This is a genomic window from Anaerotruncus sp. (assembly GCF_057433415.1).
The window spans coordinates 1-56,949 of record NZ_DBMDHH010000011.1; the positions used below are offsets into that span (position 1 = coordinate 1).

The 56,949-nt window shown below is 65.2% G+C and carries 51 protein-coding genes (1 of these 51 only partly in view); 15 read left to right on the forward strand and 36 right to left on the reverse strand.

The features are described from left to right. The 18 genes from ACZO3G_RS04860 to ACZO3G_RS04945 form a co-directional block, all read right to left on the reverse strand. Positions 1-1,002, reverse strand: a 1,002-nt coding sequence (locus ACZO3G_RS04860; protein ID WP_486846868.1) for a chromosome segregation SMC family protein, incomplete at its 3' end; no start/stop codon positions are given. Between the two features lie 2 nt (positions 1,003-1,004). Continuing rightward, positions 1,005-2,000 carry a radical SAM protein gene (locus tag ACZO3G_RS04865; protein ID WP_276871410.1) on the reverse strand — a complete coding sequence of 332 codons (996 nt, stop codon included), beginning with the start codon at positions 1,998-2,000 and terminating at the stop codon, positions 1,005-1,007. Next, complete coding sequence (gene rnc / locus ACZO3G_RS04870; protein ID WP_101550901.1) at positions 1,997-2,695, reverse strand: ribonuclease III; 699 nt, start codon at positions 2,693-2,695, stop codon at positions 1,997-1,999. Before rnc ends, ACZO3G_RS04865 begins: the two co-directional genes overlap by 4 nt. Position 2,696: 1 nt before the next feature. Further along, positions 2,697-3,719, reverse strand: a complete 1,023-nt coding sequence (gene plsX / locus ACZO3G_RS04875) for a phosphate acyltransferase PlsX (RefSeq protein WP_276871408.1) — start codon at positions 3,717-3,719, stop codon at positions 2,697-2,699. 2 nt (positions 3,720-3,721) lie between these two features. Continuing rightward, a complete protein-coding gene (gene trmFO, locus ACZO3G_RS04880; protein ID WP_276871406.1) occupies positions 3,722-5,041 on the reverse strand; it encodes a methylenetetrahydrofolate--tRNA-(uracil(54)-C(5))-methyltransferase (FADH(2)-oxidizing) TrmFO in 1,320 nt (439 codons plus the stop codon). Next, entirely contained in the window at positions 5,038-7,161 is a 2,124-nt protein-coding gene (gene topA / locus ACZO3G_RS04885; RefSeq protein ID WP_121585721.1) for a type I DNA topoisomerase, read from the reverse strand. Before topA ends, trmFO begins: the two co-directional genes overlap by 4 nt. A 72-nt stretch (positions 7,162-7,233) precedes the next feature. Next, complete coding sequence (dprA, locus tag ACZO3G_RS04890; protein WP_276871398.1) at positions 7,234-8,484, reverse strand: DNA-processing protein DprA; 1,251 nt, start codon at positions 8,482-8,484, stop codon at positions 7,234-7,236. A 22-nt stretch (positions 8,485-8,506) separates the two neighbouring features. Next, positions 8,507-9,304, reverse strand: coding sequence for a TrmH family RNA methyltransferase (locus tag ACZO3G_RS04895; RefSeq protein WP_277138474.1), 798 nt, complete (start codon positions 9,302-9,304; stop codon positions 8,507-8,509). A 71-nt stretch (positions 9,305-9,375) separates the two neighbouring features. Continuing rightward, a complete protein-coding gene (gene rplT / locus ACZO3G_RS04900) occupies positions 9,376-9,729 on the reverse strand; it encodes a 50S ribosomal protein L20 (RefSeq protein ID WP_101550913.1) in 354 nt (117 codons plus the stop codon). A 26-nt stretch (positions 9,730-9,755) separates the two neighbouring features. Continuing rightward, entirely contained in the window at positions 9,756-9,959 is a 204-nt protein-coding gene (rpmI, locus tag ACZO3G_RS04905; RefSeq protein WP_101550915.1) for a 50S ribosomal protein L35, read from the reverse strand. Continuing rightward, on the reverse strand, positions 9,952-10,512 hold the full coding sequence (infC, locus tag ACZO3G_RS04910; RefSeq protein ID WP_101550917.1) for a translation initiation factor IF-3: 561 nt from the start codon (positions 10,510-10,512) through the stop codon (positions 9,952-9,954). The genes rpmI and infC overlap by 8 nt, the downstream gene beginning before the upstream one ends. A 188-nt stretch (positions 10,513-10,700) precedes the next feature. Continuing rightward, complete coding sequence (gene addA / locus ACZO3G_RS04915; protein ID WP_276871391.1) at positions 10,701-14,231, reverse strand: helicase-exonuclease AddAB subunit AddA; 3,531 nt, start codon at positions 14,229-14,231, stop codon at positions 10,701-10,703. Continuing rightward, positions 14,224-17,550, reverse strand: coding sequence for a PD-(D/E)XK nuclease family protein (locus ACZO3G_RS04920; RefSeq protein WP_277138472.1), 3,327 nt, complete (start codon positions 17,548-17,550; stop codon positions 14,224-14,226). The genes addA and ACZO3G_RS04920 overlap by 8 nt, the downstream gene beginning before the upstream one ends. A 167-nt stretch (positions 17,551-17,717) precedes the next feature. Then, complete coding sequence (locus ACZO3G_RS04925; RefSeq protein WP_101550923.1) at positions 17,718-18,245, reverse strand: 2-oxoacid:ferredoxin oxidoreductase subunit gamma family protein; 528 nt, start codon at positions 18,243-18,245, stop codon at positions 17,718-17,720. After that, positions 18,245-19,000, reverse strand: a complete 756-nt coding sequence (locus ACZO3G_RS04930) for a thiamine pyrophosphate-dependent enzyme (protein WP_101550925.1) — start codon at positions 18,998-19,000, stop codon at positions 18,245-18,247. Before ACZO3G_RS04930 ends, ACZO3G_RS04925 begins: the two co-directional genes overlap by 1 nt. Continuing rightward, positions 19,000-20,073 carry a 3-methyl-2-oxobutanoate dehydrogenase subunit VorB gene (locus ACZO3G_RS04935; protein ID WP_101550927.1) on the reverse strand — a complete coding sequence of 358 codons (1,074 nt, stop codon included), beginning with the start codon at positions 20,071-20,073 and terminating at the stop codon, positions 19,000-19,002. Before ACZO3G_RS04935 ends, ACZO3G_RS04930 begins: the two co-directional genes overlap by 1 nt. A 40-nt stretch (positions 20,074-20,113) precedes the next feature. Beyond that, on the reverse strand, positions 20,114-20,320 hold the full coding sequence (locus ACZO3G_RS04940) for a 4Fe-4S dicluster domain-containing protein (protein WP_101550929.1): 207 nt from the start codon (positions 20,318-20,320) through the stop codon (positions 20,114-20,116). Positions 20,321-20,358: 38 nt separating this feature from the next. Continuing rightward, positions 20,359-21,039: a nucleotide-binding protein gene (locus tag ACZO3G_RS04945; protein WP_101550931.1), complete on the reverse strand. Its 681-nt coding sequence runs from the start codon at positions 21,037-21,039 to the stop codon at positions 20,359-20,361. 144 nt (positions 21,040-21,183) lie between these two features. On the opposite strand from ACZO3G_RS04945, the gene ACZO3G_RS04950 reads away from it, so the two are divergent. Then, positions 21,184-21,510 (forward strand): hypothetical protein, encoded by a 327-nt coding sequence (locus ACZO3G_RS04950; protein ID WP_146021704.1) that lies wholly within the window; start codon positions 21,184-21,186, stop codon positions 21,508-21,510. Positions 21,511-21,693: 183 nt separating this feature from the next. Beyond that, the gene (gene putP / locus ACZO3G_RS04955) at positions 21,694-23,184 is read left to right on the forward strand and encodes a sodium/proline symporter PutP (protein ID WP_276873250.1); all 1,491 of its coding nucleotides are present in this window, start codon (positions 21,694-21,696) and stop codon (positions 23,182-23,184) included. A gap of 58 nt (positions 23,185-23,242) precedes the next feature. Here the strand turns inward: putP and ACZO3G_RS04960 are convergent, their stop codons facing one another. The 5 genes from ACZO3G_RS04960 to ACZO3G_RS04980 form a co-directional block, all read right to left on the reverse strand. Beyond that, positions 23,243-23,875, reverse strand: coding sequence for a lactate utilization protein (locus tag ACZO3G_RS04960; protein ID WP_101550937.1), 633 nt, complete (start codon positions 23,873-23,875; stop codon positions 23,243-23,245). A gap of 32 nt (positions 23,876-23,907) precedes the next feature. Beyond that, positions 23,908-24,600: an HAD hydrolase-like protein gene (locus ACZO3G_RS04965; RefSeq protein ID WP_172439219.1), complete on the reverse strand. Its 693-nt coding sequence runs from the start codon at positions 24,598-24,600 to the stop codon at positions 23,908-23,910. Positions 24,601-24,745: 145 nt separating this feature from the next. Beyond that, a complete protein-coding gene (locus tag ACZO3G_RS04970) occupies positions 24,746-25,543 on the reverse strand; it encodes a TPM domain-containing protein (RefSeq protein WP_101550942.1) in 798 nt (265 codons plus the stop codon). A 16-nt stretch (positions 25,544-25,559) separates the two neighbouring features. After that, the gene (locus ACZO3G_RS04975) at positions 25,560-26,144 is read right to left on the reverse strand and encodes a LemA family protein (RefSeq protein WP_276873247.1); all 585 of its coding nucleotides are present in this window, start codon (positions 26,142-26,144) and stop codon (positions 25,560-25,562) included. Between the two features lie 98 nt (positions 26,145-26,242). Further along, positions 26,243-26,689 (reverse strand): GNAT family N-acetyltransferase, encoded by a 447-nt coding sequence (locus ACZO3G_RS04980; protein WP_121585738.1) that lies wholly within the window; start codon positions 26,687-26,689, stop codon positions 26,243-26,245. A gap of 338 nt (positions 26,690-27,027) precedes the next feature. Between ACZO3G_RS04980 and ACZO3G_RS04985 the strand changes: the two genes are divergently transcribed. From ACZO3G_RS04985 to ACZO3G_RS05015, 7 genes are all read left to right on the forward strand, one after another. After that, the gene (locus tag ACZO3G_RS04985) at positions 27,028-27,297 is read left to right on the forward strand and encodes a TM1266 family iron-only hydrogenase system putative regulator (protein ID WP_276873245.1); all 270 of its coding nucleotides are present in this window, start codon (positions 27,028-27,030) and stop codon (positions 27,295-27,297) included. Next, positions 27,284-28,249: a [FeFe] hydrogenase H-cluster radical SAM maturase HydE gene (gene hydE / locus ACZO3G_RS04990; protein ID WP_276873242.1), complete on the forward strand. Its 966-nt coding sequence runs from the start codon at positions 27,284-27,286 to the stop codon at positions 28,247-28,249. Before ACZO3G_RS04985 ends, hydE begins: the two co-directional genes overlap by 14 nt. A gap of 17 nt (positions 28,250-28,266) precedes the next feature. Next, positions 28,267-29,679, forward strand: a complete 1,413-nt coding sequence (gene hydG, locus ACZO3G_RS04995) for a [FeFe] hydrogenase H-cluster radical SAM maturase HydG (RefSeq protein ID WP_121585990.1) — start codon at positions 28,267-28,269, stop codon at positions 29,677-29,679. Positions 29,680-29,752: 73 nt separating this feature from the next. Then, a complete protein-coding gene (gene hydF / locus ACZO3G_RS05000) occupies positions 29,753-30,946 on the forward strand; it encodes a [FeFe] hydrogenase H-cluster maturation GTPase HydF (protein ID WP_276872971.1) in 1,194 nt (397 codons plus the stop codon). A gap of 240 nt (positions 30,947-31,186) precedes the next feature. Next, the gene (locus ACZO3G_RS05005) at positions 31,187-31,996 is read left to right on the forward strand and encodes a transporter substrate-binding domain-containing protein (protein ID WP_486846877.1); all 810 of its coding nucleotides are present in this window, start codon (positions 31,187-31,189) and stop codon (positions 31,994-31,996) included. 48 nt (positions 31,997-32,044) lie between these two features. Beyond that, positions 32,045-32,806, forward strand: coding sequence for an amino acid ABC transporter permease (locus ACZO3G_RS05010; RefSeq protein WP_101550950.1), 762 nt, complete (start codon positions 32,045-32,047; stop codon positions 32,804-32,806). Then, the gene (locus tag ACZO3G_RS05015) at positions 32,806-33,540 is read left to right on the forward strand and encodes an amino acid ABC transporter ATP-binding protein (RefSeq protein WP_276872974.1); all 735 of its coding nucleotides are present in this window, start codon (positions 32,806-32,808) and stop codon (positions 33,538-33,540) included. Before ACZO3G_RS05010 ends, ACZO3G_RS05015 begins: the two co-directional genes overlap by 1 nt. A gap of 49 nt (positions 33,541-33,589) precedes the next feature. Here the strand turns inward: ACZO3G_RS05015 and ACZO3G_RS05020 are convergent, their stop codons facing one another. After that, on the reverse strand, positions 33,590-35,071 hold the full coding sequence (locus ACZO3G_RS05020) for a DUF1846 domain-containing protein (RefSeq protein ID WP_101550954.1): 1,482 nt from the start codon (positions 35,069-35,071) through the stop codon (positions 33,590-33,592). Positions 35,072-35,254: 183 nt separating this feature from the next. On the opposite strand from ACZO3G_RS05020, the gene ACZO3G_RS05025 reads away from it, so the two are divergent. The 5 genes from ACZO3G_RS05025 to ACZO3G_RS05045 all read left to right on the forward strand — a co-directional run bounded on the left by ACZO3G_RS05025 (position 35,255) and on the right by ACZO3G_RS05045 (position 40,815). After that, complete coding sequence (locus ACZO3G_RS05025) at positions 35,255-36,349, forward strand: 2-oxoacid:acceptor oxidoreductase family protein (protein ID WP_101550956.1); 1,095 nt, start codon at positions 35,255-35,257, stop codon at positions 36,347-36,349. Continuing rightward, entirely contained in the window at positions 36,349-38,568 is a 2,220-nt protein-coding gene (locus ACZO3G_RS05030) for a thiamine pyrophosphate-dependent enzyme (protein ID WP_276872977.1), read from the forward strand. Before ACZO3G_RS05025 ends, ACZO3G_RS05030 begins: the two co-directional genes overlap by 1 nt. 244 nt (positions 38,569-38,812) lie before the next feature. Continuing rightward, complete coding sequence (locus tag ACZO3G_RS05035; RefSeq protein ID WP_277138470.1) at positions 38,813-39,661, forward strand: pyridoxamine kinase; 849 nt, start codon at positions 38,813-38,815, stop codon at positions 39,659-39,661. A gap of 3 nt (positions 39,662-39,664) precedes the next feature. After that, the gene (locus tag ACZO3G_RS05040) at positions 39,665-40,213 is read left to right on the forward strand and encodes a TIGR04002 family protein (RefSeq protein ID WP_256151386.1); all 549 of its coding nucleotides are present in this window, start codon (positions 39,665-39,667) and stop codon (positions 40,211-40,213) included. After that, on the forward strand, positions 40,213-40,815 hold the full coding sequence (locus ACZO3G_RS05045; protein ID WP_276872979.1) for a TIGR04100 family radical SAM protein: 603 nt from the start codon (positions 40,213-40,215) through the stop codon (positions 40,813-40,815). Before ACZO3G_RS05040 ends, ACZO3G_RS05045 begins: the two co-directional genes overlap by 1 nt. Positions 40,816-40,860: 45 nt before the next feature. On the opposite strand, the gene ACZO3G_RS05050 is transcribed toward ACZO3G_RS05045, so the two are convergent. Beyond that, entirely contained in the window at positions 40,861-41,013 is a 153-nt protein-coding gene (locus ACZO3G_RS05050; protein ID WP_158595521.1) for a hypothetical protein, read from the reverse strand. A 105-nt stretch (positions 41,014-41,118) separates the two neighbouring features. Then, positions 41,119-41,664 (reverse strand): NADH peroxidase, encoded by a 546-nt coding sequence (locus tag ACZO3G_RS05055; protein WP_101550966.1) that lies wholly within the window; start codon positions 41,662-41,664, stop codon positions 41,119-41,121. A 242-nt stretch (positions 41,665-41,906) separates the two neighbouring features. Between ACZO3G_RS05055 and ACZO3G_RS05060 the strand changes: the two genes are divergently transcribed. Further along, positions 41,907-42,146: a hypothetical protein gene (locus ACZO3G_RS05060; RefSeq protein WP_146021705.1), complete on the forward strand. Its 240-nt coding sequence runs from the start codon at positions 41,907-41,909 to the stop codon at positions 42,144-42,146. 121 nt (positions 42,147-42,267) lie between these two features. Here ACZO3G_RS05060 and ACZO3G_RS05065 read toward each other — a convergent pair whose 3' ends face one another. The 10 genes from ACZO3G_RS05065 to ACZO3G_RS05110 form a co-directional block, all read right to left on the reverse strand. Beyond that, complete coding sequence (locus ACZO3G_RS05065) at positions 42,268-43,140, reverse strand: YitT family protein (protein ID WP_121585758.1); 873 nt, start codon at positions 43,138-43,140, stop codon at positions 42,268-42,270. 10 nt (positions 43,141-43,150) lie between these two features. Next, complete coding sequence (locus ACZO3G_RS05070) at positions 43,151-43,552, reverse strand: Mini-ribonuclease 3 (RefSeq protein ID WP_101550971.1); 402 nt, start codon at positions 43,550-43,552, stop codon at positions 43,151-43,153. A gap of 12 nt (positions 43,553-43,564) precedes the next feature. Beyond that, positions 43,565-44,836, reverse strand: a complete 1,272-nt coding sequence (gene obgE, locus ACZO3G_RS05075) for a GTPase ObgE (RefSeq protein WP_276872576.1) — start codon at positions 44,834-44,836, stop codon at positions 43,565-43,567. A 101-nt stretch (positions 44,837-44,937) separates the two neighbouring features. After that, positions 44,938-45,195, reverse strand: coding sequence for a 50S ribosomal protein L27 (gene rpmA / locus ACZO3G_RS05080; protein WP_101550974.1), 258 nt, complete (start codon positions 45,193-45,195; stop codon positions 44,938-44,940). A gap of 29 nt (positions 45,196-45,224) precedes the next feature. After that, a complete protein-coding gene (gene rplU, locus ACZO3G_RS05085) occupies positions 45,225-45,536 on the reverse strand; it encodes a 50S ribosomal protein L21 (RefSeq protein WP_101550976.1) in 312 nt (103 codons plus the stop codon). A gap of 139 nt (positions 45,537-45,675) precedes the next feature. Beyond that, on the reverse strand, positions 45,676-46,518 hold the full coding sequence (gene folD, locus ACZO3G_RS05090; RefSeq protein WP_101550978.1) for a bifunctional methylenetetrahydrofolate dehydrogenase/methenyltetrahydrofolate cyclohydrolase FolD: 843 nt from the start codon (positions 46,516-46,518) through the stop codon (positions 45,676-45,678). Beyond that, a complete protein-coding gene (lgt, locus tag ACZO3G_RS05095; protein WP_101550980.1) occupies positions 46,499-47,641 on the reverse strand; it encodes a prolipoprotein diacylglyceryl transferase in 1,143 nt (380 codons plus the stop codon). Before lgt ends, folD begins: the two co-directional genes overlap by 20 nt. Positions 47,642-47,659: 18 nt before the next feature. Then, on the reverse strand, positions 47,660-48,946 hold the full coding sequence (gene yfmH, locus ACZO3G_RS05100) for an EF-P 5-aminopentanol modification-associated protein YfmH (RefSeq protein WP_276872577.1): 1,287 nt from the start codon (positions 48,944-48,946) through the stop codon (positions 47,660-47,662). A gap of 1 nt (position 48,947) precedes the next feature. Continuing rightward, positions 48,948-50,228, reverse strand: coding sequence for an EF-P 5-aminopentanol modification-associated protein YfmF (gene yfmF, locus ACZO3G_RS05105; protein ID WP_101550984.1), 1,281 nt, complete (start codon positions 50,226-50,228; stop codon positions 48,948-48,950). Positions 50,229-50,316: 88 nt separating this feature from the next. Next, a protein-coding gene (locus tag ACZO3G_RS05110) for a GH36-type glycosyl hydrolase domain-containing protein (RefSeq protein WP_277138467.1) crosses the window boundary here: on the reverse strand, positions 50,317-56,949 show its 3' portion. 672 nt of this gene lie beyond the right edge of the window; 6,633 of the gene's 7,305 nt are visible here — the last part of the coding sequence; the start codon falls outside the window, past its right edge; the stop codon is at positions 50,317-50,319.

Below are 56,949 nucleotides of genomic sequence, written 5' to 3' on the forward strand. Positions count from 1 at the left end.
GCGGAATTTCTTGGAGTACCCGGCCTTCCGGTAGGCCACATAGGTGCCGCGGGTCTTGGCATAGTTGATGATATGGGTCCGCAGGACGGCGATCTCCGCCCCGCTCTGCGCCGTGAGCTCCTCGATCTCCCGGACGCGCCCGCGCCGCGAGTCGATCTCGACCGCGAGCGCCTGCATCTGCGCGAAGAACGCGTTGATCTGCCCCTCGATGCCGTCGAGCTCCGCCTGGACGCCGTCGTGCTCGTCGCGGCAGAGCAGGATCTTGTCCTCCTGCTCCCGCAGCACCGCCCTGGATTTGTCGAGCGTCAGCACCCAGAGGGAGATTTCCAGCGTCTTCTTCTCCCCCGCGTATTCGAGGAACTGCGCCGCCTTTTCCGACTGCGCCCGCAGCGGTTCCACACGGCTTTCGAGCTCGTCGAGGATGTCCCGCAGGCGAAGGAGGTTTTCCTCCGCGGCCTCCAGGCGGCGCTGGGCCTCGAGCTTGCGGTAGCGGTACTTGGAGATCCCCGCCGCCTCCTCAAAGATTTCGCGGCGCTGGGTGCTCTTGGCGCTGACGATCTCGGCGATCTTGCCCTGCCCGATGATCGAGTAGCCGTCCCGCCCGAGCCCCGTGTCCATGAAGAGCTCGTAGACGTCCTTGAGGCGCACCGCCGCGCCGTTCAGCCGATATTCGCTCTCCCCCGAGCGGTAGAGCTTGCGACCGACCGTGACCACGTCGCTGTCGCAGGCGAGCGCGCGGTCGGCGTTGTCGATCGTGAGCAGCACCTGCGCGTAGCCCTGCGGTTTGCGCGCCTGCGTGCCGCCGAAAATGACGTCCTCCATCTTGCCGCCGCGCAGCGTCTTCGTCGACTGCTCCCCCAGCACCCAGCGCACCGCGTCCGCGATGTTGCTCTTGCCCGAGCCGTTCGGCCCGACGACGGCCGTGATGCCGTCGTGGAAGCTGAGCTTTGTGCGGTCGGGGAAGGATTTGAACCCCTGTATCTCCAAGCTGCGAAGACGCAATGTCACACTTCCTTTATCTCGATCGCGAGGCCTGAGAGCCTCCCGTCCGGTTCTATCTTTACATGATACCCTAATTTCCCCAGTTTTTCAACGGTGCGCGCCCCGTGCCCCGTAATTTTTGAGAGGCTCCGGGGGCCGACCCGCAGGAGGTACTCCCCCTCCGGGCGTCCGGCGAGAAGCGCCTCGGCGCGTCGGCGCATCGCCTCCCCCTCGCAGAGCTCGCGGAACGCCGGGTGGTAGGGCCCGGCCAGCCGCTCCCGCTCGAGGGAGTCCTGCGCGTGCAGGCCCATGCGGATGACGCGGACGCCCTTCCCCTCGAAGAATTCGAGCAGCCGCGCCCCGAGCGAGACGGCCTCCCCGAGCGTCTGGGGACGGTAGGTCCCCGCGCGCCAGAGCGCCGCGAGCCCCGTCCCCTCCATCACGACCGTCGGATAGACCCGCACCGTGTCGGGAGCGCACGCGGCCAGGCGCTCCGCGGTCATGAAGTCGCGCGCCTCGTCCGAGCCGTAAAGCCCCGTCATCATCTGGAGCCCCAGCTCGAAGCCCGCATCCCGCACGAGCCCTGCGGCGCGCTCCACGTCGGCGGCGGTGTGGCCGCGCAGGTTCTGATCGAGCACCCCGTCGTCCATGCTCTGCGCGCCGAGCTCGACCGCGGTCACCCCGTACCGCCGCAGCAGGCCGAGCGTTTCCCCGTCCACCGCGTCGGGCCGGGTGGAAATGCGGATGCCCCGGAACGCGCCGCCCACAAAGGGGGCGGCAGCCTCGAGCAGCTCGAGCATGTAGTCCCGGCCGATGGCGGTGAAGCTGCCGCCGAAAAAGGCGATCTCCGCGTCGGTGTCCGCGCCCGCGAGCGCGCGGGCCGATTCGGCGCAGAGCGCCGCGACCGATTTCCCCGTCGGGGCCTCCCGCGCGCCCGAGATGCTTTTCTGGTTGCAGAAGCTGCACTGCCTCGGGCAGCCGGCGTGGGGGACGAAGATCGCGAGGTTCGCGTGCCTCACGGGCACTCGCCCATCAGCCGCAGCGCCTCGCGGGCGGCCGCCTGTTCGGCGCTCTTCTTGCTGCCGCCGCGCCCGCTGCCGATCACGTTGCTGTTGAGGTGCACCTCGACCACAAAGGACTTGTTGTGGTCGGGGCCGGACTCCTCGACGAGCACGTAGGAAAGCCGCTCCTCGGGGTTCTTCTGGATGATCTCCTGGAGCATCGTCTTGTAGTCGGTGAAGGCGAACTCGTCCCGGTGTTCGAGCGTGTCCACGACGAAGCCGAGCACGAATCTGCGCGCCGGTTCGATCCCCCCGTCGAGGTAGATCGCCGCGAGCAGCGCCTCAAACGCGTCGGCCAGAATCGATGGGCGGGTGCGCCCCCCCATCATCTCCTCGCCGCGTCCGAGTTTGAGGTAGTCCCCCAGCGAAAACTGCCGCGCGAACTCGCAGAGGGATTTTTCGCACACCATCGCCGCGCGCAGCTTGGTGAGGTCCCCCTCCGCGAGGTGGAAGGTGTGGAAGAGATAGTCGGAAACGATGATCGAGAGCACCGCGTCCCCCAAAAACTCCTGCCGCTCGTTGCTCGAGAGGTTCTTCTTCATCTCGTTGGCGTAGGAGGAGTGGGTCAGCGCGATGTCGAGGTATTTGCGGTTCTGGAAGGTGTAGCCGATCCGCTCCTCAAGCGGGGCCGTATCCTTTACATGTGCTTCCATCTCAGCCCTCCGTCCGGTTGTCCGCGGCGTTCGCCCGGAGCTGCGCGAGCGCGCCGCTGATCTCGCCGATCACGCCCCGCTCGGTGTACTCCTTCGCCTGCCGGATCGCGTTTTTGAACGCCTTTGCGTTCGAGCTGCCGTGCGCCTTGATGACCGGCTTGGAGATGCCCATCAGCGGCGCGCCGCCGTACTCGGTGTAGTCCATCTTCTTTTTGAAGGAGAGCACGCCCTTGCTCAGAAAGACCGCGCCGATCTTGGAGGCCGCGTTTTGGAAGAGGATGCCCTTGAGCTCCTTCGAAAACCAGGAGCCCAGCCCCTCGGTCAGCTTCAGCACGACGTTGCCGACGAACCCGTCCGCGACCGCCACGTCGCATTTGGTGAAGGGCAGGTCGCGCGGCTCGACGTTGCCGACGAAGTTGACCGGCGCGTGCTGCATCATCCGGTAGGCGTCGATCTGTAACTCGAGGCCCTTATTCTCCTCCGCGCCGATGTTGATGATGCCGACGCGCGGGCGCTCGATCCCCAGGACATGCTCCATGTAGGCGCTGCCCATGATGCCAAACTGCACGAGCATCTCGGGGCGGCACTCGGCGTTCGCACCCATGTCGAGCAGCATGTAGCAGCCGTCCTGCGAGGGGATGACGGTTGCGAGCGCGGCGCGCTTGATCCCCTTGATCCGCTTGACGAAGAGGGACGCGCCCACGACGATCGCGCCCGTGCTGCCCGCCGAGACGAAGGCGTCCCCCTCGCCCGAGGCAAGCATCTTCATGCCGACCGCCATCGTGCAGTCGTCGTACGACTTGACCACCTCGGTCGGGTCGACCTCCACCGGGATGACCTTCTCCACGTCAGTGATCGAGATGCGGTCGAGCGGGATCCGGTTCTTTTGGCACACCTCGCGGATGATTTTTTCGCTTCCGCAGGCGATGATGTCGACGCCGTACTCCTTCACGGCCATGGCGCAGCCCCTGAGGACCTCGAGCGGCGCGTTGTCTCCGCCGAAGGCGTCCACGATGATTCTCATGATTATAAGACCTCCTGTTCTTCCCGCAGGACCTCCCGCAGGTGGCCGAGCCCCCGCTCGGCGATCATCTGGTAACGCTGCTGCTTGTCCCGCACCCGTTCGCCGAGCGGGGGCAGCAGCCCCATATTACAGCCCATCGGCTGGAACCCGGCGACGCTTTCATCGCTGATGTAGGCGCACAGCGCCCCCGACATCGTGTCGCGCGGCAGCTCCAGAGCGGGCAGCCCGCGCAGCCTGCGCGCAAGCTGCTTCCCTGCTAGGATTCCCGACATGGCCGACTCAATATACCCCTCCACGCCGGTAATCTGCCCTGCAAAGCAGATTCTTTCCTCGCTTCGCAGCCGAAAGGCACCGTCCAGCAGGCGGGGCGAATCGAGGAAGGTGTTGCGGTGCATCACGCCGTACCGCGCGAATTCCGCGTGTTCGAGCCCCGGGATCATCGAAAAGACCCGCTTCTGCTCCCCAAATTTGAGGTTGGTCTGGAAGCCCACAAGGTTGTAGAGGCTCCCCTCCCGGTTCTCCCGCCGCAGCTGCACGACCGCCCACGGGCGGCGCCCGGTGCGCGGGTCGCGCAGGCCGACCGGCTTGAGCGGCCCGTAGCGGATGGTGTCCGGACCGCGCCGCGCCATGATCTCGATCGGCATGCAGCCCTCGTAGACCTTCTCCTCCGGGCGGTCGAAGCTGTGCAGCGGCGCGCCCTCGGCGCTTAACAGCGCGTCGTAGAACCGTTCGTACTCCTCCTTCGTAAAGGGGCAGTTGATGTAGTCGTCCTCCCCGCGGCCGTAGCGCGCCGCGAAAAAGACCCGCTCCCGGTCGAGCGAATCGAAGGTGACGATCGGCGCGGCCGCGTCGTAGAAGCTCAGCGACCCGCCGCAGCGCGCCTCGATGTCGGCCGCGAGCGCGTCGGAGGTGAGCGGCCCCGTCGCGACGATCACATTCCCCTCATCGGGGATCTTCGCCACCTCGCCGGGGACGACCTCGATCAGCGCGTGCGCGCGCACGCGCGCCGTCACGAGCGCGGAAAACGCGTCCCGGTCCACGGCAAGCGCGCCGCCCGCCGCCACGCTCGTTTCATGAGCGCAGGCGACGACCAGCGAACCCATCATGCGCATCTCTTCCTTGAGCATCCCCGCCGCCGAGCCGATGCGCTGGGCCTTGAGCGAGTTGGAGCAGACAAGCTCCGCGAAATTTTCACTGTGGTGCGCGGGGGAAAACCTTTGCGGCTTCATTTCGTGGAGCCGCACCGGGATTCCCGCGTTTGCCAGCGCCCACGCGGCCTCGCAGCCGGCGAGCCCCGCGCCGATGACCGCGACCGGCGTCATTCCTCGTCCGCGTCCCCGGCAGAGGACTTCCCTTTCACCGGCCGCGCGTAGTCGCAGCCCTCCTTGAGGCAGTGGATGAGCGCGCCGCGCCCCGTCTTCTGGAAGAGGGCCGCGCCGCATTTGGGACAGGGCTCCGAGAGCGGTTTGTCCCACGTCATGAACTTGCATTCGGGGAAGTGCTCGCAGCCGTAGTAGCCCTTGCCGTTCTTCGACTTTTTGGCGAGCACCTTGCCGCCGCACACGGGGCAGAGCCCACCCGTCTCCTTGACGATCTTCTTGGTGTTGCGGCACTCGGGGAAGCCCGGGCAGGCGAGGAATTTGCCGAACCGCCCGGTCTTAATGACCATCTTGCGCCCGCACAGCTCGCAGACCACGTCGGTCTCCTCGTCGGGGACCTTGACGCGGGTGCCCTCCATATTCTTTTCCGCCGTTTCAAGCGTCGTTATGAAATCCCCATAGAAGCCGTCGAGCACCTGGGTATAGCTCTCCTTGCCCTCCTCGACCTCGTCGAGGCTCTTCTCCATGTTGGCGGTGAAGTCGATGTCGACAATCTTGGAGAACTGCTCCTCCATCAGCTTGGTCGTCACCTCGCCCAGCGCGGTCGGCTTGAGGGCCTTGCCCTCCCGCTCGACGTAGCCGCGCGCCAGGATCGTCGTGATCGTCGGCGCGTAGGTGCTCGGGCGGCCGATGCCGTTTTCCTCGAGCGTCTTGATGAGGGAGGCCTCGGTGTAGCGCGCGGGCGGCTGGGTGAAGTGCTGGTTGGGGGTGAGCTGCTTGAGGGCGAGGGCGCTGCCCGTCTCAAGTGGCGGGAGCGCCGCGGAATTCTCCTCGTCGGAATCCTTGGCCTCCTCGTAAAGTACTGTAAAGCCGTCAAACTTTACCGTAAAGCCGGACGCCTTGAACAGGCAGTTCGCGGCGTTGATGTCGACCGCCACGGTGTCGAGCAGGGCGTTGGCCATCTGGCTGGCGATAAACCGCTCCCAGATGAGCTTGTAGAGCTTATACTGCTCGGCGCTGAGGTCCTTCTTGACCTTTTCGGGCGTGAGGGTCGGATCGGACGGGCGGATCGCCTCGTGCGCGTCCTGCGCGTTCTTCTTGGATTTGAAGACGCGGCGGGTCCCCGGCAGGTACTCCTTGCCGTAGGTCTCGGTGATGTAGGCCTTGGCGATGTCGGCGGCCTCGTCGGAGATGCGCAGGCTGTCGGTACGCATGTAGGTGATGAGGCCGGTCGCGCCGATCCCCTCGATCTCGATGCCCTCATAGAGCTCCTGCGCGATCTTCATTGTGCGGCGGGACTGGTAGCCGAGCCGCCGGGAGGCCTCCTGCTGGAGGGTCGAGGTGATGAAGGGCGGCGCGGGGGATTTTTTGCGGACCCCCTTCTTGACGTTGCCGACGGTGTAGTCCGCCCCGTCGAGGGATTCGATGATCTTTTTCGCGCTCTCCTCGTCCGGAATGCCGGCGAGCTCGAGCTTTTTGCCGTCGATCGAATAGAGCTTGGCCGGGAAGGGCTTTTTCGCATAGCCCTTGGCGGCGAGCAGCGCGTCGATGGACCAGTATTCCTGCTGCTTGAAGGCGCGGATCTCCTCCTCGCGGTCGAGGATGATCCGCACCGCGACCGACTGCACCCGTCCGGCCGACAGCCCCTTGCGCACCTTGCGCCAGAGGAAGGGGCTGATCTTGTAGCCGACGATGCGGTCGAGGATGCGGCGCGCCTGCTGCGCGTCCACGAGCTTTTCGTCGATTGTGCGCGGGTGCTCCATGCCGTAATGCACGCCGCTCTTGGTGATCTCGTTGAAGGTGACGCGGTTCTGCTCCTTCATGTCGACGCCGAGCATCTGCGCCAGGTGCCAGGAGATCGCCTCCCCCTCGCGGTCCGGGTCGGTCGCGAGATAGATGGCGTCGCTCTTCTTGGCGGCCTTTTTGAGGTCCTTGATGAGGTCCTCCTTGCCCTTGATGTCGACGTACTGCGGCGCGAAGCCGTTGTCCACGTCGACCCCCAGCTTGCTCTTGGGCAGATCGCGGACATGTCCCATCGACGCGACCACCTCAAACCCCTTCCCGAGGTATTTTTTTATCGTTTTCGCCTTTGCGGGCGACTCCACGATGACAAGATTGGACAACTTGTAACCATTCCTTTCCCGGGGAAGCTCCCCTCTATCAATAAACGCGCTCACGCGCAGTCAATTCCAGTTTCATTCCGGCGCCCCGGCCAGGTACCTGCCGCCCGGAAGCGCCCGCACCAGCCCGAAGAGCTCCAGCTCGGTCAGGGCCGCCAGCGCCTGCGCGGCGGTGAGCCCCGCGCGCCCGGCGAGCGGTTCCGCGCCCTCCGGCAGATCGCCGAGCGCGGCGTAGAGGCTCCTGGCCTCCTCCGAGACCCCCAGCTCCCCGAGCGCCGACTCTCCGGGCCGTTCGGCCGGCGGGACGGCCTCCTGCGCCACCATGAGCGGCAAAGCCTCCCCCATGGACGGGCGCGGCACCTTGCGCGGGCCGTTCAGGGGCTGCGGATTTACATCCTGTCCGGCAGCGCGGATCTTCCGCACCACCGTATGCGCGTCGATCCCGGCCGGGAACCGGCCGATATACTCCTCCAGGATGCTGTAGACGTTCAGAACGAGCTTGGCGCCGTCCTTGATGAGCCGGTTGCACCCGGTCATGCTCGGATCGAAAATCTCCCCCGGCACCGCGAAGACGTCCCGGTTCTGATCCAGTGCGTGGCGCGCGGTGTTGAGCGCGCCGCTCTGCTCGGGGGCCTGCACCACCACGACGCCCGCGGAGATGCCTGCGAGCAGCCGGTTGCGGATGTTGAAGTTGTAGCGCTGCGGGCGTTCCCCGAAGGGGAACTCGGTCATCAGCACGCCGCCCTCGTCGAGGATGCGCCGCTTGAGGCCGCGGCTTTCGCTCGGATAGTCGATGTCGAGCCCGCAGGCGAGCAGGCCGACCGAGCGCCCGTTGGCGGCGAGCGCCCCGTCGTGGGCGGCGTAGTCGACGCCCACCGCGAGCCCGCTGGCCACGGTGCAGCCCGCCGAGGCGAGGTCATAGGCGAGGCGTCTCGCGCACTGCTCGCCGTAATCGGTCGAGGTCCGCGTCCCCACCAGCGTGAGGACCAGCTCCTCCCGCAGGCCGCGCAGGTCGCCCAGTACATATAATACACATGGCATACCGTCGATATTTGTCAAAGCCTCGGGATAATCGGGAGAATCCGGGGTGATCACGGCGCACCTGCACCGGCGGGAGAGGCGCAGGTTCTCCTCCGCCTTCCGAAGGTCGGCCGAGCGGATGCGCTCGATCTCCTTGGGCGCGAAGATCCCCGTGGCGCGCAGCTCCTCCTCGCTCATGCGGTAGAGCTTCTCGGGCGCGCCGATCTCCCGGATCACCCGGTCCGCCTTGATGCTGCCCGCGCCGAGCGCCTCCTGCAGCCAGATCCAATAGAGGCCGTCCGCCATGCCGCGCACCCCCGAAATCAGTCTAACGGTACATTTCCCACAAAAAGACCCCCGCCGCCATCGCGGCGTTGAGCGATTCGCTGCCCGGCTCCATCGGGATGACGAGGCTTCCGGTGCAGCGGCCGATCACGCCGTCCGCCAGCCCGCCGCCCTCGTTTCCGATCACGACCGCGCAGCCGCCCTCGCCGAGCGAAACCTCCCGGAGGGTCTTCGCGTCCTGCCGCAGGGCGGCCGCCCACACGGGCACGCCCGCTTCTTTCAGCGCGTCGATCCAGCCCCCGAGGTCGTCCGTCACCGCGGCGGGCACCCGAAAGACGCCGCCCATCGACGCGCGCAGCACCTTGGGGCTGTACAGGTCGGGGCAGTCGTCCGAAAGGAGGACGCCGCCGACCCCGAACGCCGCCGCCGTGCGCAGGATGGTGCCGAGATTTCCCGGGTCCTGCAGCGAGGAAAGCAGGAGAAATTTGCCGTTACTGCTTATTTTAACAGGTTGCGTCCCGTTGTCAAGCATCCGGAAAACGCCGAAAACGCCCTGCGGGCTGACCGACTGGGCGAGCTTGTCCGCCACGGCCGGGGTAATGCGGCAGAAGGTTTCCGCCGCGAGCGCAATGGGCGAAAGGGTGTCGAAAGCGCTCTCGAACGCCTCCTCGGTGGCGAACAGCTCGACGGGAAAATACCCCGCCGCAAACGCTTCCCCGGTGAGCTTGGCCCCCTCGGTCACGAAGAGGCGCTCCTCATACCGCGCCCTGCGGGAGCCCGCGAGCCGGACATACCGCTTGACGGAAGGGCTCTGGCGCGAAGTGATCTCCTTTTCTGCCACGGCGGGTACCTCCTTCCCCTACATACAAAAGATACGCCCGCGCGGATGCGCGCGGGCGTATGCGGTTCCTATTAAAGGGCGGCCTTCGCCTGTTCGACGAGCGCAGTGAACGCCGCGGCGTCGTTGATCGCGATCTCCGAGAGCATCTTGCGGTTGAGCTCCACGCCGGCCTTTTTGAGGCCGTTCATGAAGGTGCTGTAGTTGACGCCGTTCATGCGGCAGGCCGCGGAGATGCGGGTGATCCACAGCTGGCGGAAGTTGCGCTTTTTCTGCTTGCGGCCGATGAAGGCGTAGTTGCCCGACTTCATCACCTGCTGTTTGGCCATTTTAAAGAGCTTGCTCTTGGCGCCAAAGTAGCCTTTGGCAAGCTTCAGTGTCTTTTTCCTTCTCTTACGGGTCATCATTGCGCCCTTAACACGAGCCATATCTATTTACCTCCGTCTTATTCCGATTATTTGTAAGGAACGAGCAGCTTGATCGTCGCCACGTTGGTCTTGTCGGCGTAAGCGCCGCGGCGCAGGCGACGTTTGCTCTTGGCGGTCTTCCCGTGCCCGTTGAGCAGGTGGCTCTTGTAGGCGTGCGCACGTTTCACCTTTCCGTTCTTGGTAAGCTTAAAGCGCTTTTTGGCACCGGTGTGGGTCTTCAGCTTAGGCATTTTTGTTTCCTCCCTTAATATTGGTTGCGGGCTTCGGCGAAATAAACATCACCATGCTGCGGCCCTCGAGCTTCGGCTGTTTCTCGACGTTGCCGACCTCGGCCACCGCTTCGGTGAAACGCTTCATGATGCTCGTCCCCAGCTCGGGATGTGCCATCTCGCGGCCGCGGAATCGCAGGGACGCCTTCACCTTATCCCCGTCCTCAAGGAACTTGATGGCGCGGTTCACCTTGGTGTTGAAATCGTTAGTGTCGATGTTCAGCGAGAGGCGGACCTCCTTGATTTCGATCACCTTCTGATTTTTCCTTGCTTCCTTCTCCCGCTTCGCCTGCTCGAACTTATACTTGCCGTAGTCCATGATCTTGCAGACGGGCGGCGTGGCCTGAGGAGCGATCTTCACGAGGTCAAGGTTCTTTTCGATCGCCATGTTCTGGGCCGTCGCAAGCGGCACAACGCCGAGCTGTTCCCCCTCCGTGCCGACCAGACGCACTTCCTTGTCTCTGATCTCCTCATTGATGAGCAATTCCTTGCTGCTAATACGAAACACCTCCAAAGCCTTTTTTGCATTGAATTGAAAACGAGCGTGGGCAGAAACCGCCCACGCTCGTAAAATCAACCACAGTCTCCCCCGCAGGGGAAATCGCTATTGACCAGCCGCCCACCGGCGGCGAGGTGAGAACAGAAACTGCTCTACTTTGTTTACCGAATTATGATACCACGCGCATGCGCGGATGTCAACCCCTAAATGATGATTTCCCTGGACAGCGCGAAGGAATAGAGCACGCACTCCCTGACCGGCATGCCCAGCGCGCCGCCGAGCACCTTCCGGTAGAGCTCGAGCTGCACCCGGTAGCGTTCGACCAGCTCTGCGGGCGTCCTAACATGGTCGGTCTTGTAGTCGACGATCACCGCGCCGCCGTCTTCCGCGAAGACGCAGTCGGCCACGCCCTGGACCGCCGTTTTTCCGCCCGCGTCGAAGAGGTCGGTGTACGCCCCGAGCGTCTCCCTCCCCACCTCGGCCAGAAAGCGCAGCTCCCGCCACACCCTGTCCGCGCGGAAGATGCGCCCCGCCAGCGGCGAGCGGAAGAACGCCGCGAGCTTTCCCGCGTCGATGGCCTCCGCCTCCTGCCGGGAGAGGAAGCCCTCCCGCGCCATCCGTTCGAGCTCGGCGGCGACATCCTTTGCCGCCGCGCGGTAGTCGGAAAACTGCATGAACTTGTGGAGCGCGCTGCCACGCTGCGCGGCGGTGAGCCCCCGCTCCTGCAAAAAGGCGGGCCGTCCCGCGAAGCGGTAGCTTTTGGCGAGCTCCCCCTTGGAGATCTGCGAAACCGCCATCTTGGTGGGGATCCGCGTCTCGGGCGCGAAGGGATAGCGCCAGGCGAGCCGCCGCTCCAGCGCCCCGGTGAGCGCCGGGTCGGGCGGGGGCGGCGTCTCCCCCGCCGTCTCCCCCGCCGCGGGCGGGTCGCCCCCAACGGGCAGGACGGCGGCCGAAAACGCGGCCTGCGCCGGAACGGCGCCGGCCTCGACGCCGTACTGCGCCAGCAGTCCTGCCGCGCCGGGGTGGTGGACCGCCGCCATCAGGACCCAGTCGAGATAGCTCGCCGCGCCGCGCACCTGGTAGGGCGGCAGCTTGCCGTTCCCCTCCGGCGCGCAGGCCAGCCCCGCGAGCTTCTCCCCCGGCCTGGTGAGCGTCCCGGTCAGGATGAGCCGCTGCTTGGCGCGGGTGAGCGCCACATAGAGCACCCGCAGCTCCTCCGAGAGCATCGAGCGTTCGATCGCCAGCCGCAGCGCCTGCATCGGCACGGTGGAAAACTGCGTCTGCAATTTGGGGTCGCGGCGCACGCAGGCAAAGCCCAGCTCGGTGTGCAGCAGGGTCGTGCCGTTCAAATCCTGACGGTTGAACTGCTTGGCGCAGTCGCAGAGGAAGACGACGGGGAATTCCAGCCCCTTCGAGCGGTGGATGCTCATGATCCGCACCACTTCCGCCTGCTCCGACAGACTCGCCGCGGGCGCGAAGTCGCCTCCCCGCTCGATCAGCCGGTCGACGAACCCGACGAACCCCGAAAGCCCCCGGTAGCCGCTCGCGTGGTAGTCGCAGGCGTACTGCACGAGCAGCAGCAGGTTCGCGCGGCGGGAAGCGCCCATCCGCATCACCTGCGCCTTGGCAAGGCAGCCGCACTCGTCGTAGACGCGGCGGATGACCGCGTCGGCGGTCGCGCCCGCCGCGAACCGCCGCAGCCGCGCGAGCGTCCCGCAGAATTCCAGGCAGTGCGCGTCCCCCTCCCCGGCGCGCCTCTGCACCGCCGTGTAGAGGGGCGCGCGCCGGTCGGCAAGGCGGATATGCGCCATCTCGTCGGCGGTAAAGTCGAAGAGGGCGGACATCATCGCCGCCGCGAGGTCGACGTCGAGCAGGGGGTTGTCGATCACCCGCAGCAGCGCGACGACCGGCGCGACCTCCTTCGAGGTGAGAAAGCCGCTCTTCGGCTCCGCCCAGACGGGCACGCCCCTCTTTTGCAGCGCCTCCAGATAGGTCTGCGCCCGTCCGGAGGGGGAGCGCAGCAGGATGCAGACGTCCGACGGGCGGATCTTCCGCAGGGCGTCCCCCTCCGCGACGAGCTCCCCGCGCCCGAGCATCCCGGCGATCTCATCGGCGACGTAGTCCGCTTCGACCTGCGCGCGGGTCCGCTCCCCCGCGTAGCCCGTGAGGTCCAGAAGGCGCAGCCCGCATCCGGCGGGCGTCCCCTCGGGGAAGCTCCCGCCGGGGATGAGCGCCTCCTCCTCGTTGTAGTCGATCTCCCCGATCTCTTCGCTCATGAGCAGCGAAAACAAAAAGTTGATGCTCCCCGTCACCTCCGGCGCGCTGCGAAAGTTCTTCCCGAGCGTGATCTTCGCCGGGAACTGTTTGCCGTCGTAGGGGGCGTAGCGTTTTTTCTTCTCCATGAAGAGCTCGGGGCAGGCCTGGCGGAAGCGGTAGATGCTCTGCTTGACGTCCCCGACGAGGAAGAGGTTCCGCTCCTTCTGCGAGACGGCGCGGAAGATGATCTCCTGCGCCGCGTTGGTGTCCTGGAACTCGTCGACGAGCACCTCGTCGTAGCGCTCCGACACCGCCCGGGCGAGCGGGGTCTTGACGTACCCCTCCCCCGCGGGCCGCACGAGCAGCGCGATCGCGTACTGCTCCATATCGGAAAAATCCATCAGGTTTTTCTGCCGCTTCTGTTCGGTGAACGCCCGGTCGAACGCCTCCACCAGCTCGAAGAGGGTCTCCACCATCGGGCGCAGGTCGGCGACGTCCTCGGAGAACTCGGCCGCCGTGGCGCAGAACTGCCGGTCCCGCAGCGTCTCGACGATTCCCCGGACGCTCTTGCGCAGCGCCTGCGCCGCCCCCTTGCGGGGGTCGTCCCCCCGGACGGGGCGCAGCTTCTCAAAGACGAAGCTCCCCAGCCGCTTGCAAGTCCCGTCCCAGTCGCGCGCCGCGACCGATTCCCGCACCCGTTCGAGCTGCCGCAGGTCGGCACGCAGCGCGCCGCCGTAGGCGTTCGAGAGCGTCTCGTCCTCCTCCACGAGGGACAGCGCGCGCCCGCAGAGCGCGCAGGCGTGCCCGAGCGCGTCGGCGGCGTAGCCGAGGATGCACTTGCCCCAGATCGAATCGGCGACCGGCACCCCCTCATTATAATAGGAGAGCTTCGCCTCCATCCAGCCGTGGTAGAAGGGATGGGAGCGCACGAAGTCGTAGAGGGAGAAGAGGGTGGTAAAGACGCGGCTGTCATCCCGCCCGGTGCTGAGCAGCTCGACGAGGCGGGCAAACCGTCCGCCGTCCTCCCGCGCAAAGAATTCCTCCACCACGCCGCGCGCGCAGTCCCGCCGCAGGACCTCAAGCTCCTTCTCGTCCCCCGTGCGGATGTTGGAGGCGATGCCGAGCAGCTGGAAATTCTGCCGGATAAGCTCGCTGCAAAAGGCGTGGATCGTGCTGATCTGCGCCCGCCCGAGCAGCAGCTGCTGGCGGCGCAGGCGGGCGTTTTCGGGGTGTTCGGCGGCCAGCGCCGTCACCCGCGCCATGATCCGCTGCTTCATTTCGAGCGCCGCCGCGTTGGAAAAGGTCACGACGAGCAGCCGGTCGGCGTCGACCGGCTGCTCGGAGTCGAGGATGCGCCCTACCGCCCGTTCGACGAGCACCGCCGTCTTGCCCGAGCCCGCCGCCGCCGAGACGAGCACCGTCCCGCCGCGCGCCTCGATCGCGTCCCGCTGCCGGGGGGTCCACTGACGCTCAGCCATCCGCCTCATCCCCTTCCATCGCCTTGAGCGCGGCCGCGCGGTCCAGCTCCGCGAGCTTTCTCACCGCGTCGGAATCCTCATGCCCGCAGACCGCGTGGTAGTCGCACCAGTCGCACGGCCGGTAGTCGCTCAGCCCGTCGACCGGCGCCGCGTCGATCTTCCCGCCCGCGAGGCTGTCCGCCAGCTCAATGAGCAGCCGCTCGACCTGCCGCCGGATGGTCCCCATCTGTTCGAGGGTAGCGAGCTGGCTGTGCGCGTCGAAGGAGCCGTCCTTTTTCGTCCTGACGGGGATATAGAGCCCCGCGAGGCCCGGCTCCATCGCCGAGAGGACCTCCCGGTCCTCCAGCAGGATGCCGTTCATCCGCAGGCGTTTCTGCTGTTCCGCGCGCACCTCGCCCTCCGTGGCGCCCCGCTCCGCCGAAACGACGCTGTCGCGCGCGGGCATGTAGAGCACGCCCGCCGGGACCGCACCGCCCCCGGGCGCGTTCTCGCAGATCGAAAAGAGGTAGATGAGCATCTGCATGTTGAGCCCGTAACAGACGTCCGAGAGGTTGAAGCTCTTGTGTCCCGATTTGTAGTCGACGACCCGCACATAGCGGACCCCCTCCCGCTCGAGGACGTCCATCCGGTCAACGATCCCCTCGACGATCACCCGCGTGCCGTCCGGGGCGCACAGGTCGAGGGGCTTCATCTCCGCTTCGAGATTGATCGGCAGCTCGAAGGCCGCCGGCTCAAACTCGCTCTGGGCGAATTCCATCGCCAGCCGCCGCAGCAGCCGCACAAGGGTGCCCACCAGCCGCCGGAAGAGGTACCGGAAGCGCGCGGGCATCTCGTCGAGGTTTGCGATCTTGGCGGAGAGGTCCGTCTCGATGATCTCGGTGACCTCCCGCTCCAGCCGCGCGTCGTCGAGCGCGGAAAGCCCCCGCCCGCCGTATTTTTTCACCATCTTTTCGAGCACGAGGTGGATGAGGGAGCCCGACTCGATCGGGTTGAACTCCACTCTGCGGCGGGGGCTGATCCGCAGGCCCGCCTTGCAGAAATAGGAAAACGGGCACTGGTAATACTGCTCGGCGCGCGACGGGGAGATGCGCACCTGCGCGCCGAAGAGGGCGCGCGCCGCCGCGCGGTCGTTCAGGGAAAATCCCCTCGTCCCGGCGCACCGCGCGAGCGCCTCCATCCGCGCGGGCTCCCGCGCGGAAAACCACGCGCGCAGGGACGCCTCGGCGGGCGTCCGTTCCCGCCAGCCGCGCGCCAGCTCGTCAAAGGCGGTGCGCTCGTTGGCCACCCGCCCGAGCGGCCCCTCAAGAGAGGACTCCACCGGGCATCCGGTCAGCGCGCGCACCCGGTCAAGCGCGGACGAAGGGGCGAGCGCCGCCCCCGCCGTATCCCGCAGCGGCCAGCTGACGCACAGCCGCTCGGACGCCTGCGTGAGCGCGAAATAGACATAATACCGCTCGAAGAGCGCCGTCTGTCCCGGCGTGCGCAGCAGGTCGACCCCGCGCGCCTTGAGCAGGTCGCGCTCGGCGGCGGAAAAGATGCCCGCCGACGTCTCCCAGCGCGGGAAGACCCCCTCGTTGAAGCCGATCACAAAGGCGGCGCGCGGACTGTCCGGCCGGATGCGGTCGGCCGCGCCGACGATCACCTGGTCGATCGTCTGGGGGATGAGCCCGATGTCGGCGGCGGAAATCCCCATGCGCAGCAGATCGATCAGCCGCCCAAGCGGCAGGCGCACGTCGGCGAGCGCCCCGCCGAACACGTCGAGCAGCCCGAGCAACGCCTCCCACACCTGCGCGGACATCTCGAGGAAGCGTTTCTGCTCCCCCTCCTCCATCCCGGCGGCGGCCTCCTGAAGGTGCTCCGCCGCCTTCACCCGCTCGAGCCACCCGAACGCCGCCGCGGCAAAGCCGCGCCCGTCGCAGTCGGCAAGCTCGCGCCGCAGCGTCACGAGCGGGCCGGCCAGCTTTCGGCGGGTCTCGTTGATCCGTCCCAGCCGTTCCGCCTGCTCCTCGGTGAAGCCCTCCGACATCCCGTCGGGGTTGTTGGTGAAGTCCGCCCGCCACGCCGCGCCCGAGACCCCCCAGACGAAGCAGTAGTTCTCCAGTTCCCCCGCTTCGGCCGGGCCGATACCGGTGACGCAATTTTTGGCGAGCGCGAGCAGGTGTTCGGAATCGAACCCGCTGCGCGCCGCGTCGAGCGCGGCCAGCAGCCCCGCCGCGAACGGGTGCACCTGGATATCTGCCCGCAGATCGGCGAAGAAGGGGATCTCATAGCGCGTGAAGACCGTCTCGAGCGGCACGAGGTAGCGGTCGAGGTCCCGCCCGATCACCGCGATGTCGCGGTAGCGGCAGCCCTCCTCCCGCACGAGCGCGCAGATGCGCGAGGCGACGAACTCCAGCTCGTCGTAGAGGTCCTCGCACGCAGCGAGCTTCACCCCCTCATGCGTTTCGCACCCCTCTGGCGCGGCGTCGGAAAAGGCTACGGCGATGTGCGCGAGCGCCGGCCGCGCGAACCGCCGGGGCTCCCGCAGGACGACCGGCGCCGCGACGGGGACCCCCGCCGCCTTCGCGTCGCGCACCAGCCGGTTGGCGGTCTGCGCGGCCGCGGCGAACGCGCCCGTCTCGTCGGCGCAGGAAAGGCCGTCGCAGGGCAGCGCCGCCCACACCGCCGGGCTCCCCTCCAGGATCCGTCCGAGCAGCTTCCACTCCGCGCCCATGAACGCCATGAACCCGTCGATAAAGACGCTGTACTCCGCGAAGAACCCCCGCCCCTCGAGCTTCCGGCAGGCGCGGCGCAGGCTGTCGTCCGGGTCGCAGTAGCCGCGCTCGATCAGCGCCTGGTAGGCGTCGAAGATGAGCGCCACGTCGGAGAGCTTGTCCCGCAGGTCCTCCGACGCGTCCGCCGCCGCGGCGCGCAGTGTTTCGGGGTCCGCGCCCGCGGTCTTGAGCTCGCCGACCGCCTCGCACATCGTGGCGGCGAACGCCGCGCCCGAGACGTTTTTGCGGTAGGCGCGCAGCTCCCCGCCGATCTCGCCGAGCGCGACGCTCATGAGCAGCACCTTGGCCGTCTCGTCGAGGTGCACCCCCGCCAGCCCTCCGTACTCCCGGAAAATCCGGTCGCAGAGGCGTGTAAAGCTCAGCACCTCCACAGACAGCGCGTCCTTCGCGCCGAGCCTCCGGTAGAGGGCCTTCTCGCTCTCGAACGAATACTGCTCGGGCACCAGCAGGACCGCCTTTCCGCCGCCGCGCACGCACTCCGCGATCTTCTCGTGCAGCAGCGCCGTCTTGCCGGTGCCGGCCGCGCCCAGGATCAGATGCAGCATCCGTTCCACCTCCATTCATGCTTCCTATTCTACCACAATCCCCGCCCGGCGGACAAGCGGGCGGGGATTTTTCCCGCCCGCGCCTTTTCCCCGGAAATGCCGCGCCCGGCGGGCATGGAAACGGCCCGGAAGGAAATTCCTTCCGGGCCGCGAGTCCGGGCCGCCTCTCAGAGGCTCATGCCCAGCTTGATGGCGCGCATGTTCGGCTCGAGCAGGTGCTGCTTTTTGGGCGGCACGCACTTGGCCACGGCCGCCTCGACCGTCTCCAGCGACGCGAATTTCGCCTCCTGCAGGACCTTGCCGAGCAGAATGTTGTTGGAGAGCCCCTTGAGGCCCTCGGAATCCGCCTTTTCGGTGGCGGGGACGTAGAAGCAGCTGATGTCGGTGCGGTCGCTCTTCTTGGCGATGAGCGAGCTGTCCACCACGGCGATGCCGCCCGGGGCGACCTTGTCGATGAACTTGTCGTAGGAGGGCAGGTTCATCGCGACGAGCACGTCGGGGTTGAGCACCAGCGGGGAACCGATCGGCTCGTCGGAGATGCACACCGAGCAGTTGGCGGTGCCGCCGCGCATCTCGGGCCCATAGGAGGGCAGCCAGGAGACGTATTGATCCTCGATGAGCCCGGAATAGGCCATGATCTTTCCGGCGAACAGGACGCCCTGGCCGCCGAAGCCTGCGAGCAGGATACTCAGCATTACGGACGCACCCCCTTCTCCGTCTTATCGGTGTAGACGCCCAGCGGGTAGTAGGGCATCATGTTGTCACGCAGCCACTGGAGCGCCTCCGAGGGGGTAAGGCCCCAGTTGGTCGGGCAGGCGGAGAGCACCTCGACGATCGAGAAGCCCTTCTTTTCCACCTGGCATTTGAACGCCTTCTTGATCGCGGCGCCCGCCTTGCGGATGTTGGGGACGCTGTCCACCGAGACGCGCTCGGCGTAGGCCACGCCGTCGAGGGTGGAGAGCATCTCGCACACATGGATCGGGAAGCCGGAGTAGGACACGTCGCGGCCGTAGGGGGTCGTTTGGGTGACCTGCCCGGGCAGGGTGGTCGGGGCCATCTGGCCGCCGGTCATGCCGTAGATCGCGTTGTTGACGAAGATAATCGTGATGTTTTCGCCGCGGGTCGCGGAGTGGACCGTCTCGGCGGTGCCGATGGCGGCGAGGTCGCCGTCGCCCTGGTAGGTGAAGACGACGCTGTCGGGCAGCGAACGCTTGACGCCCGTCGCGATCGCGGGGGCGCGGCCGTGCGCGGCCTCAATCATGTCGCAGCCGAAATAGTTGTACGCCATGACCGAGCAGCCGACCGGCGCGATGCCGATCGTGCGGCCTTCGATATCGAGCTCGTCGAGCGCCTGCGCGACCAGCTTATGGATGATGCCGTGGGTGCAGCCGGGGCAATAGTGGGTGCTGACATCCAGCAGCGCGTGGGGTCTTTGATAGACGACGGCCATTACCGGTCACCTCCTGCCATTTTTTCGATTTCGGAGAGCACCTCGGCGGGGGTCGGGATGACGCCGCCGGTGCGTCCGAAGAAGGACACGGGCGCCCTGCCGTTCACGGCGATGCGCACGTCGTCCACCATCTGGCCCATGCTCATCTCGACGCTCAAAAACGCCTTCGCGCCGCGCTCGGCCGCCTTTTCGATCGGCGCGTACGGATACGGCCAGAGGGTCAGCGGGCGGATGAGACCGACCTTGATCCCCTTTTCCCGCGCGGAGTTGACCGAACTGCGGACGATGCGGGAGGTCGCGCCGTAGGCGACGACGACGTATTCCGCGTCCTCCATGAGGTACTCCTCGCAGCGGGTGTGCTTCGCCTTGACCTCCTCATAGCGCTGGAAGCGCTCGAGGATTTTGGCTTCCAGCTCCTCCGGCTGGAGGTAGAGGGAGTTGACGATGTGGTGGGCGCGCTTGTGCTGGTGGCCGCTGGTCGACCAGCCGCTCTTGTCGTAGGTCTTGACCTGCTTTTCGGGGAAGGAGATCGGCTCCATCATCTGGCCGAGCATCCCGTCCGCAAGGATCATCGCGGGCATGCGGTAGCAGTCGGCGAGGTCGAACGCGTCAAACACCATGTCGACCATCTCCTGGATGGAGGAGGGGGCGAAGACGAGCACATGCAGGTCGCCGTGGCCGGGGGCGCGGGTGGCCTGCCAGTAGTCGGCCTGGGAGGGCTGGATGCCGCCGAGCCCCGGGCTTCCGCGCTGGACGTTGACGATCAGGCAGGGCAGGTCGGAGCCCGCCAGGTAGGAGATCCCCTCCGATTTGAGGGAGATGCCCGGGGAGGAGGAGGAGGTCATGGCGCGCACGCCCGCGGAGGCCGCGCCGTAGACCATGTTGATCGCGGCGATCTCCGACTCCGCCTGCATATATGTACCGCCGATCTTGGGCATCTTTTTGGCCATATACGCCGCGACTTCCGTCTGCGGGGTGATGGGGTAGCCGAAGAAATGGTGGCAGCCCGCCTGGATCGCCGCTTCCGCGAGCGCCTCATTCCCCTTCATTAACATTTTTTGCGTGGATGACATAACTTCACTGCCTTTCGTGGATCAATTCTGTTTGAGGCCGCTATTTCTCAACGGTAATTGCACAGTCGGGGCACATCGTCGCGCACATCGCGCAGCCGATGCAGCTCTCCATATCCGTCACGGTAGCGGGATGGTACCCTTTTCCGTTCAGTACCGATTTATCCAGAAAAACGATCTTCTTCGGGCAGACTTCCACACACAGGCCGCAGCCTTTACAGATGTCACGGTTCACCGTCATCTTTGCCATTGAAAACACCTCCTTAACTCTATACCGCCGCGGGGCCTCTAGACTTCCCACGGTTTTTTTACATAAATATCCACCGGATAGATCTCCCGGCCGGGCAGCTTCTCCCCCACCCCGGCGGCGAGCTTTTTCCACGCCGTCGTGCAGAGCACGGGGATGCCGTACCGACGCGCCGTCTCCTCGGCGTATCCCGCCGACGAAACGATGTCGTCCGCCGTCGTGATGTCCGCGAGGTTGGAGTTGTTGACCACCGCCGTCACCTCCAGCCGGGCCTTCCGCTCGATCTCCCCGAGGATCTCGGCGGCCTCCTCGCTCGTCCGGGTGAGATAGCGGTAGGCGTTCACGACGTAGAGCACGTCGCATCCGCCCGCCTCTCTGATCATGGCGCTGTAGCGGCCGAGCGCGGCCGCGCCCGCGTCGTCGCCGCCCACGTCGATCACCAGCGTCTTATCCGATTCGATGACGGCGTCCAGGCGCCCGTCAAGGGCGGGCACGTCGAGGTTGGACCGCGCGTAGACGGGCGCGATCAGCCCGATCCCCTTCTCCTCCAGCAGCGCGCCGAAATCGGCGCTGCGGAAATAGGGGTTTACAATGTCGAGGTCGACGAGGATCACGTCCCGGCCGGCGGCCTTCAGGTCCACCGCGAGGTTGACCGAAAAATTGGTCTTTCCGCTGCCGTAGTGACCGACGACCACGACGATCCGTTTGAGATTGGTCAGCATAGGCGCTCCCTTCTGCGAAAGCGTTAAGTTTGATTATAGCATTCTGCATGATTATTCACAAGGCAACGAAAGAATTTCCAGCTTTTCCACAAATGCGCTTTAAAATACTGCATCAATAAAGTATGAAATGTACAAAACCAGTTCATGCAAAAGCAACTGGAAAAAGTATATAAAAAAACCTTCCCGCAATCCGGGAAGGTCGTGAAAATCGTCCCTAAATTGCTACTTTTTCTTCTTTGCGGACAGTACGACATAGATAATAATAAGGATTACGGATACCACAAGAAGCCCGCCCATAATCGGCAGGAGCATCCCGGAACCGTCGCCCGTATTCGGAATGAGCGCGAAAGAAGGGGTAGCGAGGCAGACCGCACAGCAAAGCGCGGCCAGCATCGAAGCGATTCTCTTGGAAATCCGGTTGAACATATGCCAAAAGCCTCCGAAAAGGTAGTAAAGACTGCATTGCCCTGATAGATTCTAATTATACGCATATTTTCCCCGCTGTCAACAGAAATTCTGCAACTTTTGAAATCCGCCCTTGCATTGGATTGGGGAATTTTGTATAATAATGGGTAAGTTTTGCAGCTCATCACTGCGGCAATGAGCAAAAGCGCCCCATCCGACATCCAAGCACGAAAATGAGGAGGAACCGCCATGCAGCTTGACATCGGCATCCTGATCGCATTCATCATCTATTTCGCCCTGATGGTGTGGATCGGCTTCTATTTCTACCGCAAGTCCAACAACATCTCCGACTATTTCCTCGGAGGCCGGAGCCTCGGGAGCTGGGTCACCGCGCTGAGCGCGCAGGCCTCCGACATGTCCGGCTGGCTGCTGCTCGGGCTTCCCGCCGCGGCCTTCTGGTCGGGGCTCTCCGCCGCGTGGATCGCCATCGGCCTCGCGCTCGGCACCTATTTCAACTGGAAGCTCGTCGCCGTGCGCCTGCGCAAGTTCACCTACGTCGCCGACGACTCGATCACCATCCCGCAGTATCTGCAAAACCGCTTTTGCAGCAAGTCCACCGCGATCCGAAGCGTCTGCGCAGTGATCATCTTCGTCTTTTTCCTCGTCTACACCGCTTCCGCCTTCAGCACCGGCGCGAAGCTTTTCCAGTACGTCTTCCACTTCGACTACGTCGTGGCGCTGACCGTCGGCGCGGTCATCATCATCTCCTACACCTTCCTCGGCGGCTTTTTGGCCGCCTGCTGGACCGACTTCATCCAGGGGATGCTGATGTTCGCCGCGCTCATCATCGTGCCGGTCGCCGCCGCCTTCACCACCTCGGGCATCTCCCCCGAGCTGATCGCGGGCTTCGGAGGCCCCAACTACCTCAACCTCTTCGCCGACGCGTCCGGCAGGGTCGCGCTCGTCACGATCGTCTCCGGCCTCGTCTGGGGCCTCGGGTACTTCGGCATGCCGCACATCCTCGTGCGCTTCATGGCGATCAAGGACAGCTCGATGATCAAAAAGAGCCGCATCATCGCGATGGTCTGGGTGCTCATCTCCCTTTGCGCGGCCGTCTTCGTCGGCATCGTGGGCATCGCCTTCCTCGGCGGGCGGGGCGTCTACGCCGACGTGGGCGCGGCGGAGGTCATCTTCATGGACCTCGTCACCCGCCTCTTCCCCGGCTTCATCGCGGGCATCCTGCTCTCCGCCATCCTCGCCGCCGCGATGAGCACCGCCGATTCCCAGCTGCTCGTCGCCGCCTCCGCGGTCTCCAACGACTTCTACAAGGCGCTCTTCCGCAAGAACGCCTCCGACAGGGAACTCATGTGGGTCTCCCGCACCGCCGTCATGGTGATCGCCGTCGTCGCCTACCTGCTCGCGCTCGATCCGAACAGCTCGGTCATGGGGCTCGTCTCCTATGCGTGGGCGGGCTTTGGCTCCTCCTTCGGGCCGGTCATCCTGCTCTCCCTCTTCTGGAAGCGGCTGACCATGAAGGGCGCGGTCGCCGGCATGGTGGTCGGCGGGCTGACCGTCGTGCTGTGGGAAAACGTCCCCGTGCTGGCGGGCACCGGGCTTTACTCCCTCGCCCCCGGCTTCGCCCTCGCGCTCGCCGTGATCGTGGCCGTCTCCCTCCTCGACAGGGAGCCCTCCAAAGAGGTCCAGGACCTCTTCGAGCGCGCGAAGGCCGCGCGGATCTGACTTCACAAAAGCCCCGGGAACGCGGCGCGTTCCCGGGGCTTTTTCTCTGTTTTTCCGCTCAGTAGCCGAGCTGCTCGCCGACGATGATCACCTTGACGCGGCCCTTCACCTTCTGCTGGGACATCACGACATAGTCGCAGCAGATGCGGTCGTCGCTGTGGCAGTCGCGGCAGATGCCGAGCACCTTGCAGGGGGTGCGCCGGTCGAGGCGGGTCGCGTTGGCGGGCGCGGCGGTGTCCCGCATGCGCACCCGCGCCGCCTCGAGGTCGGGCACGATCTTGTTGTAGCCCACGACGACGATCACGCTTTTGGGGCCGTAGATCATCGCGGCCACGCGGTTGCCGATGCCGTCGACGTTATAGAGCTCCCCCGCCTCGGTGACGGCGTTGCTGCTGCAAAAATAGGTGTCGCAGGAGAACGCCTCCCGCTGGATCTTTTCGGGGTCCGCGCCCTTCGCCTCCCGGTCGAGGCAGCGGTAGGCCCCCGAGCGCAGCAGCTCCTTGATCCCGCTCTCCGCGAGGGTCATCGAGCCGCCCCATGAGACCGACTGTCCCTCGGGGCAGAGCTCCTTCACGAGCGCGACCGCCTCCGCGCAGGTCTTGACATAGTAGGCGTCCATCTTGTTGTTTTGCAGATTGCCGATCGTCCGGTTGATCTTCTTTTCGAGTACCGCGCTGACATTTGCGTCCATGCTACCCCTCCGTCCAGCTTGTTGGTCCACTTTTATTTTACCGCGCCCGCCGCCGCATTGCAATCGCCGGGGCCAAAGAAAAAGGGCTCGAGGTCGGCCGGGGACTCCGCCACGTAGCAGCAGCCCAGCTCCTCCGCCTGTTCCGGAAGGAGCCCGAAGCCGTAGGCCGCCCCGACAAAATCGATCCCCGCCGTGATCGCGCCGTCCGCGTCGTAGACCGAGTCCCCGATGAGCACGACGCGGGACTTGTCCGTCCAACCGAGCCGGTCGAGCGCGGTTTCGATGATGTCCTTCTTGGTGATCGCGCCCTTCTCGTCGTTACGGTTGCCGATGCAGGTGTCGATCAGGTGGTCGATCCCGAGGTATTCCAGCAGGTGCCGGGCGGTCTTTTCGGGCTTGAGGGTCGCGACGCCCGTTTTGATTCCCCGCTCCCGCAGACGGCCGAGCAGTTCGGGCAGCCCGTCGTACACCTTCGAGAGGTAGCAGCCCCCCGCCTCGTAGTCCTCCCGGAAGAGCCACACCGCCTTTTCCGCGTCCTCGTCCGACATGCCGGTGTAGGTCTTGAGGGAGTAGACGATCGGCGGGCCGATAAACTTGCGCAGGACCTCTTCGCCGGGCACCGGGCGGCCCATCCGCTCGAACATCCGGCCAAGCGACCGGAAGAGGCCGGGCGAGCTGTCCACGAGCGTCCCGTCAAAGTCCCAGAGCACCACCTGATATTTCATCCGCTTCATCCTATCTGCTGCCGCAATATTTTTGATCAGCACCAGTATACCATACGCGCCCCGCCGAAATCAATCGGGGGCAGCGCGCAAAACCGGCCCCGGCATAAGCCGGGGCCGGTTTTCGCATTCTCTTTTTCCGGGCGTTTCAGAAGCTGCGGCCGGAGCCGCCGCCGCCGAAGCCGCCTCCACCGCCGGAGAAGCCGCCCCCGCCGCCGAAGCCGCCGCCTCCGGAAAACCCGCCTCCGCCGCCGAACCCGCCGCCGAAGAAGCCCCCGATGAACGGCCCGCCGTGGAAGTCGTCGTCATCCCAATGCCGGCGCCCGCGGTGACGGCCGCCGCGCATGAAGAGCATCACGACCGCGATCATGACAAAGAAGACCACGAGCGCCCCGGCGAAGTTTCCCTCGCGGGAATCCTCCCCATAGTCGCGCGGCTCGTAACCGGGCAGCGCCTCGAGACCATACTCCACCATCGTCTCGGAGAGCAGGGCGCTGTAGAGCTCGCGGGTCCCCGCGTCAAAGTCGCCCGCCTTGTAGCTCTCGAGCGCGTAGGCGTCGATCATGCGGCCGACCTTCGCGTCGTTGAGCGCGCCCTCCAGACCCCGCCCCACCTCGACGCGGATCTCCCCGTCGTCGGGCGCGAGCAGAAGGAGCAGGCCGTTGTCCTTCTCCCCGTCGCCGATGCCCCACTGGCGGCCCACGTTCAGCGCATAGGACGCCGGGTCCTCGCCGTCGAGCGACCGCACCGTCAGCACGACGATCTGCGCGCCCGTCTCCTGCGCAAGGGAGGCGGACTGCTCCATGATATACGCTTTGGTATCCGGCGAAAGCACGCCGGCATAGTCGTTTACAAAGAAGTCGCTGGTCGGGCTCGGATAGGCGGCGCCGCAGAGCGCCGCCGCCACAAGCAGGAGCGCCGCGAGAATGGCTGCTGTCTTTTTCATGCCCGTCCCTCTCCGCTTACGCGCCGAAATCCACGTCCGGCGCAGACTGCGCCGACTCGGGCGCGGTGAAGTACTCCGCCTTCTCGAATCCGAACATGCCGGCGACCAGGCGGTTCGGGAAGGTGATGATCCTGCTGTTGTAGCTCTTGACCGCGTCGTTGTAGTCGTTGCGCGCGACCGAGATGCGGTTCTCGGTGCCCGCGAGCTCATCCATCAGCGAGATATACCCCTGGCTCGACTGGATCTCCGGATAGTTCTCCACGACCATCAGCAGCCGGGAGAGCGCGCTGGAGAGATTGTCGTTGGCCGCGGCCAGCTCCTCCATCCCCATGCCCTGCGCGCCCGCCAGCTGCGCGCGCGCCTCGGTGACGCTGTCGATGACCGACTGCTCCTGCGCCGCCAGCCCCTTGACCGTGTTGACGAGGTTGGGGATCAGGTCGGCCCTGCGCTGAAGCTGGGTCTGGATCGCCGCCTGCTGGGTGTCGACGTTTTCGCGCGCCGCGGCGATGCCGTTATACCCCCCGACAAGGGAGACGCCGATGATCACGATGATCGCGAGAACCGCGATCAGGACGACCACGCCGGTAGACATTTTTTTCATCTTATCGTTCCTTTCTTTTGGCCTGCCACCATCCTAGCACAACCCGGTGTCCCGTACAAGCGGGCCGCCCGTGAATTCACGAATCCGTCACAGACCGTTCATTTTCCCAGTTCGCGGACCATCTGGACATAGGGCAGCTCTTCGTAGCCGAGGCGGCCGTAGAGCCTGCGCGCGCCTTCGTTATCCGGCTCCACCTCGAGGCGGAAGCGCGCCGCCCTCCCCGCATAGTATTCGCTGACAAAGGAAAAATACGCGCTGCCGAGCCCCTTCCCCTGGAATTCGGGACGCAGGTAGAGCTCCTCGAGCAGCACGACCATGCCGCCCGCCTCGGTCGACCAGGTGAGGGACACCTGCCCGTAGCCGGCGAGCTTCCCCTCCTGCTCGAGGAGGAAGACGTCCACATAGGGGCTGTCCGAGACCGCCTGCTCGTAGGTGCGTTCAAAAAAATGCGCCGGGACGGGGTGCAGCACGGCCGGCGAATGGTAAAATTCATCGAGCAGCGTGAGAAAATCCGTTTTGTCCTGCGGGGTCAGCTTCCTGATCATGTTATTCATGCTCCTGTTCCTTGATGTTTGGCAACAGTATACCCAATTCCGTCCCGTTTTGCAACTCCGCCCGGACGTCCCCGGCCTCCCTTGCCAATTCCGCCCACCCGTGCTATAATGTTGCCAACGGGAAATATCCGGTACAATTTCATCGCCTGCGTCCAAGGGGGCTCCCGCGGATCAAGGCTTTTCAGGCAAATCGTTCTAAAGCGCGCGGGTTCGGCCCGGCGGAGAAGGCGGTGGTATTTTTGTGCTGCAAACGCGGCGCCGCGCCTTTGGGGACGCGGCGCTTTTTTTGGCGGCGGAGACGCGGCCGCTTCGGAAAGGAAGGCTGACGGATGGAAACAAGAATCGCCCTGATCGGCATCATCGTGGAGGACATGCGGGCGGCGGACCGGCTCAACGCCATCCTGCACGAATTCGCGGGCTGCATCGTCGGACGGATGGGCATCCCCTACCACGCGAAAGACGTCAGCATCATCAGCGTGGTCGTCGACGCGCCGAACAACGTGATCAGCTCCCTTTCGGGCAAGCTCGGGATGCTCCCCGGCGTCAGCATAAAGACGGTCTATTCCAAGGCAGGAGGTCCCCCGCATGACGCTGATTGACACGGTTTCCGGGCTGGCAGGGCTTCTCACTTTACAGGACTTCTCCCCCGTCTACCGCATGGCCGACCGGGTCCGTCGGGAGGCGGTCGGGGACGTGGTGCACATCCGCGCCATCCTCGAATTCTCCAACCACTGCAGGCGGCAGTGCCGCTATTGCGGGCTCAACAGCAGGAACGCGGCCTGCGACCGCTACCGCATGACGCCGGAGGAGATGGTTGATTCCGCCCGCGCCGCCTGGGAGGCGGGCTACAAAACGATCGTGCTCCAGTCGGGCGAGGACCCGTTTTTTACCTCCGCGCTGCTCGGGGAGATCGTCCGGGAGATCAAGCGGACGGGACTGGCGGTGACGGTGAGCTGCGGCGAGATGCCGCGGGAGGACTACGCGCACCTGCGGGCGTGCGGAGCCGACCGCTACCTGCTCAAGCACGAGACCGCCGACCCCGTCCTCTATGATTCGCTGCACCCCTGCGGCACCCTCTCCGAGCGGGTCGCCTGCCTGAAAACCCTCAAGGCCCTCGGGTTCGAGACGGGCAGCGGGTTCATGATCGGGCTGCCCGGCCAGACGAACGAGACGGTCGCGCGCGACCTGCTGCTGCTGCGCGAGATCGGCTGCGACATGGCGGGCATCGGGCCCTTCATCCCCCACCCGGACACGCCGCTGCGGGACCTGCCGCACGGGAGCACCGAGCTCACCAAGCGGGCGGTCGCGCTCGCGCGGCTGCTGCTGCCGAAGGCGAACCTGCCCGCCACCACCTCCCTCGGGGTGATCGACGGGAAGGAAAAAAACGACGTCTTCTCCTGCGGGGCGAACGTCATCATGCGCAAGGTGACGCCCGACGCCTACAAGCAGAAATATGAAATCTATCCCGCCGCGCTCGGACATACCGATATCAAGGCCGAGCGCGCCGAGCTGGAAAATATGATCCGCGGTCTGGGAAAAATACCGCAGTAAAGAAAGGTTGAATGAAAATGTACAATCCGAAGTCGAAGGTCGCAACCGAATTTATCGACGACGCTGAGATCAGGGAGACGCTCGAGTACGCCGAACAGAACAAGGCGAATTTCCCCCTCATCGATCAGATTCTGGAGAAGGCCGCAACGCTGAAGGGCCTCTCCCACCGCGAGGCGGCGGTGCTTCTCGAATGTGAAGACCCCGCCTACATAGAAAAAATCTACGCGCTCGCGATGGACATCAAGAAGAAAAACTACGGCAACCGCATCGTCATGTTCGCCCCCCTCTACCTCTCCAACTACTGCGTCAACGAGTGCCGCTACTGCCCCTACCACCACCACAACAAGCACATCGCCCGCAAGCAGCTCTCCCAGGAGGACATCGTGCGGGAGGTCGTCGCGCTCCAGGACATGGGCCACAAGCGCCTCGCGCTCGAGACGGGCGAGGACCCCGTCAACTGCCCGATCGAATACGTGCTCGAGAGCATCAAGACGATCTACGGCATCAAGCACAAAAACGGCGCGATCCGCCGCGTGAACGTCAACATCGCCGCCACGACGGTCGAAAACTACCGCCGCCTCAAGGAGGCGGGCATCGGGACGTATATCCTCTTCCAGGAGACCTATAATAAAGAGTCCTACGAATACCTGCACCCGGCGGGGCCGAAGAGCAACTACGCCTACCACACCGAGGCGATGGACCGCGCGATGGAGGGCGGCATCGACGACGTGGGCTGCGGCGTGCTCTTTGGGCTCAACCTCTATAAATACGACTTTGTCGGCCTGCTCATGCACGCCGAGCACCTCGAGGCGGTCTTCGGCGTCGGCCCGCACACGATCAGCGTGCCCCGCGTGCGCACCGCCGACGACATCGACCCCGACGAGTTCAACAACGCCATCTCGGACGAGATCTTCCAGAAGATCGTCGCCGTGCTGCGTGTCGCCGTCCCCTACACCGGCATGATCATCTCGACGCGTGAATCGCAGAGGACCCGCGAAAAGGTGCTCCACCTGGGCATCTCGCAGATCTCCGGCGCCTCCCGGACGAGCGTCGGCGGCTACGCCGAGGCCGAGGAGGAGAACTCCGCCCAGTTCGACGTCAGCGACAACCGCACCCTCGACGAGGTGGTTGGCTGGCTGCTCGACCTCGGCCACATCCCGAGCTTCTGCACCGCCTGCTACCGTGAGGGACGCACCGGCGACCGGTTCATGACCCTTGTCAAAAATCAGCAGATCGGCAACTGCTGCGACCCCAACGCGCTCATGACCCTCAAGGAGTACCTCGAGGACTATGCCTCCCCCGAGACGAAGGCCAAGGGCGAAAAGATGATCGCGGACACGATCCCCCTCATCCCCAACGAGAAGGTCCGCCGCCTCACCGTGGAGCACCTGGCGGACATCGCCGCGGGCAAGCGCGATTTTCGGTTCTGACCGGGCCGTCCGCCCCCGTCAATGGCGCCGGGGACGGACACGAAACCGCATCATATAAAAGGAGTGCCATTCCATGAGCCTGACAACAACCCCCAGCGCCAACCGGCTGCACATCGGCATCTTCGGCAAGCGCAACAGCGGCAAATCCTCCCTTATCAACGCGATCACCAACCAGGACACCGCCCTCACCTCCGAGGTCGCGGGCACGACGACCGACCCCGTCTACAAGGCGATGGAGATCCACGGCATCGGGCCCTGCATGCTGATCGACACCGCCGGCTTCGACGACGAGGGGGAGCTCGGCGCGCTGCGCGTCCGGCGCACGCGCGACGCGCTCGAAAAGACCGACGTGGCGATCGTCGTCTTCTGCGAGGCGGACGTCTCTCTGGAGGCCGACTGGATCGGGGCGCTGCAGGAACGCGGCACGCCGGTCGTCGCCGTCATCAACAAGGCCGATCTGCTCGGCAACGTCTCCGAGATCGCCAGGGCGATCCATGACGCGTTCTCCCTCTTCCCCATCGTCGTCTCCGCAAAGGAGCGCACCGGCGTCAAGGACGTGATCGAGGCGGTCATCCGCCAGCTGCCCGAGGACTACGAAAAAAAGAGCATCACCGCCGGGCTCGTCGGCGAGGGGGACGTCGTCCTGCTCGTCATGCCGCAGGACATCCAGGCGCCCAAGGGCCGCCTCATCCTGCCGCAGGTGCAGACGATCCGCGACCTGCTCGACAACCGCTGCGTCGTGCTGTCGGTCACGGCCGACAAGCTCGACGAGGGCCTCGCGGCCCTGCGGGTGCCGCCCCGCCTCATCATCACCGACTCGCAGGTCTTCCCCGCCGTCTACCAGAAAAAGCCGCCCGAAAGCCTGCTCACCTCCTTTTCGGTGCTGATGGCGGCCGTCAAGGGGGACATCGCCTCCTTCGTCGAGGGGGCCGCCGCGATCGACGCGCTCACCCCCGATTCCCGCGTGCTCATCGCCGAGGCCTGCACCCACGCCCCCCTCGAAGAGGACATCGGGCGCGTCAAGCTCCCCCGCCTGCTGCGCAGGCGGGTGGGCGAAGCCTTGGAAGTCGACGTGGTCAGCGGCCCCGACTTTCCGGAGGATCTCAGCGGCTACAATCTGATCATCCACTGCGGCGCCTGCATGTTCAACCGCCGCTACGTCCTCTCCCGCATCGAACGGGCCCGCGCGGCGGGGGTCCCGATCACCAACTACGGGGTCGCGCTCGCCAAGCTCGGCGGCATCCTCGACAAGATCAGCTACCGCTGAATCGCAACCGTGCAGCATCCTGCAAAAAGGCCGCCGAAGGCGGCCTTTTTCTGCACGGATATTTGCATTTTTCCCCTCCGCAGCCGGTAAATTTGGGCGGATTCTGCAAGACTTTCCTGGAAAAGATGCAAATGGGCCCAAATCCCCTTGACTTTACCGCTCTGATTGCATAAACTGTATCTCAAAGGCTTAGCGCCTTTTCTTGTGCTGCAAGAATGTTTAATATGGGAGAGGATTAAAATGAAAAGAGTACTTGCTCTCGTTTTGGCGACCCTGATGCTGCTCGCGGCCGCGGGCTGCGGCTCCAAGCCCGCCGAGGAGAAGACCTTCACGATCGGAATGGAGTGCGCCTACGCCCCCTTCAACTGGACCCAGCTCGAAAAGACCGACACCGCCGTCGACATCGGCAACGCCTCCTACGCGGACGGCTACGACGTCGTCATGGGCAAATACATCGCCGAGAAGCTCGGCCGCACCCTGGTCGTCAAGCCGATCGCCTGGGAGGGCCTCGAGCCCGCCGTCAACAACGGCGAGATCGACGCGATCATCGCGGGCATGACCGCCACCCCCGAGCGGAAACAGAACGTCGACTTCACCACCCCCTACTATGAGAGCAAGATGGTCGTCATCGTCCGCAAGGACAGCGACCTGGCCGGCATCACCGACATCCAGCAGCTCTCCGGCCGCAAGGTCCAGGGCCAGCTCAACACCATCTACGACGACGTCATCGATCAGATCGACGGGGTCGACCACGTCACCCCGCTCGCGACCTACCCGCTGATGGTCGTCGCGCTCCAGAACGGCGAGGTCGACGCGCTGACCGCCGAGCTGCCCGTGGCGGTCGGCGTCACCAGCAGCAACTCCGACTTGACCTACGTCGAGTTCGACGCGGACAAGGGCTTTGAGGCCGACACCTCCGTTTCAATCGCGGTCAAGAAGGGCAACACCGAGCTGCTCGACGAGATCCAGAAGGCGCTCGACAGCCTCACCGAGGAGACCCGCCAGCAGTGGATGATCGAAGCGACCGGGCGCCAGCCTGCGCAGGAATGATCCACGGCGCACGCCGTCCGAAAGTACGAAAGATAGGATTGTGTGACCATGTTTGCATCTGCAATTGATATCGCCGTCAAATACTGGCCGATGTTCTGGGCCGGCATCAAGACGACCCTGCTTCTGTCCATCACCGGCACCGTCATCGGCCTGCTGATCGGCCTGGTCGTCGGCAGCGTGCGGTCGGTCTGCTCCAAAAGCGAGTCGCGGGATTCCGGCGTCGCCAAGGCGGTCAAAAAGATCGTCTATTTCATCACCTGCGTCTATGTGGAGTTCTTCCGCGGCACCCCGATGATGGTGCAGGCGGTCTTCCTCTACTACGGCCTCAAGCCGGTCTTCAACTGGGACACCACCGTCGCCGGCATCTGCATCATCTCGATCAATACCGGCGCCTACATGGCGGAGATCCTGCGCTCCGGGCTCCAGTCGGTCGACGTCGGCCAGACCGAGGCCGCGCGCAGCATCGGCATGACCCCCGCGCAGACGATGTTCCACGTCGTGCTGCCGCAGGGCGTCAAAAACGCCTTCCCCGCCATCGGCAACGAGTTCGTCGTCAACATCAAGGACTCCTCGGTGCTCAACGCCATCTCGGTGACCGAGCTGTTCTTCCAGTCCAACAAGATCGCGGGCAGCATCTTCAAGTTCACCGACACCTTCCTCGTGACCGCGCTGGTCTATCTGGTGCTCACCTTTACGACCACCCGCATCCTGCGCGCGATCGAAATCCGCATGCACCGCCCGCCCTCCAGCTATCCGACCTCGCAGACGGTGCCCGAGGCGCGCATCAAACCGGAAGGAGGGGCGCAGTGATGGAACACATCGTGGAGATCAAAAACCTCAAAAAGCACTTTGGCGATCTGCGCGTCCTCGACGACATCAACTTCCACATCGACAAGGGGGACGTGATCACCGTTATCGGCTCGTCCGGCAGCGGCAAGTCCACCCTGCTCCGGTGCATCAACCTGCTTGAGATCCCCGACGACGGCGAGATCCTCCTCCACGGCAAGGACATCCTCAAGGGGGAGCTCGACGTCAACAAGCACCGCGCCAAGGTCGGTATGGTCTTCCAGTCCTTCAACCTCTTCAACAACATGAGCGTGCTGAAGAACTGCATGATCGGCCAGATGACCGTGCTGAAGCGCAGCAAGGAGGAGAGCCAGAAGAAGGCGGAGCAGCTGCTCGCCACGGTGGGCATGTCCAGCTTCATCGGCGCCTCCCCCGCCCAGCTCTCGGGCGGCCAGCGGCAGCGCGTCGCGATCGCGCGGGCGCTCTGCATGGACCCGGAGGTCCTCCTCTTCGACGAGCCGACCTCCGCGCTCGACCCCGAGATGGTCGGCGGCGTGCTCGCGGTCATGAAGGATCTGGCCAAGTCGGGCCTCACGATGATCGTCGTCACCCACGAGATGGGCTTCGCCCGCGAGGTCTCCTCCCGCGTCGTCTTCATGGACAGCGGCATCATCCTCGAGGAGGGCCCGCCCGAGCAGATTTTTACCGCCCCCAAAAACGAGCGCACGCGGGAGTTCCTCTCGCGCTACCTCGCATAGAAAAAACGGATCAAAAAGGCCGCCGGCATTGCCGGCGGCCTTTTTTCGTTTATTTGTGATAGAGCTTTTTGGTCTGGTACTGCGGTTCGCAGGTGAGGTTGAGCCCCAGCTTGCGGAAGGTGTCCCCGTCCACGTGGGAGAGGATGACCGTCGAGTGCGCCTCACAGCCGCGCAGCTTCTGGAGCTGGCGCATCGCGAGCTCCGCCGTCGGGTTGGTCGCCGCGCAGATCGACAGCGCGACGAGGATCTCGTCGGTGTGGAGCCGCGGGTTGTGGTTGCCGAGGTGCTTGGTCTTGAGGTTCTGGATCGGCTCGATGATGATCGGCGAAATCAGGTGGATGTCGTGCTGGATGCCGCCGAGCGCCTTGAGGGCGTTGAGCAGCACCGCCGCCGACGCGCCGAGCAGGGCCGAGGTCTTGCCCGTGACGATGCGGCCGTCCGCGAGCTGGATGGAGGCGGCGGGCATCCCCGTCTCCTCCGCCTTTTTCAGCGCCGGGGCGATCACCGGGCGGTCGGAGGTCGACACCCCCGCCTGGTTCATGAGCAGCTCCACCTTGTAGACCATGTCCGCGTCGGCGAGGCCCTGGCGCTGCTCGCAGAGCACGCTGTAATAGCGGCGGATGATCTCCTGCCGGGCGGCCGCGCAGACCACCCCGTCGTCGGTGATGCAGCTGCCCACCATGTTGACGCCCATGTCCGTCGGGGATTTGTAGGGGGAGACGCCCGCGAGCTTCTCGAAGATCGACCGGAGGACGGGGAACACCTCCACGTCGCGGTTGTAGTTGACCGTGGTGACCCCGTAAGCCTCGAGGTGGAAGGGGTCGATCATATTGACGTCGTTGAGGTCGGCGGTCGCCGCCTCGTAGGCGAGGTTGACCGGATGCTTGAGCGGCAGGTTCCAGATCGGGAAGGTCTCAAACTTCGCGTAACCGGCCTTCACGCCGCGCTTGTATTCGTGGTAGAGCTGGGAGAGGCAGGTCGCCATTTTCCCGCTGCCCGGGCCGGGCGCGGTGACGACCACGAGCGAACGGCTCGTTTCGATGTATTCGTTTTTGCCGTAGCCCTCGTCGCTGACGATGAGGGGCACGTTGGAGGGATAGCCCGCGATCGGGTAGTGGCGGTAGACCTTGACGCCGAGGCTCTCCATCCGCTTCTGGAAGGCGTCGGCCGCGGGCTGGGCGCTGTACTGGGAGATCACCACGCTGCCCACGTAGAGTCCGATGCTGCGGAACGCGTCGATCAGGCGGAGCACGTCGAGGTCGTAGGTGATGCCCAGGTCGCCGCGCAGCTTGTTCTTTTCGATGTCCGAGGCGTTGATGACGATGACGATCTCCACCTCGTCCTTGAGCTCGAGCAGCATCTTCACCTTGCTGTCCGGCCGGAAGCCCGGCAGCACGCGGGACGCGTGGTAGTCGTCGAACAGCTTGCCGCCGAATTCGAGGTACAGCTTGCCGCCGAACTGCGCGATCCGTTCGAGGATGCGCTCCGACTGTGTGCGCAGGTATTTTTCGTTGTCAAAACCCAGCTCCATAAATCTCCAACCTCCACAAAACTTACCGCTCTCCATTATACTCAATTCCCGGGGATTTTACAAGAAAGTTCGCCAATTTTTCTGTATTTTCATCCCGCGGCGGGGATTCCTTCCCCACCGATACATACTTTCGGGAAAGAGGCAAATAATGTAACCATCCCTGCAAACGAATGGAGTGAGCAAATGAACGAAAAGACGGTTCTTCCGGTCAAAAACGACTACGGCTATTACGAGATCCGGCTGGAAAGCATCGGCGGGCTGGGCGCCAACCTCTGCGGAAAGATGCTCGGCGAGCTCGGCGCGGTCTACCTGGGGCTCAACTCCGCGTCCTTTTCGAGCTACGGCTCGGAAAAACGCGGTTCCCCCGTCAAGGCCTTCATCCGCTGGTGCGAGCAGGACATGGACCTGCGCGTCAACAGCCCCATCGAATCCCCCCACATCCTCGGGCTCTTCCACGAGGCGATGGCGGGCAAGCTGCCGGTGACGGCGGGCGTCACCGAGGAGACGCGCGTGATCGTCAATACCGGCGCCTCCCCCGACGAAATGCGCGAGCGGCTCAAGCTGCACGCCGGCGAGCTCACCTGCGTCGACGCGCAGAAGATCGCCATGGACTGCAAGTCGCGCGTCAACATGGTCATGCTCGGCGCGATCGTCAGGGCCTCCGGCTTCATCCCGCTCGACGCGGCGCTCTCCCTCGCGCGCGAGACGATCGGCAAAAAGTACCCCGCCCTCTGCGAGCAGAACCTCGAGGGCATCCGCCGCGGCTACGCCGAGGGCGTCTCCCGCCAGTTCTCCGACGACGGCCGCTTCCCCGCCGTCCCCTACACCGAGGCACGAGACAAATGGGGCTACCGGAACGCGCCGCTCGGCGGCGTGAACCCCCGGTTCGGCAGTTCCGTGTCCAACGACCTGTCCGCCTCCCGCGAGGGGTATATCCCCCTCTTCATCCAGGAGAAGTGCATCAACTGCGGGCTGTGCGACACCACCTGCCCCGACATGGTCTTCCAGTTCCGGCCCGGCGAGTACAAGGGCCGCAAGGCGATGGTCAACACTGGGCTCGACTACCACCACTGCAAGGGCTGCCTGCGGTGCGTCGACGTCTGCCCGACCGAGGCGCTCGTCGCCGGGCTCGAGCGCGAGCATCCGGACAAGAAGTGGTTCGTCCGCAACAAGGACCTCATCGTCGACCAGATGGAGTTCGAGGACGCGGGGCCCAACTCGTGGGTGACGAGCGAGAGCTTCCTCAATGAAAAACGTGTGGACGGAGGGGTTGTGTGATGAAAAAACAGCGGGTGCTTTTCGACAGCGGTAACGAATTGGCGGCCTACGCCGCCAAGCAGATCAACTACCATGTGATGGGCTACTACCCCATCACCCCCTCCACCCAGATCGCCGAATTCCTCGACCAGATGAAGGCGGACGGCGAGCACGACATCTCGCTGATCGCCGCCGAGGGCGAGCACAGCGCCGCCGGCATCTGCTACGGCGCGTCGACGGGCGGCGGGCGCGTCTTCAACGCGACCTCCGCCAACGGCCTGCTCTACGCGCTCGAGGAGCTGCCCGTCCAGTCGGGCACACGCTTCCCGATGGTCATGAACGTCGCCTGCCGCACCGTCTCGGGGCCGCTGTCGATCAAGGGGGACCACAGCGACATCATGTATACCCTCAACACCGGCTGGGTCATCCTCTTCGCCAACTCCCCGCAGGCGGTCTACGACTTCAACATCTGCGCGCTGAAGCTCGCCGAGCGGGTGAAGCTGCCCGTCATCGTCGCGTTCGACGGGTTCTTCACGAGCCATCAGAAGCGCCGCTGCGAGGTGTTCGAGGAGGATTCCGACGTGCAGGCGTTCGTCGGGAAATACGACGCGTCCTACAGCGCCCTCGACCTCGCGCATCCCGTCTCGATCGGCTCCTATATGAACGAGCCGGACATCATCAACAACAAGTTCCAGCTCCACCTCGCGATGGAGCAGGCGCGCGAGGCGATTCCCGAGGTCTTCGCGGAATATGAAAAGCTCTCCGGCCGTGCCTATTGCCGAACCGAAAGCTACCTCGCGGACGACGCGGAGGTGCTGCTCTTCCTGCTCGGCTCGAGCTACCACACCGCCAAGGTCGCGGCCGACCGCTTCCGCGCGCAGGGCAAAAAGGTGGGCGTCTTCACGACCAACGTGCTGCGCCCCTTCCCCGGCGAGGAGCTCGCCGCGATCTGTAAAAACGCCAAAACCGTGCTCGTCGGCGACCGGCAGGACAGCTACGGCGCAGAAGGCGGCAACATGAGCCTCGAAATCCGCGCCGCGCTCCAGCGCGCGGGCGTTTCCGCGCGGGTGCTCAGCCGCGTCTACGGCCTCGGGGGGCTCGACTTCTACGTCGAGGACGCCGAGCGGATGATCGAAAGCTGCTATGACGCGAAAGCCCCCGCCTTCGACTATCTCGGCAGCTATCCGGGCGAGCAGGTGGACAACCAGCAGTATTTCGCGCCGATCACCGGGGAGGCCGCCTCCCCCGGGCTCACCACCTGCGTCTTTGAGGACGGCAAGGCCGTCGTCAGGGGTGGCCGCGTCAACGAGACGACCGCCATGCCCAAGCGCCTCGCCCCCGGCCACGGCGCCTGCCCCGGCTGCGGCATCCCCGTCAACGTGAACCTCCTGCTGCGCGGCATCGAGGGCAACGTCGTGCTGCTCTTCCAGACCGGCTGCGGCATGGTCGTCACGACCGCCTACCCCAAGACCTCCTTCCGCGTCCCCTACGTGCACAACCTCTTCCAGAACGGCGCGGCGACCCTCGCCGGGCTCGTCGAGATGTGCCGCCAGCGGCAGAAGCGGGGCGAGCTGCCCGAGGGGGAGATCACCTTCGTCATGGTGAGCGGTGACGGCGGCATGGACATCGGCATGGGCTCCGCCATCGGCACCGCGCTGCGCAACAATCACCTCATCCTCTTCGAGTACGACAACGGCGGCTATATGAATACCGGCTATCAGCTCTCCTATTCGACGCCGATGGGCGCGAAGAGCTCGACCTCCCACGTCGGCCCCAACCAGTACGGCAAAAACTTCTTCCACAAGGACACGCCGATGATCATGGCGGCCACCAACATCCCCTATGTCGCGACGGTCGCCGAATGCAACCCGGCCGACTTCCTCAAGAAGGCCGCGAAGGCGAAGGCCTACGCCGCCGAGCACGGCATGGCCTACCTCAAGGCGCTCTCCGCCTGCCCGCTCAACTGGGGCGACAAGCCGAACACCGAACGCCGTGTCATCCAGGCGGGCGTCGACTGCTGTTATTTCCCCCTCTACGAGGTCGAGCGCGGCATCACCAAAATCACCTACGACCCCGAGGCGGCCAGCAAGAAGCTCCCCGCCGCCGACTGGCTGGGGATGATGGGGCGCACCAAACACCTCATGAACGAGCGGTACGCCGACGTCGTGCAGGCCATCCAGAACGAGATCGACCACCGCTGGCTACGCCTCAAGGCGCGCAACGACTGTGAACTGCTCTAGTTTCTACCAATCGCACGAAGGGCGGCGGGTTTCCCGCCGCCCTTTTTGTGCAGTTTTGCCATGCCGCTTTCCGGGTGCGGCCGCGGCGTCTGAATTCCCGTGAGATTCCACAAATTTGTCATATATGAACACGCCGAAGAAGTGCGGTTTTCACAGTCCCGCCGGGACGGCGCGGCATTGCCGCGCCGTTTCCCTTTTGCGGCAGCCTGCGGTATGATGGAACCAGTGAATAGGAGGCGGAGGCATGGCGGTTCCAAAGGTGGCGGCGATCCACGATCTTTCCGGGCTGGGGAAATGCTCGCTGACGGCGGCGGTCCCCGTTTTATCCGCGATGGGGGTGCAGGCGTGTCCCCTGCCCACGGCGGTGCTCAGCAACCAGACGGGCTTTCCCAGCTACGCATGCGTCGACCTGTCGCGGCACCTCGACGCCTTCACCCGGGAGTGGGAAAAGCACGGCGTCCGTTTCGACGGCGTCTACACCGGCTTTCTCTGCGGGGCGCGGCAGGTCCGGATGGTCGAGCGGTTCCTCGACCGGTTCTACCTGCCCGGGACGCTGCTGCTCGTCGACCCGGTGCTCGGCGACAACGGCAAGCTCTACCCCGTCTTCGGCAGGACGATGTGCGACTCCCTCAAATCCCTCGTCGCGCGCGCCGACGTCATCACCCCCAACCTCACCGAGGCCTGCATCCTGGCGGACGGCGACTATGCGTCCGTCGCGCGGGCGCAAAGCCTCGAACCGGTGTGGGAGCTGGCCGAGCGGCTCGCCGGCATGGGGCCGCGCACGGTGATCGTCACCGGCGTGCACCGGGGGGATCTGATCTGCAACGCGGGCTTCGACGCGCGGACGGGCAGGCGCTTCTCGGTGGGCAACCGCAGCGTCGGCAGCGGACGCAGCTTTTCGGGCACTGGGGACCTGCTCGCCTCGGTTCTCTGCGGCGGGCTGGTGCGCGGCGAAACGGCGGAGGCCGCGCTGGAAAAGGCGGCCCGCCTGCTCGAGGCCGCGATCTCCGACGCGGAGGCCGACGGCACCGATCCCAACGAAGGCGTCCCCTTTGAAAACCATCTCGACCTGCTGATCGGAAAGGAAGGATAAACGATGACAAGTCCGAATTCGGCGGCCCTGAGCCGCAGATCCTATAAGCTGCTGACCGCCAGCGCGATGTTCGCGGCGATGATCACGCTGACCACCGCCTACCTCTTCCACATTCCCGTCGGCGTCAACGGCGGCTACATCCACTTCGGCGACGCCTTCATCTATCTGGCGGCCGGCCTGCTCCCGATGCCCTACGCCTGCGCGGCGGCGGCGATCGGCGGGGGGCTCGCGGATTTCGTCTCGGGCGTCCCGGTCTGGGTGATCCCCACGATGATCATCAAGCCCCTCACCGCCGTCTGGTTCACGGCGAAATCCCCAAAGCTCCTCTGCGGGCGCAACCTGCTCGCCCTGCTGCTCGCGGGGATCGTCTCCAACGCCGGCTATTACGTCGCCGAGGCCCTCTTCTCGGGCAACTGGCTCGCGCCGCTCGTCACCCTGTGGGGGGGCGTCGTCCAGTCGGGCGGAAGCGCGGTCGTCTTCCTGCTCGCGGCGTTCGCGCTCGACAGGTTGAATGTGAAAGAACAGCTTGGGCTTTACAGGGGGAACGAGTGATGGAAGATATCCTTTATGTATACGGCGGCAGCCTCTACGTCAACCTGACCAACAAATGCCCCTGCCGCTGCACCTTCTGCATCCGCTCCCAAAAGGAGGGGCTCGGCACGGCCGAAAGCCTCTGGCTCGACCACGACCCCACCGCCGAAGAGGTCATCGCGGCCTTTGGGGATTACGACCTCTCCGCCTATCAGGAGGTCATCTTCTGCGGGTACGGCGAGCCGATGTGCGCGCTCGACACCCTGCTCGCCGTCTGCCGGTACCTGCGCGGCGTGGGCGGCGTGAAGATCCGCGTCAACACGAACGGCCTGGGCGACCTCATCCACGGCAAACCCACCGCCCCCCTGCTCGAGGGGCTCGTGGACGCCGTATCGGTCAGCCTCAACACCTCCGACGCGGAAAAATACAACGCCGTCTGCCGCCCCTCCTTCGGGCCCGCGGCCTACGACGCGATGTTACAGTTCGCCGTGGACTGCAAGCGGTACGTCCCCGCCGTCAAATTTTCGATCGTCGACGTCATCCCCCCCGACGAGATCGAAATCTGCAAGCAGACGGCCGCGCGGCTGGGCATCCCGCTGCGCATCCGGCATTTTTCCGACTAGAAACGCAGAAAAAGGCGGCCTCCGGGAACCGGAGGCCGCCTTTTTTCAGCGCCGGGTGTTCGGTCCGAGCGCTTCCTTCTTGACGTTGTGATGCTGGTTCTGGTTGGCCGCGTGATGGTTGCTCTCCGGCCGGATTCCTTCGTTCTGCGCCTCGACCCGCTCGGCGGGGCCGTCGGGCAGCTTTGCCTTCTTTGCCAACGGAGATTCCTCCCTCTCAGGATTTCTTTCCATTAGGATTCCTCCGCCGGCCCCGGATATACGAATAAAAGCGGCGGGAATCCCGCCGCTTTTATGTTTATGCCGTTACTTGAAATAGCGGTTGAGCAGGCCCTGGAAGCCGCAGCCGTGGCGCGCCTCGTCCTTGCACATCTCGTGTACGGTGTCGTGGATCGCGTCGAGACCGAGTTCCTTGGCGCGGGTGGCGAGCTTCTTCTTGCCCTCACAGGCGCCGTTCTCGGCGGCCACGCGCAGCTCGAGGTTCTTCTTGGTGTCCGCGAAGACGACCTCGCCGAGCAGCTCGGCGAATTTCGCGGCGTGCTCCGCCTCTTCGTAGGCGGCCTTCTCATAGTAAAGGCCGATCTCGGGGTAGCCCTCGCGGTGCGCCTGACGCGCCATCGCCAGATACATGCCGACCTCGGAGCACTCGCCGGTGAAGTTCATGCGCAGGCCCTCAACGATCTCCGGGTCCACACCGGCCGCGACGCCGACACGGTGCTCATCGGCCCAGGTCAGGGAATCGGCCTTCTGCTCCTCGAATTTGGAAGCGGGCGCCTTGCACTGCGGGCAGAACTCCGGCGGGGTGTCCCCCTCATGAACATATCCACAAATGGTGCAAACAAACTTTTTCATCGTCATATCCTCCTGTCAATTTCGATTTCAAGTGCGGTTTTCTTAACCTTGGTTAACTATACCACAACAGTATAGTTAAGTCAAGCCTTTTTGGAAGATTCCAGAGAAAATGATAACAAATCTTTCTGAATATCTTTCCGTTTTCGTGTAAACTTTTTTCCAACCCGCCGGGGATTTTCTGCCATTGCCGATCATTGCATGGAATAAACCGTCCGAATTTCCGAATAATAAGAGTACACTAATTGAAAAGAGGTGAAATGACCATGGCGAAGAACAACAACCGTTCCGAACAGAACAGCCTGAGAAACGAGCAGAATAATTCTTCCAATCGTTTCAGCAACGAGCAGAACAATTCTTCCAACCGTTTCAGCAACGAGCAGAACAACTCCTCCAACCGTTTCAGCAACGAGCAGAACAGCTCCTCCAACAACAACCAGAAATCCTCCCAGGCGAAGAAGAACCGTAACGAGCTGTCCGACTAAGGCCATTTCGTCTGATAGAGCGCCGAAAGCCCCCGGATATCCCGCCGCGCGCGGCAGATCCGGGGGCTTTCCCTCGCTGTTTTTCAAAGAGGGCCGGCCGCGCGTGCGGCCGGCCCTCTTTTTATCCGGTGATCGGCTTGAAGCCCAGCCCGATCACCTCGGTGGAATCGGTCACGATGATGAAGGCCGCGGGGTCGACCTCGTGGATGATCTTCTTGAGCGGATGGTACTGCTGGCGGCGCACCGCCACGAGCAGGACCTGCGCATCGCTCTGGGTGAACGCCCCGGTCGACTTGAGAAGGGTGCAGCCGCGTTCCAGCTCCGCCATCACCCGCTTGGCGATCGTCTGGGAGTCCCGCGACATGACGTAGATGAGCTTCCCGGTATCCATGCCGTAGAGGATGCCGTCGATCACCTTGGAGGCGGTAAAGACCGCCACCATGCCGTAGAGGGCCGTTTCGATGCGCCCGAAGACCGCCGCCGAAATGAGGATGACCACCACGTCGATCGACATCAGGATCCTGCCGAGCGGGATATAGGGATACCGGAGCTGGAGCACCCGGGAGACGATATCGCTGCCGCCCGTCGTGGAGCCGCGCAGGAAGACGACCGCCATCCCCGCGCCCATGAGCACGCCGCCGAAGAGCGCGGCAAGCAGCGGGTCGCCCGTGTAGGCGGGCAACGGTGCGGCGGCGTAGTCGATCATGACGGACAGGACGACCACCGTCTTGAGGGTGCGCAGGGCGAACCGCCTGCCGAGGAACCGGAGCCCGACCAGCAGCAGCGGGATATTGATAAAGAAGGACCAGACGCCGATCGGGACCCGCGTCAGGTAGTTGAGCACCACCGCAAGGCCGCTCACGCCGCCCGGCGCGATCTGGTTGGGGGCGATAAACATCTGCATCCCCACGGCGAAGGCAAAGCTGCCCACCCCGTCGAAGGCAAGCTCCACCAGCAGTTCCCACAGCGTTTTGCGCAGTCCCGCTCTCTCCAATGCGATCCCCCTACCCTTCCGCCGCGGCGCAGGCCAGGTCGAAAAGCTCCCCGATGCGCTCCGTCTCGCCCTTGAGATAGAGATAGCCGAAGAGCGCCTCCACGCCGGTGGCGCGGCGGTAATCGGCGAGCGCCGCGTGCTTGGGGGAACTGGTGGCGTTGGCGTTGCGCCCGCGCTTGTAGACGGCGAGCTCCTCCTCGGTGAGCGCGCCTGAGATGCGCTCGAACGCGTCCGACTGGGCCGCCGCGTTGACGAGCTTCACCGCCTTGCGGTGCATGTCGTTGACGGGGCGGTTGCCCTCCGCCACGACCCGCTGGCGCACGCACAGCTCATAGACCGCGTCCCCCAGAAAGGCGAGGGTCAGCGGGCTTAAGAGCTTCGGATTCTGTTCCTGCGGTTTCATATCGAGCATAAAAGCCGTCCTTTATCTGATGTATTCAAACTCAAAATTGAGGATGCTGACCGTGTCGCCCTCCTGGATGCCCATCTCCTCGAGCCTGTCGATGATGCCGCTCTGGCGCAGCACCCGCTGGAAATACTGAAGACTCTCGTAGTCGTCCATATCCACCATGCCGAGCGCGGGTATCAGCCAGTCCGCCTCGACGATGTAGACGCCGTCCTCCACATGGATGTCGAAGACGTTGCGGGCGAGCCGCTCCCGCTCCTCAAGCGGGACATGGTCGACCTCGTATTCCCTGATGGGAGGCAGGGTGTCGAGCTTCTGCGAGATCGCGTAGACGAGCGGTTCGATCCCCTCCCCGATCGGCGCGCAGATCTCATAGAAGGGATATCCCTTTTCCTCGATGTAGCCGCGGAAGGCCGCGAGCTGTTCGGGGGAGGCCATGTCGGTCTTGTTGGCGGCGACGATCTGCGGACGGGAGGCGAGCTCGGGATTGAACTTTTCAAGCTCGGCGTTGATCGACTCGAAGTCGCCGACGGGATCGCGGCCCTCCGAGCCGGACACGTCGACGACGTGCACGATCAGGCGGCAGCGGTCGACGTGGCGCAGGAACTCGTGCCCGAGCCCGACCCCCTCGCTGGCCCCTTCGATAAGACCGGGGATGTCCGCCATGACGAACGATTTGCCCTCCGCCACCTTGACGACGCCGAGCACCGGCGTGAGGGTGGTGAAGTGGTAGTTGGCGATCTCCGGCCTGGCGGCCGACACCATCGAAAGCAGGGTCGACTTGCCCACGTTCGGGAAGCCCACCAAACCCACGTCGGCCAGCAGCTTGAGCTCCAGCTCGACCTCGTACTCCTCGCCGGGCAGCCCCGGCTTGGAGAAGCGGGGGCACTGACGCGTCGGGGTGGCGAAGTGGCTGTTGCCCCAGCCGCCCTTGCCGCCGCGCGCGACCACCGCGGGCTCCTCCCCCGACAGGTCGGCCATGACCCGTCCCGAGGCCGCGTCCCGCACGACGGTCCCGCGCGGCACGCGGATGACGAGATCGGGCGCGTTTCTGCCGCTGCGGCGGCCTCCGCCGCCCGGCGAGCCGTTTTCCGCGAAGAAGCGGCGCTTGTACTTAAAGTCCACAAGCGTGGACAGGTTGGTGTCCGCCTGGAACACGACGTTTCCGCCGCGCCCGCCGTCCCCGCCGTCGGGTCCGCCCGCCGCGACATATTTTTCCCGGTGGAACGCCACGGCGCCGTTGCCGCCGTCCCCCGCCCTGATGCGGATTTTTACCTTGTCAACAAACATGCTTTTACTCCTGTCTTCGGTCCGGGTGTGATGGATTTAGGATGCCCCAATAAAGAACAAAAATCCCGAGTGTTTCCACTCGGGACTTGCTGCAAAAATGATTACTGGACAGGAACGATCGAGACCTTCTTGCGGTCGCGACCGAGGCGCTCGAATTTCACTTTCCCGTCGCTCAGGGCGAAGAGGGTGTCGTCGGAGCCCCTGCCGACGTTGGTGCCCGGATGGATATGAGTGCCCCTCTGGCGGACGAGGATGTTGCCGGCAAGCACGAACTGGCCGTCAGCACGCTTCACGCCAAGGCGTTTGGATTCGGAATCGCGTCCGTTCTTGGTAGAACCTACACCTTTTTTATGTGCCATTTAAAACACCTCTGCTTTCCTTTCTACGATTAAGCCTTGATCGACTGGATTTCGACCTTCGTATACGGCTGGCGGTGGCCCAGCTTGCGGGCGGAGCCCTTCTTCGGACGGTAGGTGAAGACGGTGATCTTCTTGGCCTTGCCGTTCCTGAGCACCTTGCCGGTCACGGTCGCGCCCGCCACGGTGGGGGCTCCGACGACCACGCCGTCGTCCTTGCCGACTGCGAGGACCTGGTCGAAATTCACGGTTGCGTCAACCTCGGCGTCGAGCTTCTCGATAAAAACAACATCGCCTTCAGAAACGCGATACTGCTTTCCGCCTGTGCAAATGACTGCGTACATTCTGTTTCCTCATTTCAATAGACTCGCTGCGGTCAGGCGGCGTATGGGCGCACTTATAGCCTGAAACATGCGGCAAGTGATATTTTAGCATACCGGGGCTCCCATGTCAAGGGACGAGAGGTATTTTCAGGCGTTTCTCTCACTTTTTGGCGGCGGTGATGGTATTTCTCATCAGCATCGTGATCGTCATGGGGCCGACGCCGCCGGGCACCGGCGTGATCGCGCCCGCGACCTCGGAGACCTCCGCAAAGTCGACGTCGCCGCACAGCTTGCCGTTCTCGTCGCGGTTCATGCCCACGTCGATGACGACCGCGCCGGGCTTCACCATGTCGGCGGTGACGAACTTCGCCCTGCCGACCGCGACGACGAGGATGTCGGCGCGCCGGGTGACGGAGGGCAGGTCGGCGGTGCGGCTGTGGCAGATCGTGACGGTGCCGTGCTGGTGGAGCAGGAGCATGGCCATCGGCTTGCCGACGATGTTGCTGCGCCCCACGACGACGCACTCCCTGCCCTTCACCTCGATGCCGGTCGATTTGATCAGCTCCATGATGCCCGCCGGGGTGCAGGGCAAAAACTTGTAGTCGCCAATCATAATCTTTCCGACGTTGACGGCGGAAAACGCGTCCACGTCCTTGTCGGGCGAGATCGCCTCGATGACCGCCTTCTCGTCGAGGTGGGCGGGCAGCGGGAGCTGCACGAGGATGCCGTCGATATCCGGCTTTTTGTTGAGTTTATCCACGAGCGCGAGCAGCTCCTCCTGCGTCGTCTCCGCGGGCAGCGCGTACTCCTCCGAGTGGAGCCCCAGCTCCTCGCACGCCTTCTTCTTGTTGCGCACGTAGACCTTGGACGCGGGGTCGTCCCCCACGATCACCACGGCGAGCCCCGGCGTGATGCCGTCCTCCGCCAGCGCGGCGACCTCCTCCTTGAGCTGCTCGCGCAGCGCGGCGCTTACCGCCTTTCCATCAATCAGCTTTGCCTGCATCTTCATCGTCCTCCCCATCGGTCGTCTCGGGTTCCTCGTTTTCCTCGGGCGTGTCCCCCGCCGGTCCCCCGGCGGTCGCCGCCTCTTCGGACGCGTCCGCGCCCGTCTCCAAAGGTTCCGGAGAAGCGGGTTCCTCCCCCGCTCCCGAAGCCTCCGACGGTTCGGGCGCCTTCGCCTCCGCCTGCTGATAGAAGGTCCCGGCCAGCACGGCCTGTCCCTCCTCGGTATCCACATAGAGCTTCAGATAGTCGGGGGCCCCCGCGTGCGCGCGGATGCGCCCGCGCACCCAGACCTCGACCGCCAGCGCGGCGATCACAAGGACGACCGCGAGCGCCTGCGACACCCGGACGCTCCCCCACATGAGGCTGTCGGTCCGGAGGCCCTCGATGACGGCGCGGCCCGCGCCGTACCACGCGGCATAGACGAGGGCCAGCTCGCCGTCGAACCGGCGGCGTTTGGTATACCACGCGATGAACAGAAACCCGAGCAGGCACCAGGCCGACTCGTAGAAGAAGGTCGGGTGCACCGGAAGCGACGGGTCGACGACCACCCCCTGCGCGGCGAGCGCCGCCTGGTGGCTCGCGAGATACTGCCGGACCGCCGGGCCCGCCATCCCCCAGGGAGCGGTGGTGTTGGAGCCGAACGCCTCGATGTTGACGAAGTTGCCCCACCGGCCGATCGACTGCGCGAGGATGAGCCCGCCGACCGCGAGGTCGGCCATGGGCAGGAACTTCACCTTCCGCCAGCGGCAGATGAGGTAGCCCACGAGAAATCCGCCGATCACGCCGCCGTAGATGGCGATGCCGCCCTTCCAGAGGTAGAAGACGCTGATCGGGTCGTCCGCGTAGATCTCCCAGCTGAAGATCACGTAGTAGAGGCGCGCGCCGACGATCCCGCCGATGACCGCGCCGATGATGACGTCGAGCACCCGGTCGGCGTCGAGGCCGAAGGTGCGGGTGCGCTTCAGGATATAGAGGATCGCGAGCAGGAACCCCGCCGCGATGATGACGCCGTACCAGCGGATCGGCCAGTCGATGCCGGGGATCGTAAAGGCGGTCTGGTTGATCTCAAACTCCCCGATGCCAAGCCCCGGGAAGGAGACCGCGTGCCTGTAAAAATCCATGCTGTCAGCCTCCCCCGCCTATTCGTCGAGCGGCCGCACGATCGAAAGCGCCGACCGCGTCTCATCGAAGGCGGTCTCCAGCCGTTCGGTGAGCTGTTCGACGGTCGCGTCCGCCACGATGTCAAGCAGCGAATAGATGTCGTCGACGCCCGCAAAATAGGCCGCGGCCATGAGTCCCGCCACCGATTCCACACGGCTGTACATGCCGATATAGCGCCCGTAGGTGGCCCGGCGGCAGAGTTCGAACATCCGCTCGTCGATCCCCTCCCGCTTCATGCGGGCGATCTCCTCTTTGATCTCCCGCGCGACCCGTTCCGGCTCGCGGCTCTCGCCCGAGAAGATCGCGCACATATAGTCGCGCCCGGCCATGATCTCGCTGCCGAAGGTCGCGTTGATGATGCCCGCGTCGTACATGCGGCGGTAGAGCGGCGACGCCTCCCCCGCGATGATGTCGGCGAGCAGCTCGTCGAGCACCTGGTTTTTGAGGTTTTCCCGGGGGGCGCCGGCGCGGCCCTTGAAGCCGAACTCGAAGAGCGGCGTGGCGACCGACAGCTTCTGCTCGACGAGCGGCTTGCAGACGCCGTCCGGCTCATCGACCGTGCGGCGCTCGATCTCCACCGGCTTCTCGTCCGGCTTGAGCACCCGGTCGGCGACCTTCAGCACGGTGTCCACGTCGAAGTTGCCCGCCACGCAGAGCACCATGTTGTTCAGGTTATAGAAGGTGCGGTAGCAGCGGTAGAGCAGCTCGTGGTCGATCCTGGAGATCGACTCGACGGTGCCGGCGATGTCGATGCGCACCGGATGCCTGTGGTAGAGCGCGGCGAGCAGGTTGAACTGCACCCGCCAGTCGCCGTCGTCGTCGTACATGCGGATCTCCTGCCCGATGATCCCCTGCTCCTTCTGCACCGACTCCTTCGTGAAGTAGGGGCGGCGCACAAAGTCGAGCAGGATCTCGAGCGACTGCTCGAAGTTGCCGGTGCAGGCGAAGAGGTAGGCGGTCTTGTCGAAGGAGGTATAGGCGTTGGCCGAGGCGCCCGTCCTGGCGTACCGCTCGAACGCATCCCCTTCCTCGTTTTCAAACATCTTGTGCTCGAGGAAATGCGCGATCCCCTCCGGCACGTCGACGAACTCCGCGTCGTCCTGCGTCTTGAAGCCGGTGTCCACCGAGCCCACGTTGGCCGTGAAGGTCGCGTAGGCGGTCGAGTAGCCCTTCATCGGGCAGAGCAGCATATTGAGGCCGGACCGGTGTTTGATCCGCACCATCTCCTCCCCGAGCCGCGCGGATTTGACAATCTGCTGATCCATCTTACTCCGCCTCCTTTCCTGTGAGGAAATAGACCGTGTCGAGCGTGACCTGCCCGGCCGCCGCGATCACGTCCTCACGGGTGACCTCGTCGAGCAGGGCGCTCTCGTCCTTGGCCGAGTACTGGGCGCCGCCCACGATCTGGGTGAGGTACCACTCCTCGGTCGCGCTGAGCGAATCGCCGACCGCCTCCAGGGAGGTCTGCATGAGCAGGCGGGTGGCGGTGAGCTCCTCGTCGGTGAATTCGCCCCTGCGCACACAGTCGAGCTGGCGGAGGATCTCGTCGTAGGCCTTCCGCCCGTTCTGCTTCTCCACGCCGCTGTCGACGAACATGAGCCCGGTCAGGCGGTCGAACCGCGCGGCGCAGTAGTAGCAGAGGCTGAGCTTTTCGCGCACGTAGGTGAAGAGCCGCGAGGTCGGCGTGCCGCCGAAGAGCGCGACCATCATGCGCATGCCGCCGAAGGCGCGGCGGTCCTTAATCTCGCCGGTGCGGAAGCCCATCACCAGCTTGGACTGCGCGACGTCCATCTCGTCGGTCTGCTCGCGGACCCTGTCGGCGCGCAGGGCCGTTTGGACCTTTTCGAGCGCGGCAGGGCTGCGGCGGATTCCGGAAAACGCCTTGCGGAAGGTCTCCTTCGCCTCGGCCGGGTCGCCGCTGCCCACGAAGAAGAGCTCCACCTGCGCCGTTTCGACGACGCGGCGGTAGGCCTCCGCCGCCGAGCGGGCGGTGATCGCCTTTGCGTCGGGGATGGAGCCGTATTTGTCGACCGCGATCGGCTCGCCCGCGCACATGAGCGACTTGCAGCGGGTCAGCGCGTAGAGGCGCTTGTCGTTGATCTGCCCCTCGATCGTGTCCACGAGCTGCTGGCGCTCGAGCGCCGTGTCCTGCTCGTCGAACGCGCCGTCCGACAGCTTCGGGTCGAGCAGCACGTCGCAGAGCAGCGCCGCGCATTCGCGCGCGAGCGGGGCGTTATCGAGGGTGAAGCGGTCGTCGATGCCGTAGATCGAAAGCTCCAGCACCTGGTAGCCGCCGAACTTGGACACGTCGCAGGAGAGGGACGCGCCGTAGAGCTCGCACAGCTTCTGGTTGAGCATGGTAAAATCGGGGCAGGAACGGCAGCCGCGCCGCAGGATAAAGGGCAGGGCCGCGTTCACCGAGGCCGTTTCGCTCTCCAGCCCGACCAGCAGGTTGGCGGAGATGCGGTTGTGTTTGAATTTGGGATCGGTGACGCTGCTGAACCAGACGCCGTCGCCGATGGATTCCCGTTGGAAGCGGTCGTTCATTCGATGATCTCCTTTGGGATATTTCTATATTACGAGAAGTTATTATACCATAAAAAACCGCGCGCGCACCATCTTTTTTCCATCGTTTTTAAATCGTTAACAAAATGGTGTGGCTCGCCCCGTCGAGCGGGATTTCCTCCGCCGGATTCCCGTCCACCGTGAGCGTCCGCTTCCCCGTCCGGGAGCATTCGATCGCGTAGGTCGCCTCCCCCTCCCGTACCGTAACCGAGAAACGGTTCCAGCTTTCGGGCAGGCGGGGCGAAAGGGTGAGCGCCCCGCCGCGGAAGCCCAGTCCCAGCAGTCCGCCGACCACCGCGCGGTAGTACCACGCCGCCGCGCCGGTATAGATGCTCCAGCCCCCGTGGCCGCAGCACCCGGCGTGGGTGTAAATGTCGGCGGCGAGGTAGTAGGGCTCGGTCTTGTAGCTCTGGGCGAGCGCCGCGTCAGTGCATCGGGAGGTGGGATTCAGCATGTCGAGCAGCCGCCAGCCCTCCTCCGCGCGGCCCGCCTCCAGCAGCGCGAGCGCGAGCCAGATGGCCGCGTGGGTGTACTGGCCGCCGTTTTCCCGGATGCCGGTGGGGTACGCCTTGATATAGCCGGGGTTGTGGTCGGAGCGGTCGAAGGGGGGCGTAAAGAGCTTCACGATCCGCCCCTCATGGTCCACAAGGCGGTCGAGCGCGGAGTCGAGCGCCGTCTGCACGCGCGAAGCGTCGGGCATCCCCGCGAAGACCGCAAAGCTCTGGGAGAGCAGGTCGATGCGGCATTCCTCGCTCTTATGGCTGCCGAGCGGGGTCCCGTCGTCGTAAAAGGCGCGCAGGTACCAGTTTCCGTCCCAGCAGGATTTGTCGAGGTTCTGGCGCAGAAGCGCCGTTGTGCCCTTCATAAGCTCGGCGCGGAAACCGTCCCCGCGTTCGGCGCAGAGCGGCGCGAACCGCCCGCACACCACGGCGAGGAACATCCCGAGCCAGACGCTCTGCCCCTGCCCGCCCGCGCCGACACCCGAAAACCCGTCGTTCCAGTCGCCGCAGCCGATCTTCGGGATGCCCTTGTCCCCGAAATTGCTCGCCTTTTCGATCGCGCGCACGCAGTGCTCGAACACCGTCGCCTTTTCCTCCGACTGCCGCACCGCCTGGTAGCGCTCCTGTTCCCCCTCCGCGAGCGGTTCCCCCTCGCAGAAGGCGATCTCGAGGTCGAGCAGCTCCCGGTCGCCCGTCGCCTCGACATAGCCGCAGACGGTGTAGGGCAGCCAGAGCAGGTCGTCGGAAAAGCGGGTGCGCACCCCGCGCGTCTCGCTGGGCAGCGCGTGCCACCAGTGGAGCACGTCCCCCTCGGGGAACTGCACGGCGCAGCAGCGCGCGATCTGCTCCCTGGCGATCTCCGGGTCGAGCAGCTGGTAGGCGCCCGCGTCCTGCAGCTGGTCGCGGAAGCCGTAGGCGCCCGAGCACTGGTAGAAGGCGCACCGGCCCCACAGCCGCCCCGCGAGGATCTGGTGGGGCGCGAAGGTGTTGATGAAGCGGTCGAGCGGCTCGCTCGGGGTGGAGATCGAGATCGAGCGGCGGCCGGAGCCGCCGGAGGGCGGCAGCGGCCGCCCCGCGAGCTGCGCCGCGGCCGCCTCCTCGGCGGCCGCCGTGAGGATGAAGCGGATCGACTCGCGCCGGCGGGGCGGCAGGCGCTTGCGCACCACCGTGCCCGCAATGGGGTCGTTATTCGGCAGCAGCTCCCGCGGCGACCAGTCCCCCGCGTAAAACGCGGCGCGGTCGGTCGTGTGGCTCGGATGCCCGTCCGGGACGCGGACCGCCATCCAGGCGGGAAGCTGCGCGTGATAGGGATTGTGCAGCGTCAGGCAGCCGTCGAGCTGCCCGAACCGGATATATTTCGCCGTCTGCCGGCTGACGCCCAGCACCGGCTCGATCACATAGGCGCAGATGGCCTCCACCTCCCCGTCGCTCTCGTTTTCCAGCGTCAAATCGAGGAATTTTGCGCTCCCCGCGTCGGATACCGTCACGCGCACCTCCGTCGAAAGATCCCCCGCGCGCCCCTTCCAGCGGGCCTCCGACGGGGAAAAGAAGGCGCGCGCGCCGTTCACCAGGTCGTAAATCTCCTCCCCCAGCTTCAGCAGCAGGCGTTCGCCGTCGTTGCCCGAGGCGATGTCGTTGCGCCAGGGACTGAGCTTGCATTCACGGGCATTCTGCCACCAGGTGTTGCCGAGGCTCGCGTCCTGCATGAGGCACCCGAACGACGGGTTCGCCAGCACGTGGGAGAAGGGCAGCGGCGTCACCCGCTCGACGCAGAAGCCCTCCCCGAGGTAGGCCCCGCCCACCACGTCGAACCGGTTGGGGTCCTGCGGGATCTCCGCCGGCTCGGCGTGCAGGATGGGCGCGGGCCTCCACTCGGCCGGGGCGGGCTCCCGCGCGTCGGACGCGGTGTGGCAGGCGGCGGCCCTGAGGGCGGTGAGCACCTCCCGGGAGACCTCCCGCGGAATCCGGTACACGCCCTCCGGAAGCGGATTCTCCGGCGCGCCGAGCACGCAGAGGTCGAATTCCAGCCGGTGCAGCCGCATGATCGTCCAGAGCTCCAGGTAGGCCGACAGCCGCGCCCAATCCGGCTCGGCGCCCCAGTCGTAGAGGACGACGGGCCGGTCGCCCGAAATCCCCAGCGACCAGAGCGCGTCCTGCCCGCGGGTGTTCTCCGCGAGGGCGGCCCGCGCCGCATTGCCGCAGTCCGCGCCGAAGAGCATCTGCGGCAGCAGCCGCAGACCGAACCGCGCGGCCATCGAATCGCCCATGAGCGGCGAGGGCGCGGGGGCCGAACGTTCCTCCCGCGCGGCCGCGAGGTTGCCCGCGCTCTCGGCGAGCGACGGCCCGCAGGAGAGCAGCAGCGTCGCCGCCGCCTCCCCGCGCGCCGGGATGGTGAGGGTCAGGCGGAGGGCGCAGCAGCCGTCGGGGGTGGCGGTCTGGCCGCCGAAGGGCAGCGCGTCGAAATGCAGCAGGTTCTGGAGCCCCTCGGGATAGGGGGTCATCTCCTCCCGGCGCAGGCAGCAGTCGAACGGAATCCGCTCCGCGAGCCCCGCCGAAAGGAAGAGCCCGTCCGAGCCGTCCCGGTGGCGGCGGAAGAAACTGACCGAATCGGTTGCCGCGTCCCGGCTTCCCAGCAGAAAGAGCTTGGAGAAGGCGGGATGCGCGGCGTATTCGCTGTTTTGGGCGAGCACCGGCTCGAAGTAGAAGCAGACCTGCGCGACCGCCTTGGACGCGGTGTGGTTGCGGACGGTCAGCGCGCACCGCTCCACCGGACGGACCGCGTCGAGGGTGAACCGTTGGGTGAGCTCGATCTCCCCCTTCCGGGCGTGGTAGGACGCGCCGTCCGCCGTGAACTCGCAGCGGTGCGCCACCCCCTCCTGCCAGAAGGGCGCGGCCGTGGCCGAGATCGTCTCGCCGCACGCCTTCACAAGGGCGAGAATCCCCTGCGGGTGGAGCAGCGGGTCGTCGGAACGGCGGGTCACGTCGCAGTCCCCATAGCGAAGCCAGCCGTTCCCCGTCTCGGAGAGCGGATGGCAGCAGAGCCCCGACGCGAGCAGCGTGCAGGCGGGCGACAGCGGGGAGAGCCCCTCCCGCACGATGGGCGCGCCCTCGGGCGCGGGCTTTTGCCGCTGGTCGTTTTCCGGTTTCATCTGGTCGTACACCACCGCATCCTTTGATATTTTTTCCTGCAAAAATTCCCTGGCGGAACCCATCGCGTGGTCGCGCATGAACCGCTTCTGCATGACGTTGTCGAGCAGCGCGTTCGCGCAGGCGACGATGCTCATGCCGACATGGTGCGCCATATAGGAGCGCACCACCGCAAAGCCTCCCGCCGGGGCGCGCCCGGGCGTGAAGTCGGCCGCCTCATAGAAGCCGTACCTTCCCGCCATGCCGAGCGCCTCGAGGCGGTCGAGGTTTTTCATCCCGCCGTCAAGGTCGAAGGGCAGCGCCAGAAAGGTCGCATAGGGCGCGACGACGCATTCCCGGTCGAGCCCCCGCTTCACCCCCAGCGCCTGCACGCCGTGCGCCTTGTACTGGTAGTTTAAGTGCGGGTCGAAGGCGAAATACCCGCTCTCGCTGATCCCCCACGGAACCCCCGCGCGGCGGGCGCGCCGCTTCTGGCAGTAGAGCGCGTAGTGGAGCGCCTCGCCCAGCAGCGACCCGTCGTAGGCGGGCAGCAGCAGGTGGGGCATGAAATATTCAAACATCGTGCCCGTCCAGGAGACCGGCCCCGCGTAGGGGCCGCAGCGGGACATCGCGCGCCCGAGCGCGCTCCAGTGCCGCCGTCCCGCCTGCCGGGTGGCGACCGCGTAATAGCTGGCGGTGCGCGCCTCGCTCATGAGGAAGTCGTAGTGGGAGCCGGAGGGATTGCCGTTCCGGTCCAGGCCGATCGTCAGGAGCTTGCGGCGGCGGTTGTAGAAGACGGAAAAATCCGTCCGTTCCAGCAGCGCCTCCACGCGTCCGACAAGCTCCCCCATCCGCGGCTCCTGCGCGGCGTACTCCCGCAGGCCCTCCCCCAGCGCGACGAGCGCGCAGAGGAAGTTTCCGCTGTCCACCGCCGAGACAAACGGCTCGGGCAGCACCCGCAGGTCGTCGGTCGCGTACCAGTTATAGAGATTTCCCCGGTAAGTCTCGAGCTTTTCGATCGTCGAAATCGTCCGCTCGATGCGGGTGTAGAGCCCCTCGGTGTCGATCAGGTGCAGATCGCGCGCCGCGAGCATCGAGAGCAGCATCATGCCGATGTTGGTCGGCGAGGTGCGCCGCGCCACCGCCTCCACCGGGGAATCCTGGACGTTGTCGGGCGGCAGGTAGTGGTTCTCCTTCCCGGCATAGTCCTCGTAGAAGCGGAACATCTGGGCGCAGAGGGAGAGCAGGCGCTCCCGCTGGACGCGGCCGGGCAGCGCTTTGACCTCCGGCGTCGGGCGGGCGGTCGCCGCCGCAACGGGCGCGTAGAGCAGAAAGAGCGCGCCGTAGAGCTTGACGACGAGGCTCTGCGGCGGCGCGAAGATGAGCAGGCAGAGGCCGATGAGCTCGGAAAGCCAGCTTCTCCGCAGCACGGCGAGCACCCCCGCGTCGCGCGTCTCCCCCTGCGCGGCGGTCGTCCACTGGAGCAGGTTCTTGTGGGAGAACGCCATCCGCCAGAGGGCGCGGCAGGCCGCGTCGAGGGCGACGACCGCCTGCTGGGCGGTCATGATCGTGCCGAGCAGCGCCTGCCCCAGCAGCTCGAAGACGCGCGGCAGCGTGCGCGCGAAATAGCGGCGGGTCAGTGCGAACCGCCCGCCGTTCAGGATGGCGCGCACCGCGCCCAAAAGCGGCGCGAGCGCGCCCGAGAGGAAGGCCAGCGCGCAGAGCAGCAGCGCGGTCCCCTGCGGCAGAAAAGCCGCCGCGGCCACGCAGGAAAGCGCCGCCGCCGGCGTCAGCGAGCGGCGGAGGTTGTCGAGAAGCTGGTATTTCGCGAGCGGGCCGACCGGGTTGGGGCGGCGGGAGCCGTTCAGCACGATCGTCCGGCGCAGGAAGGGCAGGTTCTGCCAGTCGCCGCGGATCCAGCGGTGCAGCCGCGTGAACCAGGAGAGCGCGTTGGTGGGCATCCCATCGGTGAGCTCCACGTCGGAGAGGAGCCCCACCCGCAGGTAGGCGCCCTCCACGATGTCGTGGCTGAGCACGCGGTTTTCGGGAAACCGCCGCCCGACGACCGCGTGGAAGGCGTCGATATCGATGAGTCCCTTGCCGGAAAAGACCGTCTGTCCAAAGAGGTCCTGATAGAAGTCGCTGCACTCCTGCTCATAGGAGGAGATGCCGCCCGCGCCCGCCATAATACGTGTAAAGTCCGTCGCCTTTGCAGACTCCAAATCGGTGCCGATCCGCGCGGTCAGGATGCCATAGCCGGCGGCGACGGCGTTGTGTTTGCCGATCACCGGGCGGTTGAGCGGGTGCTCCGCCGCCGCGAGCAGCTGGCGCGCGCCGTCGAAGGAGAGGTTGGTGTCCGCGTCGAGCGCAATGAGGTATTTGAGATTCCCGAGCGCCTCGCGGTCCCCCGCGAAGCAGGCCACGGGCGTCTCCCCGCCCTTTACAAAGCGGATGAATTCGATGATTGCGCCCCGCTTGCGCTCCCAGCCGCAGTAGGCGTTCTGCGTCGGGCTGTAGACCCGCCGCCGCACAAAGAGGAAAAACCGGCCGCCGTACCGGCGGTTCAGCTCTTCGATCACCCGTTTGGCGGCGTCGATCCGGGGGCCGTCCTGCGGGCTGAAGGGCCGGCGGTCCTCCCCGAAATCCGCGAGCACGCAGAAAAAGAGGTTTTCGGCGGGGTTGGAAAAGTAGAGCTGCTCCAGCCGGTTCCGCAGCCCGTCCGCCTTGTCGGCGGCGGGCAGCAGGGTCGTCACGGCGACCGCCGTCTTCGGCAGCTCGGTCAGTTCGACGCGCGGAATATGCCCCGCCGGGACGCCGCGCATCGCCAGCGAGGAGGCCAGCACCCGCACAATCTCGACGAGCGGCAGGTACCCGAGCAGCGCGGCGGCGGGACCGAAGCCCGCCCAGAGAAAGGCGCAGAGGGCCAGCGGCAGCGCCCAGGAGAGCAGGAGCGCCGCGCGCCCGCGCCGCCGGGCGCGGATGGCGCGCGGGTCGTGCCCGAGCAGATAGTAGCCGACGTGGCGTTCCCGCTCCCCCTTCGCGTCCCCGGCGCAGATGAGGATGTCGCGCGCAACGGC

What these genes read in the sequence shown, in the direction of transcription:
- rnc (WP_101550901.1), bottom strand. Translation starts at nt 2,695, where the DNA reads ATGGAAGCACATGTAAAGGATACGGCCCCGCTTGAGGAGCGGATCGGC.
- plsX (WP_276871408.1), bottom strand. Translation starts at nt 3,719, where the DNA reads ATGAGAATCATCGTGGACGCCTTCGGCGGAGACAACGCGCCGCTCGAG.
- trmFO (WP_276871406.1), bottom strand. Translation starts at nt 5,041, where the DNA reads ATGACGCCGGTCGCGGTCATCGGCGCGGGGCTCGCCGGCTGCGAGGCC.
- dprA (WP_276871398.1), bottom strand. Translation starts at nt 8,484, where the DNA reads ATGGCGGACGGCCTCTATTGGATCTGGCTGCAGGAGGCGCTCGGCGCG.
- rplT (WP_101550913.1), bottom strand. Translation starts at nt 9,729, where the DNA reads ATGGCTCGTGTTAAGGGCGCAATGATGACCCGTAAGAGAAGGAAAAAG.
- rpmI (WP_101550915.1), bottom strand. Translation starts at nt 9,959, where the DNA reads ATGCCTAAGCTGAAGACCCACACCGGTGCCAAAAAGCGCTTTAAGCTT.
- addA (WP_276871391.1), bottom strand. Translation starts at nt 14,231, where the DNA reads ATGGCTGAGCGTCAGTGGACCCCCCGGCAGCGGGACGCGATCGAGGCG.
- ACZO3G_RS04920 (WP_277138472.1), bottom strand. Translation starts at nt 17,550, where the DNA reads ATGCTGCATCTGATCCTGGGCGCGGCCGGCACCGGCAAGACGGCGCTG.
- ACZO3G_RS04925 (WP_101550923.1), bottom strand. Translation starts at nt 18,245, where the DNA reads ATGCTGAGTATCCTGCTCGCAGGCTTCGGCGGCCAGGGCGTCCTGTTC.
- ACZO3G_RS04930 (WP_101550925.1), bottom strand. Translation starts at nt 19,000, where the DNA reads ATGGCCGTCGTCTATCAAAGACCCCACGCGCTGCTGGATGTCAGCACC.
- ACZO3G_RS04935 (WP_101550927.1), bottom strand. Translation starts at nt 20,073, where the DNA reads ATGTCATCCACGCAAAAAATGTTAATGAAGGGGAATGAGGCGCTCGCG.
- ACZO3G_RS04940 (WP_101550929.1), bottom strand. Translation starts at nt 20,320, where the DNA reads ATGGCAAAGATGACGGTGAACCGTGACATCTGTAAAGGCTGCGGCCTG.
- ACZO3G_RS04945 (WP_101550931.1), bottom strand. Translation starts at nt 21,039, where the DNA reads ATGCTGACCAATCTCAAACGGATCGTCGTGGTCGTCGGTCACTACGGC.
- ACZO3G_RS04950 (WP_146021704.1), top strand. Translation starts at nt 21,184, where the DNA reads ATGCAAAAGCAACTGGAAAAAGTATATAAAAAAACCTTCCCGCAATCC.
- putP (WP_276873250.1), top strand. Translation starts at nt 21,694, where the DNA reads ATGCAGCTTGACATCGGCATCCTGATCGCATTCATCATCTATTTCGCC.
- ACZO3G_RS04960 (WP_101550937.1), bottom strand. Translation starts at nt 23,875, where the DNA reads ATGGACGCAAATGTCAGCGCGGTACTCGAAAAGAAGATCAACCGGACG.
- ACZO3G_RS04965 (WP_172439219.1), bottom strand. Translation starts at nt 24,600, where the DNA reads ATGAAATATCAGGTGGTGCTCTGGGACTTTGACGGGACGCTCGTGGAC.
- ACZO3G_RS04970 (WP_101550942.1), bottom strand. Translation starts at nt 25,543, where the DNA reads ATGAAAAAGACAGCAGCCATTCTCGCGGCGCTCCTGCTTGTGGCGGCG.
- ACZO3G_RS04975 (WP_276873247.1), bottom strand. Translation starts at nt 26,144, where the DNA reads ATGAAAAAAATGTCTACCGGCGTGGTCGTCCTGATCGCGGTTCTCGCG.
- ACZO3G_RS04980 (WP_121585738.1), bottom strand. Translation starts at nt 26,689, where the DNA reads ATGATCAGGAAGCTGACCCCGCAGGACAAAACGGATTTTCTCACGCTG.
- ACZO3G_RS04985 (WP_276873245.1), top strand. Translation starts at nt 27,028, where the DNA reads ATGGAAACAAGAATCGCCCTGATCGGCATCATCGTGGAGGACATGCGG.
- hydE (WP_276873242.1), top strand. Translation starts at nt 27,284, where the DNA reads ATGACGCTGATTGACACGGTTTCCGGGCTGGCAGGGCTTCTCACTTTA.
- hydG (WP_121585990.1), top strand. Translation starts at nt 28,267, where the DNA reads ATGTACAATCCGAAGTCGAAGGTCGCAACCGAATTTATCGACGACGCT.
- hydF (WP_276872971.1), top strand. Translation starts at nt 29,753, where the DNA reads ATGAGCCTGACAACAACCCCCAGCGCCAACCGGCTGCACATCGGCATC.
- ACZO3G_RS05005 (WP_486846877.1), top strand. Translation starts at nt 31,187, where the DNA reads ATGAAAAGAGTACTTGCTCTCGTTTTGGCGACCCTGATGCTGCTCGCG.
- ACZO3G_RS05010 (WP_101550950.1), top strand. Translation starts at nt 32,045, where the DNA reads ATGTTTGCATCTGCAATTGATATCGCCGTCAAATACTGGCCGATGTTC.
- ACZO3G_RS05015 (WP_276872974.1), top strand. Translation starts at nt 32,806, where the DNA reads ATGGAACACATCGTGGAGATCAAAAACCTCAAAAAGCACTTTGGCGAT.
- ACZO3G_RS05020 (WP_101550954.1), bottom strand. Translation starts at nt 35,071, where the DNA reads ATGGAGCTGGGTTTTGACAACGAAAAATACCTGCGCACACAGTCGGAG.
- ACZO3G_RS05025 (WP_101550956.1), top strand. Translation starts at nt 35,255, where the DNA reads ATGAACGAAAAGACGGTTCTTCCGGTCAAAAACGACTACGGCTATTAC.
- ACZO3G_RS05030 (WP_276872977.1), top strand. Translation starts at nt 36,349, where the DNA reads ATGAAAAAACAGCGGGTGCTTTTCGACAGCGGTAACGAATTGGCGGCC.
- ACZO3G_RS05035 (WP_277138470.1), top strand. Translation starts at nt 38,813, where the DNA reads ATGGCGGTTCCAAAGGTGGCGGCGATCCACGATCTTTCCGGGCTGGGG.
- ACZO3G_RS05040 (WP_256151386.1), top strand. Translation starts at nt 39,665, where the DNA reads ATGACAAGTCCGAATTCGGCGGCCCTGAGCCGCAGATCCTATAAGCTG.
- ACZO3G_RS05045 (WP_276872979.1), top strand. Translation starts at nt 40,213, where the DNA reads ATGGAAGATATCCTTTATGTATACGGCGGCAGCCTCTACGTCAACCTG.
- ACZO3G_RS05055 (WP_101550966.1), bottom strand. Translation starts at nt 41,664, where the DNA reads ATGAAAAAGTTTGTTTGCACCATTTGTGGATATGTTCATGAGGGGGAC.
- ACZO3G_RS05070 (WP_101550971.1), bottom strand. Translation starts at nt 43,552, where the DNA reads ATGCTCGATATGAAACCGCAGGAACAGAATCCGAAGCTCTTAAGCCCG.
- obgE (WP_276872576.1), bottom strand. Translation starts at nt 44,836, where the DNA reads ATGTTTGTTGACAAGGTAAAAATCCGCATCAGGGCGGGGGACGGCGGC.
- rpmA (WP_101550974.1), bottom strand. Translation starts at nt 45,195, where the DNA reads ATGGCACATAAAAAAGGTGTAGGTTCTACCAAGAACGGACGCGATTCC.
- rplU (WP_101550976.1), bottom strand. Translation starts at nt 45,536, where the DNA reads ATGTACGCAGTCATTTGCACAGGCGGAAAGCAGTATCGCGTTTCTGAA.
- folD (WP_101550978.1), bottom strand. Translation starts at nt 46,518, where the DNA reads ATGCAGGCAAAGCTGATTGATGGAAAGGCGGTAAGCGCCGCGCTGCGC.
- lgt (WP_101550980.1), bottom strand. Translation starts at nt 47,641, where the DNA reads ATGGATTTTTACAGGCACGCGGTCTCCTTCCCGGGGCTTGGCATCGGG.
- yfmH (WP_276872577.1), bottom strand. Translation starts at nt 48,946, where the DNA reads ATGGATCAGCAGATTGTCAAATCCGCGCGGCTCGGGGAGGAGATGGTG.
- yfmF (WP_101550984.1), bottom strand. Translation starts at nt 50,228, where the DNA reads ATGAACGACCGCTTCCAACGGGAATCCATCGGCGACGGCGTCTGGTTC.